We start from the raw sequence: 57,671 nt of genomic DNA, 5'->3' as shown, positions 1-57,671 counted from the left end.
ACCAATCCCGATCCAACGAACAATTTGTGTCACCTTAAATAGAGCTTCCACCGTGCCTTTTCCATAATTCACTTTATAAATAGGCTTTGGATCTTTACCGATGTTGAGTGCGCTGATTTGATCAGCAACGACGGCCACATTTCGCGGGTCATCAACTTCAATGGTGAATGCATCGTTTAGCGGGTTATTATCCCCTTCAAATCCATCTAACAAAGCTTTACCGCTCTCACCAAGCTTTTGCCTTAAATAAACAAGGCCTTCTTCTTTCGAAACAAACTTGATCGTTTTTACCTCATGAATAGCTTGGATTTGAGATTCAAGCGCCTTAATTTGGTCCTGCGAAGTATTAACCTCCAGATACACATTAATCTCAACCTGTTTCTCAATCTGACCTGCAATATCATTCACATTAAGCGTAATAAGGACAAAAACACCTAAAATAAATAACGAAATGGCAATCGAACTGATCGATGCAAACGTCATCCAACCATTCCGAACGACATTCTTCGTGCCTTCTCGCAAATGACGAGAAATCGTACTAATCTTCATAGCCGTATTCCCCCCGTGCCTGATCACGAGCAATGAGTCCATTCTCAATCGCAATGACTCGTTTACGCATCGTATTGACGATTTCCTTGTTATGCGTAGCCATGACTATGGTTGTTCCCCGGAAGTTAATTTCCTCCATCAATTTCATGATCCCCCAGGAGGTCTCAGGGTCGAGATTTCCTGTCGGTTCATCGGCGATAATGACAGCTGGGTTGTTAATTATTGCCCGGGCAATCGCTACCCGCTGCTGCTCGCCTCCAGAAAGCTGAGAGGGCAGCGAATTCGCTTTATCCTTCAACTTAACAAGCTCGAGCACTTCCATCGTGCGTTTCTTAATCTGCTTCTTAGGGGCCTCGATAACTTCCATAGCGAAAGCCACATTTTCAAAAATATTAAGCTTCGGAAGCAATCGATAATCCTGGAAAATAACGCCGATATTACGACGCACGTAAGGAATCTTACGCTGTTTCAGCTTTTCCAAATTAAAACCGTTCACGAAGATTTGCCCCTTAGTCGGCCTCTCTTCTCTATACATCAACTTCATAAATGTAGATTTACCTGCGCCGGAAGGTCCAACAACATAGACGAACTCGTTGCTGTCCACTTTTACATTAATCCCTCGCAATGCATGAGTGCCGTTGGAGTATGTTTTCCATACGTCCTGCATTTCGATCACAATATCACATCCTAATATATGGATCTTTGAGTGGAGCTCAAAGTCTCTCTGCTTTTGGATCTTTGCGTAGCAAAGTCTCTCTGCTTGTAAACATAGCTTTTAACCATTCGACACAAAAGCTGAAATTCCTTTTAAAATAGCTTTGAAATTCCTGTTGAATACCGTCATTATATCATTTTCTAAGAGAATATGAGAAATCCAACGCAAGTAATGTCGAACTAGAAAAATATGCCATACGTTAATCCCCTAGCAAGTACTAAAACCCCTTAGCTAACGATACATATAATAGTACAGGCATCCTACTGCCTGTACCGCTTGTATCTGAGCGTAAAGGAGCCGCTGTACATGCCAAGCCAAATTAGAAAAGTTATCTTCTATGCGTCTATCTTCATAGGCTTACTTAGTGCGTTTAGCATTGCTCTATATATCTATGGATCTCAACCTACATTTCCTGCGGATTTCACAGTTGCAGGCTGGCGGGTTGGAGGAATGCCCTATGATAAATTTCAACAAGAATACGAAAAGCGCCTACAGCTGCTTACCTCCTATCCCGTTCAATTGCAATCCTCCCGTTCGAATATTCCCAATAAACAACTGGCGCTTGGACAACTAGGTATTCAATATCAAAAGGAAACCCTAGCTCGTTCACTTGGTCAGCTATTCGGAAGCTCTCCGATAGGACGTATTAAAGCTCGCTGGACGCTACGTCACGCTGATATACCGCTTGAGGTCACCATCAATGAAGCGCAGCTAAACACCGTACTCAAAGAAACTTGGAAAGACCTCTATAGCCTTCAACCGGTTGCCGCCAAACGAATCGTGACCAATGAAGATTTACTAGCTTTCGAACCCGAACGTAAAGTGCTGAGAATTGATACGGCCCATTTGCTTGAACACTTGAAAGAAGTTGCCCCATCCATTGCCTATATTCATAATGCCGCTCCTATTACACTGTCCTTGCCTCTGTACGAGCAGGGTCCTTCGATAACAGTCGAAACATTGAAGCGTCAAGGCGTCGATCGCAAAATCTCAGAATTTACGACCTCATTCCCCCCATCAGGCGAAGGGAGAATTTACAATATACGCTCTACAGCTGCCACGATTCAGGATTTGCTAATGGCGCCGGGAGAGACCTTCGACTATAGCAAAATTATTGAGCAAACCGAAGCCCAATTCGGCTATAAGGAAGCTCCCGTCATCCTAAACGGCAAGCTCGTGCCAGGCATCGGCGGCGGTATTTGCCAAGTTTCTACAACACTTTACAATGCTGTCCTGCGGAGCGGTCTCGACATTGTTGAGCGACGTAATCATTCACTCCCTGTTAGCTATGTTACCCTCGGCCAAGATGCCACTTTCGCCAGCGGTTATATTAACTTCAAATTCCGCAACAACACAGATGCCTATCTATTGATACGAACCATAACAACAGATCAAGCCGTCACCGTGAAGCTTTTCGGTCATATGTCGCCTTCCATAACCTATGACATCAATTCCAACATTGTCGAAACCATTCAACCACCGGTTAAATACTTACAAAATACAAGCCTGAAACCTGGCACTACACGCCCTATCAGCACCGGCAAGGTCGGCTATAAGGTAGAGACATATCGGATCAAAAGAGAAAATGGCACGGTCGTCAGCAAAGAATTAATCTCGAAGGATCAGTATTCTCCAGTCCCTACGATCATCGCCGCCAACCGGAGTGACATCAAGTCGGAAGAAATGAATCCCTCATCGCCTGAGCAGCCTATCCTTGAAGATGGCGTGAAAGGACCGGTTAACCGGTAATAGTTAGATGCTGCTGCCTCTTTTGCGAATAGGAAAGGTCATGTGACTGTAGTTACTAGGTCATTATGACTTTTTTCTATTATGATAGGAATATGAAATAACACACAAGGAGGCTAGGCGATGAGCAAAATCGATTATTTCAAAGAATTAAACTATCGACTGCGTGGACTTCCCGATAAGGAGCGCCAAAATATATTGTCTGTTTATGAAGAATTGTTTCAGAAAGCAATTGAAAATGGCAAGCAAGAGGATGATGTTGCACAGTCTCTCGGCTATCCGCGAGTTCCTAACTGGGACGCGCAGAAGGAGACACCTAGTACAGAACAGGAGCCGTCCAAAAGCACGACTGGCGAACGGGTAGAGAAATCTTATCCCAGACCTGAACCAACTGTGACGCCTAAGCAAGCTCCCGAAACTAGAGGCTTTCCGCCTTATACGCATCCACAGGGCACGAATCCTTATATGAGTCCCAATCCATACCCTTATCCGGTTAAACAGGAGTCGAGTATTAAGGCTATAATCGTAAGTATTATGCTCGGATTTTTTAACCTCCTTTTCGTTGTTGGTCCATGGTTCGGTGTTCTCGCTGCGTTAATTGCGTTATTCGTTGCGGGCTTTGCGCTCATCATCGCACCAATCGTCGGCATTCTTGGCAGCATTACGGGATCACCCAGCAGCGACCTGATGTTCATTGGATTTGCAATGCTAGCTTGCTTTGGTTTAGGCATCATTCTGACAACGCTTAGTTCTTGGTTGTTCAAACAATTCTTCAAGCTAAGCTGGTTGTACATCCGATTCAATGCCAAACTAATTAAGGGGGCTTAAGCCATGAAACGTGGAGTCAAATTTTTCTTACTGCTCGGCTTTGCCTGCCTTGGGGTCGGCCTTATTGGAGCAGCTGTTACTTTCAAAGATTTGGATATGAATGCAGGTATCACGAATATTGATATCGAAAAGAAAATTCCAGCAGCCAATATTGATACATTAATCATTCAAAATGACATCTCCGGGGTAACGTTTATCCCAAGTAATTCCGATGAAATTAAAGTGAATCTCGTTGGAACAGTTGGAGAGCTTACGGCTAAAAGCTGCACCATTGAGGCGGCGACAGAAGGTAGCAATGTATGGCGAGTAGACGTATGTACGCAGAAGAAACCACAAATTAATTTCGGTTTCAATTTGACAGATTTGAAAGCCCTGATCAATAACAAAGGTTTCCGACTACGAACAGAAGTCACACTTCCTGAAAAAATGTACAAAGCTATCACGGTTTCCTCGGATACTGGGGGCATCAACTTCAAAGAAGTAAAAGCCGACAAACTTACTGTCACCACCGACACTGGCGGCATTTCCATTGATCGTTACGAAGGGAAGCAGCTAAATCTTCAAACAGATACGGGGCGTATCAACGTAGAGGATGGGCAAGGTGATGTCAAGATGAAAACAGATACAGGCAGCATTACAGCTAAGCTGCATGATATCGTAGATTCCGTATCGCTTCAATCCGACACAGGCTCGATTCGTCTTCAGCTCGATCCTACTCCAAAAGGCGCAAGCTTCGATCTCCTTTCCGACGTAGGCAGTGTCCATATAGAAGTTCCTGGTTTGATTGTACAAAAGTCTGATCATCATTCGGCAAAAGGCTCCATCGGCGATGGCAGCAAAAAAGTAAATGTACGAACAGATACGGGGTATATCTCCGTTAACGGCAGATAAGGATAAACGACTCCGTCATCCTTCAGGGACGATAACAAAAAACCTTCAAGACCATCGGATTCGGTGGCTTGAAGGCTTTTTGTTTATTCGTTTACTTGCTTTTCTCTAAATAAACTTGCAACCACTCGGTCGACTGTGCCAGCACTTGCTCGGCGCGAGCGATAGCCTCTGTCACTTGGTTGCTGGCTGTTCCGCCGTAAACATTACGCGCGTTAACCACTTGCTCAGGCTGTAGAACCTGATAAATATCGGACTCGAAGAGGCTGGAGAAGGTATTGAACTCCTCGATACTCATATCGAGCAGGTATTTTTTGTTTTGGATGCAATACAAGACTGTTTTGCCAATCACTTCGTGTGCTTGACGGAAAGGCAATCCTTTGTTCACAAGGTAATCAGCGATATCCGTTGCGTTCGAGAAATCTTGGTTCACAGCTTGTCTCATACGATCCGTGTTTACTTTCATCGTAGCGACCATCGGAGCGAATAATTGAAGCGCGCCCTGCAGGGTACGAACCGTATCAAACATGCCTTCTTTGTCTTCCTGCATGTCCTTGTTGTAAGCCAGCGGCAGCGACTTGAGCACGGTCATCAGACCGAACAAGTTGCCATAGACGCGGCCTGTTTTGCCGCGGACGAGCTCAGCCACGTCCGGGTTCTTCTTCTGCGGCATGATCGAGCTGCCGGTGCAGAAAGCATCATCGAGTTCGATGAACGCGAACTCGGTCGAGGACCAGAGCACCATTTCCTCGCTGAAGCGAGAAAGGTGCATCATGATCATGGACGCGTTAGAGAGGAACTCCAGGATGAAATCGCGGTCGCTGACCGCATCCAGGGAGTTCTCGTACACGCGTCCGAACCCGAGCTGCTCCGCCACGAAATGGCGGTCGATCGGGAAGGTCGTGCCGGCGAGCGCGCCAGCGCCAAGCGGCAGCATGTCTACGCGCTTGTAGCTGTCCTGCAAGCGCTCAAGGTCACGCTGGAACATGCTGACGTAGGCCATCATATGATGCGCGAACAGAATCGGCTGCGCACGCTGCAGATGCGTATACCCCGGGATAATCGTATCCAGATTATCCTTCGCTTTTTCAAGCAAAGCCTCCTGCAGCTTAATCAGCAGACCTACGAACTCAACCACCCGCTTGCGCAGGTAGAGATGCATGTCCGTCGCCACTTGGTCGTTACGGCTGCGGCCCGTATGAAGCTTGCCGCCGACAGGACCGATCAAGTCGATCAAGGTTTTCTCGATATTCATATGAATATCTTCATTCTGGATCGTGTACTCCAGCTCGCCGCGGCGGATCATACCTTGCACAGCCAACAAGCCATCCTTAATTTTCTCGACATCATCCGCAGGCAGAATGCCGCACTTGCCCAGCATGGTCACATGCGCCAAGCTGCCTTCGATATCCTCCTCAGCTAACTCTTTATCAAATGTAATCGATGCGGTATATTCTTCGACCAGTTGGTCGGTTTTCTTCGTAAATCGCCCACCCCAAAGCTTAGACACCGTGCATGGCTCCTCTCGTTCACACATCATATAGGGATCTTTGAGCGGAGCTCAAAGTCTCTCTTCTGGATAAATTTGCATCCTATATAAACTTCGCATAACTTCGACTTCACTTAGCCGTCAATAAGAGTCCCTAAAGACTCTTATGCCAAAAAACAGCCACTTTTTGATCAATTAGCAGTCCCTAGAGACTCTTATTTCACCTAATCCGAGCGATTCCCATGCATGTAGCCGTCACTAACAGTCCCTAAAGACTCTTATTTGACTAAAACAACCGCTTTCCGTTGAAATAGCAGCCCCTATGAGGCTGCTATTCACTTCACCATTCTGGACTTTCGGTGCCAACCGGTGCTCCGCCCAGACAATTACTTCCTAGCGTTTTGTTCTACGCCGGAAGATACTTTCAGACGAAGCGCGTTCAAGCGAATGAATCCTGTTGCATCGCCTTGGTCGTATGCTTTCGTCGGATCTGCTTCCATTGTAGCGATATCCGGATTGTACAAGGATACTGGGCTTTTCACACCAGCGCCCATTACGTTGCCTTTGTACAATTTCAAGCGTACAGTACCTGTTACGTTCTTTTGGCTCTCTCCCACAAGTGCTTGAATCGCCAAACGCTCAGGTGCGAACCAGAAGCCGTTGTAAACTAATGTCGCATATTTCGTAATAAGGGAATCACGAAGGTGCATAACATCGCGGTCCATCGTGAGGGATTCCATTTTGCGGTGAGCCGTGAAAAGGATCGTACCGCCCGGAGTCTCGTACACGCCGCGGCTCTTCATGCCGACGAAACGGTTCTCGACCATGTCCACACGGCCAATACCGTGCTTGCCGCCGATTTCGTTCAAGGTTTCCATAACTTGAAGTGGGGACAACTTCTGGCCATTGATGGCTACGCAGTCACCTTTGTCGAACTCAAGCTCGATGTACTCCGCTTGATCCGGTGCATCTTCTGGAGCTACGCTCAATACGTACATGCCTTTGTTCTCGTCGGATGCAGCATCGAACCAAGGATCTTCCAACATGCCGCTCTCGAAAGAGATGTGCAGCAAGTTGCGATCCGTCGAATACGGCTTCGCCGCAGATGCCGTAACCGGAATGCCGTGTTTCTCGGCATATGCGATCATCTCTGCGCGACCTGGGAACTCCTCGCGGAATTGCTCTAGACGCCAAGGCGCGATCACGGACAGCTCAGGCGCCAACGCCGCTGCTGTCAGCTCGAAACGCACTTGGTCGTTTCCTTTGCCGGTTGCGCCGTGCGCAATCGCTGTTGCGCCTTCAGCGCGAGCGATTTCGACCATGCGCTTCGCGATCAACGGACGAGCAATCGAAGTGCCGAGCAGGTATTGCCCTTCATATAGAGCACCCGCTTGGAACATCGGGTTGATGAAATCCTTCGCGAACTCTTCGCGCAGGTCGTCGATGTAGATCTTGGATGCGCCGGTTTGGAGCGCTTTTTCCTCCAGACCGTCCAGCTCATCCTTTTGCCCGATATCCGCTGTGAAAGCAATAATTTCCGCATCGTAAGTCTCTTTTAACCATTTGAGGATAACCGATGTATCCAATCCGCCGGAATAGGCGAGAACGATTTTTTCCTTAGCCATGTCTACTAATCTCTCCGTTTCTATGTCTGCTGCGAATTATTATATCATTGTCGCGGCCATAATGGCCTTTTGCGCATGAAGACGATTCTCTGCTTGATCAAAAATAATGGAATTCGGGCCGTCAATAACGCCCTCGCTCACTTCTTCCCCGCGATGTGCAGGCAAGCAATGCATGAACAAGTAATCCGATTTGGCATGCTTCACAAGCGCCTCGTTGATTTGGAAGTTCTTGAAAGCAATCTCCCGCTCCTGCTGCTCCGCCTCAAAGCCCATGCTTGCCCAAACGTCTGTGTAGACGACGTCCGCATTTTCAATCGCTTCGCGTGGATCGCGAGTAAGGAGAATACTGCCTCCGGTTTGCGCTGCATTCTCCTTAGAAATCTGAATGACTTCCTTATCAGGATCGTAGCCTTCCGGCGAGGCAATCGCGAAATTCATTCCCAATTTGCTTGCACCCATCATGAGGGAGTGCACCATATTGTTGCCATCTCCGATGTAGGCGACTTTGAGACCTTTCAAACGGCCTTTTTTCTCCAAAACCGTCTGATAATCAGCCATAACCTGACAAGGGTGGGCATAATCCGTCAATCCATTAATGACCGGCACCGTTGATCCACGTGCAAGGTCAATCACTTTGCGGTGTTCGTACGTACGAATCATGATGCCATCGAGGTAACGGGACAGTGTTTGCGCAGTATCCCAAACGGTTTCACCGCGTCCTAGCTGAAGATCATTTTTGCTAAGGAATAGAGCCTGACCCCCAAGTTGGTACATCCCCACTTCAAAGGAAACTCGCGTACGCGTCGAGGATTTCTCAAAAATCATTCCAAGCGTTTTACCAGCGAGCACAGCATGCGGCTCTCTAGCTTTCTGCTTACGTTTAAGCTCAATTGCATAGTGAATCAAATATTCAATTTCTTCTGATGTATAATCAACTAAAGCAAGAAAATCCTTGCCCTTCAACTGGGCAGCCAGTTCTTCCTGTACAGCCATATTCATGTCATCCAACCTCTCTAAACGGAACTTTTACTAGACGCCGCTGATGGTTGATGCCTTCTGAGAGAGGACACTGCACACCACATCTAGGGCTTGATCTAAATCTTCTTGCGGTATAGTCAAAGCGGGTACCAGACGAATAACGTTCGGCCCTGCCGGAATCACGAGTACACCTTGCTTATGAATTTCGCTAATAATTTCACCTGCCGGCTGTGTGCATTCGATCCCGATGAGAAGACCAATGCCGCGAATATTGCTGATAAGCGGATTGCCTGCAAGCTTGCTCTCCAGCTTCTTCACTGTGTATTCGCCTAATTCTGCAGCGCGCTCTGGCAGTTGATTCGTGATAATCGTGTCCACAGCCGCATAACCTGCAGCCGTAGCTATCGGCGTTCCACCAAAGGTTGAACCGTGGCTTCCAGCGCTGAATCCTTCAGCCAAGAACGCTTTACCTAACATAGCACCGATCGGAAACCCTCCACCAAGGCCTTTGGCCAACGTGAAAATATCCGGCTCCACCCCATAATGCTCATAGGCAAAAAGCTTACCCGTACGTCCCACGCCCGTCTGGATTTCATCCACGATCAGAAGCAGATTCTCTTGCTTGCACAGCTCTGCAATTTGTTTCACGAACTCCGGATCAGCCGGCAGTACGCCGCCTTCCCCTTGCACCATCTCCAGCATAATGGCACATGTATGCTCATTTACAAGACTGCGAACAGCCTCGATATCGTTATAAGGCGCATAAACGAAGCCGCCAGGAAGCGGATGGAAGCCTTCCTTCACTTTATCTTGACCTGTAGCGGTCAATGTCGCTAGCGTGCGTCCGTGGAACGACATGTTGAACGTGATAATCTCGTACCGACCATTGTTCAAAACCTTCTGGTTATAGCGACGTGCCAGCTTAATTGCAGCCTCATTCGCTTCCGCACCAGTGGAACAGAAGAATACCGCGTCTGCACAGCTATTATCTGTAAGTAAAGCAGCTAGCTTCTCCTGATTCGGAATATGGAAAAGATTGCTCACATGCCATAATTGATCGAGCTGATCAATCAACTTCTCCTTCACCGCTTGTGGCGCGTGCCCGAGGTTCGTCACCGCGATCCCGCTCATCAAGTCGATATATTCCTTGCCAGTATCATCCCACAGACGGCTGCCCTCACCCTTTACTAGTGTGATTGGATATCTTGCATAGGTTGGAAATAACGAGCTTTTTCCCGTTTCAGTCATGTACATTCCCTCCTTAAAAGTTTTTTTGGTTCAACCCATGAATTCGAACTTGTGCCAAGCTAAATATAGACATATGGCTGCAGCTGCAAATAAAATGATAGCCGTTGTTGGATTTCTTCGCATTTTCATCCCGTATGCGATGAAAAAGACGGCTGCCGCTAATTTGGAGAAGCCTTGGTAAGCCGGATCATTCGAGAAGTAAGAATTGCTAAAAATGAGTGCAATTAGCAAGGTTATCGAAATAAGTATTTTAAACCATAGAGGCTCTCTTAGGAATTGTTTATACATAAACCTAATCCGCTGCATCACAGATACCTCCGTTCAAAAACCTTTGATTATTGAGTGGTAACGATGTTTTTCATCGCTATGGAGCCAGTCAGACGTTGAAACTTGATTATAACGATGAAAATCATCGTTAAGTGAGTCAATTTACAGGTTATCCTACCTTACAGCCCTATTTAAGGATGAAAAATATCGTTAAACTCGCTCTGGAGCCCTGCACCATTAGGATGAAAACCATCGTTAACGCACATATTTTCAAGTCCGTATCGGTTGTCGATACAATGAAAAAACATTGTTACCTACAACTCAACTTAGTGGAAGTATTCCTGAAAGATCAATCCATTCGGTTACTAAGTGTGCTTTTTAGCGCACAATCCTCGTGCCAATACCCGTACCCTTCAGCACTTTGCTCAGCACATTCGGCTCAGAGCCGTTCACGATGACAACTTCTTGGACCCTGCCTTGGATACAAGCAATCGCTGCTCGAACCTTCGGAATCATGCCCCCGTAGATATCACCGCTCGCGATCATGTCTTCAATCTCTGCCACGCTGACAACGGGAAGCACCCGCTTCTCGCTATCCACCGTTTTCATAATGCCGGGAACGTCCGTCACCACAACCATCTGCTCCACACCAAGGTGAGAAGCAACAGCTCCTGCTGCTGTATCGGCATTAATGTTGTAACGCTGGCCGCCACCCTCGCCAAGTCCAACCGGTGCGATCACCGGAATGTAACCCATGCTTACGATACCTTGAATCAGCTCAGCGTTCACTTTCGTGACATCACCAACAAGGCCAACCTCGTGACTATTCGCAACTGGCTTCGCTTCAATCAAATGTCCATCCACCCCGGACAATCCAAGCGCCATTGCGCCTGTTAACTGAATTCGGCGTACGATCTCTTTGTTAATCTGGCCGGAAAGCACCATCTCCACAACGTCGAGCACCGCTTCATTCGTCACCCGTAGGCCATTCACGAAGCCGGACTCTATCCCTAGCTTCCCAAGCGTTTCCGAAATGGCAGGACCGCCGCCGTGAACGATAACAGTTACTATACCCTCATCCTGAAGCTGACGCATATCTTCAAAGAAACTAATCGGCAACGCAGCCAGCGTGCTGCCGCCGCATTTCATCACAAAGCAATTGTTCTTCACAAGCTTTCGGTCCCCTTTGCTTCCTCATGTGCTAGCTTTAACAAACCTAAGTCCGATAAGCCGCATTGATCCGCACATAATCATATGTTAAGTCGCAGCCCCAGCCTGTAGCCTTGCCAGCGCCCATATGTAAATTCACATGAATTTGAATCGTGTCTGTTTTCAAATAGGCAAGCGCCGCTTCCTCGTCGAACTTCACCGGACGCGACTGCTCTAACACTGCAATATCGCCTAGGCGAATATCGACGGTGTTCACATTCACCGGCTGTCCTGAGTAACCGACAGCCGCAATAATCCGACCCCAGTTCGCGTCTGCGCCATAAACAGCGGATTTGACCAAGCTAGAGCCAATGATCGACTTCACGATCTTGCGTGCCGCTTCAATGCTCTCCGCGCCGATCACCGTCGTCTCGATCAGCTTCGTTGCGCCCTCGCCGTCGCGCGCAATCGCCTTGGCGAGGTACTCGCCAACGTACTGGAACCCTGCCGCGAACGCTTCCCAATCCGGATGCTCCGGATTCAAAGCTTCGCCGCCGGCCAGCCCGCTTGCCATCGCCACGACCATGTCGTTGGTGCTCGTATCCCCGTCAACAGTGATCATGTTGAACGTAGAATCTGTAATCCTGCTTAGCAGCTGCTGCAGGTATTCGCTCTCAATCGGCGCGTCGGTTGTCATGAAACCGAGCATCGTCGCCATGTTCGGGTGAATCATCCCCGAACCCTTCGCCGCCCCGGCAATGTGAACCTCCTTGCCGCCAACCATAACACGGACACACGTCATCTTCTGTACGAGATCCGTTGTCAGGATCGCTTGGCAGAAGTCTTCGCCGCCGTCTGCCTTCACTTTAAGCGGCAGCTGCTCGATGCCGCTTAGCACTTTCCCCATCGGCAGAAGCTCGCCGATGACGCCCGTGCTCGTCACGCCGACGTGGTGCTCCGCCACGCCTAGCGCCTTCGCACTTGCAGCACGCATCGCGTACGCGTCGTCCTCGCCCTGCTGGCCGGTGCACGCATTCGCGTTGCCGCTGTTGACGATCATCGCCTGCAGCTTGCCGCCTTGGGCGATGCTCTCCTGCGTCACGCGCAGCGGTGCCGCTTGGAACGCGTTCAGTGTGTATACGCCAGCCGCTGCAGCTGGAACATCACAGACGATTGCGCCTAGATCATAGCGCTCCGTCTTCTTCAATCCACAGTGCAGCCCCCCTGCACGAAAGCCTTTCGGCGTTGTTACGGTACCTTCCGGCACAACGGTAAACTTTTGGCCTGACATCTTCATCCGTCCTCGTCTGTTTGTTTATGGATACACCGGTGCGAACAACAGCCCTGTCGTTTCGTCCCAGCCTTGCATCAAATTCAAATTCTGAATGGCCTGACCTGCAGCGCCTTTAACCACATTGTCGATGACGGAAACGATGGTCACACGCCCCGTTCGCTCATCCACCGCAAAGCCGATGTCGCAGTAGTTAGAGCCGTATACTTCCTTCGTTGAAGGGAGCTTACCATTTTGACGAATCCGCACAAATCTCCGGCCTTCATAATACTGGCGGTACAATTCGATGAATTCTTCAGCAGTGTGCTCACCTTGTATCGTTGCGTACATTGTAGACATAATTCCACGCGTCATAGGCACAAGATGTGTCGTGAACGTCGTTACAACCGGCTTACCTGCAACACGGCTGAGCGCCTGCTCGATTTCCGGAATATGCTGATGTTTATTCACTTTATAGGCTGTTAAATTCTCGTTCGCTTCCGCATAGTGAAAGCCTAGACTAACGCCACGACCCGCTCCGGAAACACCGGATTTAGCATCAATAATAATCGTCGACGGATCGATCCAACCCGCTTTAACGGCAGGAATCAGACCAAGCAGCGTCGCTGTCGGATAGCAGCCTGGGTTAGCGATTAATTCACTGCCCTTCACTTCATCCCCGAATACCTCAGACAAGCCATAAATCGATTGCGCCAATGTTTCCTCGGAAGCTGCAGTCTTTTTATACCATTTCTCATAGTCAGCACTAGATTTCAATCTTAAATCTCCAGAAATATCAATGACCTTCAGGCCAGCTGCCAGAAGCTTTGGTGAAAGTTCTGCACTCACACCAGCTGGTGTCGCCAAGAACACAACGTCCGCTTTGCCCGCAATCAAGTCAACATCAAGCACATCTAGAATATCCACAACCACTTCCTGCAAGTGTGGAAAATGCTCCGCAAGCGGCGCTCCTGCATTAGAGGTCGAAATGACCGAAGTAATCTGCACCAACGGATGCGCCTGCAAAAGACGAATCAACTCCGCACCACCATAACCCGTGGCTCCAATAATAGCTGCCCTAACTCCATGACTCATTCGAATTTCCCTCCCGATATTCCGAAAATATATGTATTATTATACAGTCGCATACATAATAATTCAATGAATTTTTTTGTACTATTTTTGACAATTTTATTGCGCCTAAGTAAGGAATTTCAAGGATTTTTTACATTAAAAACGACGGGTCTTTCATTCTTTCGATTCCTGTCTTTCGACAAGAAGTATACACAATATGCATCAATTAAACGTAACCTGTGCATAAAAACATTTCTTTCTTATCGATACCTTTTTATATGACAAATCAATTATCCCAAATTATAAGCCATACAGGCAAATCTTGTATGCGATTATTTCGAATTATTTAAGAAGTGTGGGTAAATGGTGTTGTTATCCACAGATTATACACACTTTATCCACAAGTGGTACTTTCCTTTAAAAAGTTATGCACAAAAAGACGCACCCAAGTGCGCCAATCTATTTTTATAGCCTCACGTTATGCATGTCGTTTGAAACCTTCCCCTAGTACCTCATTTGTTTCACTCAAAATGACAAAAGCCTGCGGATCCACCGACTGGACTAGTGTTTTCAATCGACTTACTTCATTTTGTTTCACTACGACCATCAAGACCGTTCGCGATTCCCCTGTAAATCCTCCAGACCCGCTAAGCTCCGTAAGTCCACGGTCCAAATCATATAAAATCGCTTTGCGTATAGCTTCTGTATGATCAGAAATGATGAAGGCCACCTTGGCATAGTTGAAGCCGAGTTGAACGATATCGATCGTTTTCGTGGTGACAAATAACCCAATTAACCCGTACAGGGCATTCTCTGGCGTGAAAACAAGTGCGGAGCTTAGAATGACCAGACCATCAAAAATCGCTACCGAGAATCCTAAACTTAAGCCTGTGTATTTATGTAAAATTTGCGCAGCCAGCCCCAGTCCGCCTGTTGAACCGCGTCCTCGAAAGACGATGCCGAGTCCAAGTCCAACACCAATGCCTCCATAGACGGATGCAAGCAAGGGATTTTGCGTGGGCACCCCTAAATGGCTTGTAACGAGTACACACAGTGGAAATATAACCGACCCAACTGCCGCCTTAACTCCGTACTGTCCGCCTAGCAGCCATAGGGCTAACAAGAAAATCGGGATGTTCAGGGCCCACTGCGTCAACGCCGGGTTAAGACCCGTCAAATGCTGAACAATCGTAGAAACACCTGAAACCCCGCCCGTCGCAATTTGATTCGGGTTCAAAAAGCAGTTAAAACTAGCCGCCATAATCAGCGAGCCGATCAACATCATTGTATACTCAAACACGGTATGTGCTGGACTTCCTATCCGTATTCGCGGTTCTTTTCTGGGCACGAACGGCCCTCCTCCCGGTTCCAAGCCTACTCCTACAACAGGGGTGCACTCATATTTTTACCGTAAAATATTTCGTCCATTTCCCACTTTACACTCTCTGTAATGTCCTTCTGCTCCGCTTCGCTCAGCTTTTCTTTCGTATAACCGAACAAATAATTGTTTAAATCAAATTTCTTCAGCTTACATTTCGTGTGAAAAATATTCTCCTGATACACGTTCACATCGATCATGTCGTACATGTTTTTGATTTCCTCAGGAATGTAGTTCTGAATCGAACTGATATCATGATCAATAAACAGCTTATGCCCGTTTATATCCCGTGTGAAGCCTCGAACCCGATAGTCCATCGTCATAATGTCCGTATCGAAGGAATGGATTAAGTAATTCAGTGCCTTCAGTGGCGAAATTTCCCCGCATGTGGATACATCAATGTCCGCCCTAAACGTGCTGATCCCTTCATCCGGGTGATATTCCGGGTAGGTATGAACCGTGATATGGCTGGTGTTCAGGTGCATAAGCACCGTCTCCGGCAAGGGCCCCGGGGATTCCTCAAATGAAGCTTCAGGAGCGCCCTCCACAGGACCTTCAGAAACTAACATCGTAACGCTTGCCCCTTGCGGATCATAATCCTGTTTGGCCACATTGAGCACATGGGCACCGATAATATCTGCTACCGCTTTGAGAATTTTGGTTAGCCGGGCAGCATTGTACTGTTCGTCAATATATTCTATGTAAGCTTCGCGCTCTTCTTTGGTTCTGGTATAGCAGATATCGTACATATTGAAGCTCAATGATTTCGTAAGGTTGTTAAAACCGTGCAGCGTAATGCGCTGCTCCGTAGTAAGTGTCATGATTTTCTTCCTCCTCGTTGTTCCATCCTTACTATTTCCTTACCCAATCCCTGATTGACATTAAACTTAAAAAAATCCTACACCTTTCAGATGTAGGATAAACGTCTATAGCTCCATGTATGCGTTTTGCGTTAAGTGATCCGTGCACCAAGCTCTTCCAGTACACAGTTCCTGTGCACACGTTCTACTCCGGCTTCCGAATCTGATGACGCAGGTAAGCATCGATGAACATATTGAGATCTCCATCCATGACTGCGCCAATATTCCCGGTTTCCGCTGAAGTCCTGTGATCTTTGACCATGCTATAGGGATGAAACACATAAGAACGAATCTGGCTGCCCCAGGCAATGTCAGACTGCTCGCCGCGAATCTCAGCGAGATGCTTCAGCTGCTCTTCGATCTTCCGCTCGTAGAGCTTAGACCTAAGCATCTTCATCGCTTTCTCACGGTTCTTGATCTGCGAGCGTTCTTGCTGACAGCTCACCACGACACCCGTCGGTATGTGCGTAATCCGCACAGCCGAATCCGTGGTGTTGATGTGTTGACCGCCGGCGCCGCTTGCGCGGTATGTGTCGATCTTGAGATCCTCGGAGCGGATCTCGCCCACATCCGTGTCGTCCTCAATCTCCGGCATGACGTCACACGACGCAAACGAGGTGTGACGACGACCGGAGGCGTCGAACGGCGAGATCCGGACGAGCCGATGCACGCCCTTCTCCGCCTTCAAATAGCCGTAGGCGTTGAAGCCCGTGATCTGCAGCGTGACACTCTTCACGCCGGCTTCGTCGCCGGGCAAATAGTCGAGCACCTCGACTTTGTAGCCCCGCTTCTCCGCCCAGCGGCGGTACATGCGCAGCAGCATCTCCGCCCAGTCCTGCGACTCGGTGCCGCCGGCACCGGGATGCAGCTCAAGGATCGCATTCAGCCGATCGTACGGCTGATTGAGAAGCAAGCCAAGCTCGAAGGATTCGAGCTTCTTCTTCAAAGCATCGATGCCTGCTTCAATGTCTTTCGCTAGGCCGGCATCGCTCTCCTCTTCCTCGAGCTCGACCATGACCTGCAGGTCGTCGAACTCGTTCGAGAAGCCTTGGAACTGATCGACGACACTTTTGATGGCGTTGAGATCCGCGATGGTCTTCTGGGCACGATCATTATCGTCCCAGAAGTCCGGCGCCCCCATTTTTTCCTCAAAATCCCCGATTGCTTCAAGCTTATGATCTAAGTCAAAGAGACCCCCGTAATTCGGTTAGTCGCTTTGCTGTCTCTCTTAAATCTTGTTTTACTTCTGGTTCCAGCATGTTGTACACCTCATTTATTCTGCTTGTGACCTGCCAACCGGACTTGGGCGTACGCTTCTCAGATTGATTAGCTGCCTTGTCCGTGGCACTGCTTGAATTTCTTCCCGCTGCCGCATGGGCACGGGTCGTTGCGACCAATACGCTGCTCATCGCCGCGCACGAGCGGTTTCTTCCCGCCAGCTTCATTCTTCGTATCCACCGCTTGACCTTCGGCTACCGCTTGACGTTCCAGGTTGCTTTGTACGTGAGCCTTCATGATGTACATCGCGACTTCTTCGCGGATATTGTCGATCATTTCTTGGAACATCTCGAAGCCTTCGAATTGATACTCACGCAGCGGATCCGTTCCGCCGTAAGCACGAAGATGAATACCTTGGCGCAGCTGATCCATCGCGTCGATGTGATCCATCCATTTGCTATCTACCGCACGAAGAGCAACGACCTTTTCGAATTCACGCATGAATTCTTCACCGATCTCCGCCTCACGCTCATCATAACGCTTGCTAACGAGATCTTTGATGTAGTCAATAATCTCTTCTTGTTCTTTGCCCCAAATATTTTGATCCGTAATCTGGCCTTCTTCAGTTAAGAAGTTGTTGTTCACGAAGTTAGCCACTTCCTGAAGCTCCCACTCCTCCGGAATTTGTTCCTCCGGACAGTGTGCTTTCACGATGCGTTCGATAACCGCGTTGATCATGCCCTCGATAACTTCACGAATATTCTCGGATTCCAGCAGCTCACGGCGCTGTTTATATATAATTTCCCGTTGTTGATTCATCACATCGTCATATTGAAGTACGACTTTACGAACGTCGAAGTTGTTACCCTCAACGCGTTTTTGGGCCGATTCAACGGCACGCGAGATCAATTTACTTTCGATCGGTTGATCTTCTTCCATCCCAAGGCGGTCCATCATCGCCATGATATTGTCAGCGCCGAAACGTTTCATCAATTCGTCCTCAAGGGAGAGGTAGAACTGTGAAGAACCAGGGTCACCTTGACGGCCTGCGCGTCCACGCAGCTGATTATCGATCCGTCTGCTTTCATGACGTTCAGTACCTATGATATGCAGTCCGCCTGCATCATGTACGCCTTCACCGAGCACAATGTCCGTACCGCGGCCCGCCATGTTCGTTGCAATCGTCACAGAGCCTGGTTGACCTGCACGTGCTACGATTTCAGCTTCTTCAGCATGATACTTCGCATTCAGTACTTTGTGCTGAACGCCTTTCTTTTTGAGCATCTCCGACAATTTCTCTGAGTTCTCAATAGACACTGTACCAACAAGTACCGGTTGGTTCAGCTTATGACGCTCTACGATTTGCTCAACAACGGCTCTGAATTTACCCATCTCTGACTTGTAAACAACATCCGGCATATCCTTACGAATCATCGGACGGTTCGTCGGAACAATGATAACTTCAAGACCGTAAATTTTCTTGAGCTCTTCCTCTTCCGTCTTCGCAGTACCTGTCATACCCGCTAGCTTGCGGTACATCCGGAAATAGTTCTGGAATGTAATTGTCGCAAGCGTCATGCTCTCATTCTGAACTTGCAGCTGCTCTTTGGCCTCAATGGCTTGGTGCAGCCCATCACTATAACGACGGCCAGTCATAATACGGCCCGTGAATTCATCAACAATCATAACTTCGTCTTCTTGTACCACATAATCCACATCGCGCTTCATAATGAAACGAGCCTTGAGCCCTTGAGTCACGTGATGATTGATATTCACATTCTGATGATCGAATAAGTTCTCTATACCGAATGCTCGCTCCGCTTTAGCTACCCCTTCTTCAGTAAGAGCTACGGAACGAACTTTAATATCAATCGTGTAATCCTCTTCTTCTTTCAACTTAGCCACAAAACGGTCAGCCGCGTAGTACAAGTCTGTCGACTTAGCAGCTTGTCCCGAAATAATCAAAGGTGTTCTCGCCTCATCGACCAAAATGGAGTCAACTTCATCGATAACCGCAAAATAAAGCGGACGCTGAACCATCTGCTCTTTATAAAGCACCATGTTATCACGCAAGTAGTCGAAACCGTATTCGTTATTCGTACCATACGTAATATCGCAAGCGTAAGCCGCTTGCTTTTCCTCATGAGATAGATCATGTAGATTAACCCCAACCGTCAAACCGAGGAATTCATAGATCTGACCCATCTCGGCGCTATCACGTTGAGCCAAATAGTCATTGACCGTAACCACGTGTACGCCTCTGCCAAGCAAAGCATTCAAATAGACAGGTAATGTTCCAACGAGCGTTTTCCCTTCCCCTGTTCTCATCTCGGCAATACGGCCTTCGTGAAGCACCATACCACCAATGAGCTGAACATCGTAATGACGTTTACCTAAAACACGTAAACCCGCTTCTCTAACAACAGCAAAAGCTTCAGGTAGCAAATCATCCAATTCTTCGCCTTTTGCCAGGCGGTTTCTGAACTCAATTGTCTTGCCTTTCAATTCCTCATCGGACAGCGGCTTAATACTGGCTTCAAGGTCGTTGATATAATCAACAGCCTTGAGCATCCGTTTAATTTCCCGTTCATTGGAATCACCAAAAATTTTCTTCACTAGTCCTAGCATCGGTGAACCCCTTTCCCTTGCATTCGTATCCTTAAATTGTACCACTTTTGACGGTCTTGCCGCAACAAATGACCATTTCTACATCGATATACACAGTCCAAGGCGGCTGAAAAGATCACGTTTTTCCTTATTTCTTTAGTATTGAATCGATGTCTCGATTGCATGCATAAGAAAAAGCTTAATTCGATTGAATCGAATCAAGCTCATTTTTTGTTATAGGGATGTCTCGAGTTGCTCCGCTTTTGTTATTAAACAGCCGGCTCAATCAGACCATACTTGCCGTCATCACGTTTGTAAACTACATTGACTTGATCCGTATCCATGTTCGAAAAAACGAAGAAATTATGGCCTACCATGTTCATTTGTAGAATCGCTTCTTCCACATCCATCGGCTTCAAATCAAAACGTTTGTTGCGGACCAGTTCAAAGTCTTCTTCTTCGTCCAAATAAGTAACAGACGATGTTTCAACCTTAAATAAATCACGCTTGCCGCCCTCTTGGCGAATTTTTCGATTCGTCCTCGTCTTATGCTTGCGTATCTGGCGTTCCAACTTGTCTACGACCAAATCAATCGACGCATACATATCATTGTTGCGTTCTTCAGCTCTCAGCAGCACGCCTGTTAGGGGAATACCTACCTCAATAGCTTGCAAACCTTTGACTACGCTAAGCTTTACTTGTACATCTGATGTAAGGGGAGCTTCAAAATACCTCTCTAGTCTGTTCAATTTCTTGTCGACATAGTCCCTGAGGGCTTCAGTTACTTCAAGGTGTTCTCCGCGAATGCTAATTTCCATGTTCAACATCTCCCTTCCTGCTTACATTATACTACATTCCACCCCCATCTTCATAATTCCTTTAAATTCCGATCTTACAATTTAAGCAAAAAAACACCCCAGAGTCATTGCCCCAGGGTGCTAGTTAGTTCATAGATGTATTCAAGCGGCACAAACGTACCGGAAACTTATATTCTGCTTACATTAGCGGCTTGCGGTCCACGTGCGCCTTCTACGATGTCAAACTCTACAGCCTGACCTTCATCTAACGTTTTGAAGCCTTCTGATTGAATCGCTGAGAAATGCACGAATACATCCCCGCCATCTTCACGCTCAATGAAACCATACCCTTTTTCTGCGTTAAACCATTTTACTTTACCTTGCATAACGTACACATTCCTTTCGTTTTAAAAAATAATAAATGATAAAACTAAAAATGAAAGCCCTTACTTTTTAACTATATCACCCGTCCGCTTGGCCTGTCAATTTCTAACTTACCATTTGAAGAAATATTTTGAAAATTCGGGTATATACAAGCCGTGGATAAGTGCAGAATTTGTAGAACATTGTCGTATCAGGCTTTTTACAACTTATTAACAAAGTTATGCACAGAGTTGTGCACATTATCCACAGCGTTCTATAACTAGGCCATTGAATCTTTAAACGATATCTTAAATGGATTATTACTCAGCTATTACGTTGACTAGTTTGGATGCCGATATTAAATAAACACCTGTAATATTTGAAATGTCAATAATACGTAAGAGAAAACAACATACTTAAGGAGAATACTATGACAGATTGGGTTTCCTTGTTTAAAGAGGCTGAAGGATTACTAAGAATTAGGGATGAGCAAGCATTGACAATATATCTTGAAATTATCGATAACAATCAGCCACTCTCTGCCATATCTTGTTATCGGATAGGAGAGATATATAACCGACTTCGTGACCCTATCTCTTCCTTTCAATACTTCCGAACAGCTTTTGAAAAAAATCCTCGGCTAAGTCAAATACTTTTAAAAGAAGATCATCCTGCTTACACATACAATTACATGGAACCACAAGAAAATCATATTGAAAATTGCCCTCTGTGTGGAGAAAAAGGCCATCCATACGCCACTTACAATACTACGACTTCAATGGATTTCATCCCAGGTTTTCACCCAATCCGACTCTGGATGTGCTGTGATTCATGTCATCACTTATTCGCATTTAACTATCCTGTAAACCTTGGCGAACTTCTCGCTAATAGTGCTTTTGATTTCAATTTAAGTCCAAAAACAACATTCTTCCCAACCATCAGTCAAATGATGAGGAATTTAACTTTTATAGCTCCGGGAGACCGTTTACTTGAGGTTGGTGTAGGTGCAGGTGAATTATCAGCGGTCGCAAAGGAATTCATGTTTAATGTTACAGGAATAGATATACGACCTCCCTATGCAGAAGCTGCTACCAATATGCTTGATATTCCAGTCTACACGGTAGATTTCCTTGAATTTGAAACCGCGGAAAAATTTGACGTTTTGATTATGGGTGATGTCATAGAACATATGTTTGATCCTATTCAAGCTTTACGTAAAGCACATTCACTTCTTAATGACAAAGGTGCCCTTTGGATTTCTACACCCAATTTCGAAAGTGCGTTTTCCATGGTAAAAAAAGATACTGACCCTATGTGGAGAATTGTTGAGCATTTAAATTACTTTTCCTTCCGTTCTCTCAAAAAATGGTTGGATATTTTGGGCTTTGAGGTAGTGGATTACAATGTTTCAGGCCACTATAACGGGTCTATGGAGGTTACCGCTATAAAAAAATAAACAAACAGTTCAGTATTCTTAATTACGTTGAATTTAGAACTAATATTTGCTTTAAAATACCTGACTATTTAACGCCTTGGAGGAAATCAATGAAACCCCTTCTTTCTCTCTGCATGATCGTTAAAAATGAAGAAAAAGTACTTGAACGATGCCTTCTTAGCGTCAAAACCCTTGTCGATGAGATTATTGTCGTCGATACGGGGTCAACAGATCAAACCAAAGCTATTGCAGCCCGCCATACGGACAAAGTATATGATTTATCATGGACGAACGATTTCTCTGCTGCACGAAACGAGTCAATCCGCCATGCTTCTGGGCGTTGGATATTAATTCTTGATGCAGATGAATATGTGCAACCGGCAGATCATGATAAACTTAGAAAATTTTTGCTGGAATATAAAAGCGATAGGCCTTGCGGATTTGTGCTGAACATTATGAATTTTGGTGGCAGCGGAAATGACGAATCGAATGTAGCGGAATCGACGGGAGCGCGCTTGTTCCTCAACGCTCAATCCATTCGATATATTGAACCGATTCATGAGCAGTTAACATCCGACTTCGGTACACCTTTATTCACACCTTATCCGTTCGTGATTTTCCACACTGGCTACACAGTACAGGTTGTTCAGGAAAAAAACAAATCGGAACGAAATTTATCGATATTGGAGAAAATGAATGCGGGCGAAAAGCGGAACAACCCTTACTTCTGCTTCGTGCTCGGCAATGAGTATACAAGCGCCGGACGCGAAGATGAGGCTCTGGATGTTTACCGGCGGTCCTTGGAACGAAGCAGCCCATCGGATACGTGGTATTTTTATCTGCTCGAAAGACTTGCCGTACTTGAAATGAAGAAGGGCAATTATTCGAAAGCACATGTAAATATTCGAAATGGTATAAAACTACTACCTGACCGGACAGATTTCCTATGTATGGAAGGGATTCTATTGGAAGCTCTCGGGCTCTGGAACGCCGCTGAGAATGTATTTCATCAATGCATTCAAATTGCAGTGGAAGCTGAAAAGAAGGGTTCGCCTTATTGGATTATAAAGCCATCATATGGGAAAATTGTCCCCCATCAGTCCATTGCTGAGATAAAGCGTAGAAAAGGCGATATTACGGGCGCGATTCATCACTGGGTGAAAACTCTGCAACATCAACCAAAGAATTACGCTGTTCTCCAGCTATTAATGGAGGCCCTTCTTCAATCTGAACCATATGATCAAGTAGCAGACATTATTGAACAACTCTATCCTCTTCACCAACCTATGAACAAAATGTTATTACATAAAATGGCACTAAAAATCGGGAGTATTGAACTTGTTACCAAATATGCTTCTGATGTGCTTGAGCTTGGCTTGCAGATTGATAAAGCCGATATTGTTCAGCAAAATCTGCTGCTTCGCAATTTGTCTACATCGACCACTTCTTCTCTTCGGCCGAATTCGTTAGATGATTCGCTTGCAATAGCCGCTGCTATTGTTCATCAAGAAATCTCAATTGCTGATACTGCCACGGGAGACACCACTGCTTGCACCGCCCTCGTGCAGGAAGCCTTGTTAGCCATTAATAATAAAACTTGGAACAGCGAAGTCCTAACGAACCAAGAGGATAGGTTTACTCAAACTTTGCAACTGCTTTGGCGTTACGGATATACAGAGATCTATTTGTCTCTTATGCAAATTATGGCAAGTGAAACAGTCCTGAATAATATGGCTGACTGGTTTTACACTCGTGGATTTCATGAACAAGCACTTGATCTGTACAGTGTTCTCCTTGAAAACAACTTGCTCCATGCAAAGGGGCTTAAGAATGTCGGAGTATGGTATATTAACTGTGGAAATATGGAAGAAGCACTCCCATTTCTAGAAGCATCTTTCAAAAAAGAAGCTTTCGTTGACATCATCGGGCTCTATAAAGAGCACGCCAGTCCTGAAGCTTATCGAAGGTTTAAATCTAGTTACATAGAGCAATTTCCAAATACTTCTCAATGCATATTTCTATAATAATAGTAAAAAGGACTGTCCACGTGGGCAGTCCTTTTTACTGTTATTTAATTAATTGTAAATGTGAGTGCATTACTTGTTTGTCCGTCAGCGTTAACGACGGTAACGTTAACCACACCGGAACCGCTGGGTACAGTAACTTTTAAACTCTTCGAGTTCATATATACAGCTGTAGCTTGAACTCCACCAAAATACACCTTCGAAGTACTAGCAAAGTTTAAACCATTAACATAAACAAGAGAACCTACGGGACTCGTAGTCGGCGACATACTTGTGATTTTTGGCGCCGGAAGGACTGGTCCATTATCATAAGTAAAGGTTGCCGATGCTGACTGTCCGTTCGATAAAGTGACAACAAGCGGTACATCCCCTATTGTCGGACTGCTCGGTACTGTAACTTTCAAACTTGTACTATTCATAAAAGTTACAGACGCGTTCACACCGTTTATCGTTACGTTCGCTCCACTTTCAAAGTTCGTGCCGTTAACGTAGATAACATCTCCACCCGCTTTGTTGCCATGATTCGGTGATAAGCTTGTAATTGTCGGTGTAACTACCGTGTACAGGTAGCCTTGCGGTAGCGTACCGGTACCGCCATCCGGATTCGTTACCGTTACGTCAACCTTGCCAACCACAGTTCCAGCTGGCACTGTAGCTTTAATTGTCGTAGCATTTACATAAGTACTGCTAGCAATGTTTGAGCCAAATGTTACAGTTGCACCGGACATGAAATTCGTACCGTAGATATATACGATATCTCCGCCCATAACTTTTCCTTGATTAGGAGAAACAGTTGTTACGGTTACTGGTTTAATAGCCGGGAGCGTATACTCATAGCCTTGAGTAAGAACAACTTCATTCGTAACATTAGTCACTTTCACATCCACTTTTCCAGGTGCGTCTCCAGCCGGAACAATTACCATCAAGCTTGTTCTGCTCATATAGGTTGTAGAAGCAGGTTTTCCGCCAATCGTTACTTGTGAGATGCCATTTACAAAATTCGTGCCGTTTACATAGATGGTTTCACCACCTGCAACAAGTCCAGTATTAGGCACAATCGAAGTAATCGTTGGTATCGGATATTGAACAGCGGTATAGGTATAAGCAGTTGCCAGCGTGAAGAATTTATTGTTCAAATCCGCTACTGCAACATCTACTGCACCTACATTATCACCTGCTGGAACAGTGATCATAAATTTCGTTGTAGATACATATGTCGTAGACGCTTGTTTTCCGCCTACAAATATTGTCATACCAGTTTTAAAATTTTTCCCGTTGACATAGACCTGGTTTCCGCCTGTGATAACACCTGTATTCGGTGTAACTGACGTAATTTCCGGATCTGCTGTCAGAGGTGCAATATATGTATATCCTCCGCTCAATGTAACTTGTTGACCATCTGTGTTTATGACAGTTACATCGACGCTGCCGATTGCATCGCCTGCAGGCACCTGAACTGACATTTCAGTGGAAGATATGTAGCTCACAATTGGAGCATTCTTACCTCCGATCAATACTTGCGACGTAGATACAAATCCCGTGCCGAATACATATACAATATCTCCACCCGTTACATTTCCCGAATTAAGAGCCACTGAAGTTATCGTTAGTGCCGGTGCCGGTGTTGGCGCTGGTGTCGGATCTGGTGTTGGCACCGGTGTTGGTGCTGGTGTCGGATCTGGTGTTGCCGCTGGTGTCGGATCTGGTGTTGGCGCTGGTGTCGGATCTGGCGTTGGCGCCGGTGTCGGATCTGGCGTTGGTGCCGGTGTCGGATCTGGTGTTGGCGCTGGTGTCGGATCTGGCGTTGGCGCTGGTGTCGGATCTGGCGTTGGCGCCGGTGTCGGATCTGGCGTTGGTGCCGGTGTTGGATCTGGCGTTGGTGCCGGTGTTGGCGCTGGTGTCGGATCTGGCGTTGGTGCCGGTGTTGGCGCTGGTGTTGGATCTGGCGTTGGAGCCGGTGTTGGCGYTGGTGTCGGATCTGGCGTTGGTACCGGTGTTGGCGCTGGTGTCGGATCTGGCGTTGGTGCCGGTGTTGGTGCTGGTGTCGGATCTGGCGTTGGTGCCGGTGTTGGCGCTGGTATCGGATCTGGCGTTGGTGCCGGTGTTGGCGCTGGTGTCGGATCTGGCGTTGGTGCCGGTGTTGGCGCTGGTGTCGGATCTGGCGTTGGTGCCGGTGTTGGCGCTGGTGTCGGATCTGGCGTTGGTGCCGGTGTTGGCGCTGGTGTCGGATCTGGCGTCGGCGTTGGTTTCGGGTTTGGACAGTTCACAGTTAAGTTGGAACCCGATATATGGAATTCTTTAGCTACCAATGATCCATTGAAAGTACTTTTACTTCCGGTTATTTTCATTGAGCCGTAAGGTGCATAGAAAATTCCATTATACTCACTATTGCTTCCCGAGACTTCAATATCTTTTAACGAGTAGAAAGCAACGGAGTCATCGCTTGAAGCATACTTTAAACCTGACCCGCTGATTTTAATGCTTCCGGTAGCAAAAACAGTTCCGATTCCACTAACCTGACTTCCGGAGATTGTAACGTCACCATCCACAAAAATTACTCCATTTATTTTTGTGCTGTTTCCAGAAAAGTTTGTTTTACCACTATACACTTTCGTTGCTTTTCGCTTGTATTCATCGGCATTTAACTGAAACATCCCCATAGGTGCAGATTTTACTTTTGAGTTAAATGTATTGTTGTTACCAGATGACTTGAACGAATTTCCATATTCCAATTCATCAATGTTATTCTTGCTTCCGGCAACCACGACATTCCCGTTAATGTGAGCTTTACCATTGATACTGTTACCTGAACCTGTTAAAGAGAATGTTTGATTCGGATCTCCTGCAAAAAGTGCATAAACAAAAATGTTCTTCGCTTCACCTGCATGCACCTCGTTCGCTAAAACCGTGTTGAGGGGCATTAATGCTAAACATACTACTAAAAAAGCTCCTAGTAATCTTTTAAATTTAATCATGTTATTTTTCTCCTCTCGTTTAATTAAAAAAGAAAACACAACAGCAGGATGCTATTGTGTTTACTAACACTTCGCAACCTGGCAATCTTAATAGTTTCTTAGTCCTATTGAAGACCCATGGCTTTGCGTCCCTACATTTCTATAGGTTTGCCAAATATTTAGTTTTGCCAAAATATTCCCAGTTTCTATACCTTTAGAACTAATACCTATTTACTAGTTTAGTATATTTTCTTATTATTTATTTCGCAAGTATTTTCCTAGTGGTTTTTACAAGTTTTTCCTCATTTTTTCGACATTATATTTGTATTACCGATTTTTATCGATGAAAAAGCCAACACTCTGCTCTTCTTCATATTGATATAGCTCTCGTGAAACTTTACCAGAGTTTATACGCTGAAGTTTTCCAACCAATGATTGTTGGATCGTTTTAAATTTCTCGAGATTATTTTGTTCCAGCATAAAACATTCTTTGATGTATGGCTTTTCATGTTCATTGAAAGAGCGTCCCTCTTCCAATAATATTTCTTCGATTTGATGCCGCAACTCAACTTGATTATTCTGTAAAGAAAGAAGCAAATTTTCATTTGCTTCTTCATCTAAATCTAATCGAGATATTTGAATCGTTGTTTCTCTTAGGTTCTCTAATAGATGCTCTACAGGAGTCGAATGTGTCATACCTTTTGCACCTTCTCCCCACTTTTCAAGTTCTTCAACGCCTCATTCCATGTATCTCGCAATTCTGTAAACATCGTGACACAATACTGAGCAGATTCGGAATCAAGCTTAACATTCGCTTCGAACAACTTACTCTGAAGAAACGCATATAAACTGTTTAAATCGTGGGAGATTTCATATTCCATGTTTAAAGTGGATTGAAGTTCTTCGATAATATTCTGAGCTTTCGAGAAATTGGTATGTTTTCCTGCAAAATCTTGTTTCTCTAAACAAGTAATACCCTGTTTAATAAAGAGAATACAACCATTATAAAGCATCAAAGTCAGCTCTCCTGGGGAGGATGTCTGGACACGGGTGTTTAAATACTGGTTCTGTGCGTGAAGCATAGATTCTTCTTCACCTCTTCTCGTCAATGATTGTACCCACTGTTAACTCCTGAAGTTTCTCCACCAATTCGATAAATTTCTCAGATGGCACTTCATGAATGACTTCTTGGGTATCTTTATTTAAAATTTGTACAATTACATCACCAGTTGATTGGTGTATTTTATACTTAAATTCATGTGGGGTTCCTTGAACCGCTTTATTAGCCTTATTAATTGAATCAAGTAACGCTTTCTCCCCAACCGTTAGTATTTGTGACTTGCTCTTTTCTTTTATTTCAGCATACTCTCCGGTTGCCTTAATCGGCTCAGACACATCCTTTGTTACTGACGGCATTTGAGCATGGGGAAGTTTGGATTGAATATCCATTAGGTTTCCTCCTTTTCATTGAGCATATTTCCAAAGATTACTGCTACATGTAATTAACCCATTTGACTTTGCAGCCAGCTCATTTGTGAATTCCCTTTTTCAATTGCAGTCTCCATCGTGCTGAACATTCTATAGAAGTTGTCCTCTTTCTTGTTAAGCTTTTCTGTCATATCTGCGATTTTTTGAGCGAGATCATTGTCCTTCTTGCCCAAAGACGTATAAGTGCTAGTATATGATCCGTTTGTCGAACCAGCCTTTTTCGAAATCTCCGACATCGTATTGCCAGCATCCTCATAGATCCGTTGTGCAATACCACGATCTGTACCAGTACCATGTGTCGTGAACAAATTAATGGCGGCTTGCGGATCCGCATCAATAGCAGCTTTTAATTTCGTCGAATCAATATATAATTTTCCGGCAGTGGAAGGATCATATTTACTATAAGCACCCGTCGTAACACCAATATCATCAAGTGATTTATAGGTAGACGCTATTCCAGTCACCTCAGTAGTCACATCGGAGCGTAAATCCAAATATGCTTTAGACACAATCGTGTCTCCGCGAAGAAGACCTTGTTTGGCCTTAATTTCCCAATTTTTTATATCAACATCACTCATTGCCTTCTTTTGATCGCTAGTAAGTGGTTGATAACTCCGTTCTACCGTCTCATCCAACTTGGATTTCATAGCAACGCTTGTATCGTTATAAGTCGATACAAAACTGTTTATTTTTGCGTAAATAGCATCTTTATCAGCCTGCGTGAAGACAGGATTGCCACTAGCATCCGTTCCTGAAGCCGTTGGCCAGTTGTAGTTATACTGTAATTGCTTGCCCTGTTCACTTAACGGATAAATAGCCGTGTTTACTGCACGGTATGAATCCTGTAGCCACTCGTTCTTTGTTTTTTGCTTATTGAGATTGTCGATCGGTAGCTGCTCCGCTTTCATTAGCTTGCTGACCATACCATCAATATCCATCCCAGAGGACAAACCCGTTATTCGCATAACCATTCTATTCATCTCCTTAGTTATTCATTGTCTACTATATTTATCGTACAATATGGTATTATTGATTAGCTTTTTTCGAAGAAATTCGAAAAATTCTTACAAAAAAAGAAAGGCCTTCGAAATCGAAGACCTTTCTTTGTATAAACTGATTGTTGATTAACGGAGCAATTGCAATACGCCTTGTGGTGCTTGGTTCGCTTGTGCCAGCATTGCCGTGGACGCTTGTTGAAGAATATTGAATTTAGTGTAATTCATCATTTCAGAAGCCATGTCAGTATCACGAATACGGGATTCTGCAGCTTGCAGGTTTTCTGTGTTTACACTAGTGTTGTTGTAAACATGCTCAAGTTGGTTTTGGTATGCACCAAGTGCGGAGCGAGCAGCGTTAACCGCTTTGATAGCAGTATCTACGTTACCACTTTCGGTTGTAGCCAATGCCTGTGTACCTACACCACCAAGTGTCAAGCCAGTAATATCTGCTTTCGTCATGTCCATGATTACTTGGTCAGCAGCACCGCCACCTGTTTGAATCGTGAAGGCATTTGTACCACTACCATCCAACAAATTGATACCGTTAAATTGTGTGTTTGTAGCAATATCAGTGATAGCTGTTTTCAATTGTTGGTATTCAGAATCCATTGCTGTACGATCAGTGTTGTTGTACGTACTACTTTGCGCTTGAGTCGAAAGTTCTTTCATGCGCGTCAGCATGTCAGAAACTTCGTTCATTGCACCCTCAGCTGTTTGTGCAAGAGAAATACCGTCCTGAGCGTTACGCATACCTTGGTTCATCCCTTTGATTTGGGAGCGCATTCCCTCGGAGATTGAAAGACCTGCTGCGTCGTCTGCCGCGCGGTTGATGCGGAAGCCGGAAGACAATTTTTCGCTGGACTTACCTTGTTGTGCGTTGTTAAACACGAGGTTGCGGTGAGAGTTCATTGCGTTAAGATTGTGGTTGATAATCATTTGTAATTCCTCCTTGAATTTGTATTCCACATCCATGTGGATTGTATAGGTCTTTGACCCTATATATATTATGTCGGCTGAAGCAATAATAAAGTTTATAGCAAATTTAGTTTTTTTTCGCTAAATTTTTTTATTTTTTCTCGTTTCAAAATTGGGTTATATAATTATTTACCTAAACATCCTCTAAATTCAGCATTTTTCTCATATTTTCGATATTTGGAAGCTCAGTAATCGCTTCTCTATTGCTTTGCTGAATGGCCTCAAATACTTCCTTACGATATATTCTGGTATCATTAGGAGCATTGATGCCTATTTTTACTTGATCGCCATCTATCGATGTGATAAATACTTCAATATTCTCGCCTATGAGAATAGACTGCCCATTTTTTCTTGTAAGAATTAACATGTTACACCCTCAATTCCTTTCTCGTTGAATTTTGGGAATAAAGGTGTTTGGGTACTAAAGTCTCTCGAAGGTGCATGCACAATTTGGCTACCTGATTGATGGTTAATGTTAATAACAAGCGGAGCTACCAAGTTCATTGTTGATTTCTCAAATGGTTTCTTTAAAGTTATGATCCCTAGTGCAAGTACCTCTTCGTGTGTATTTATTTTCAGCCATGTCTTATCTTTCTCATCCAACTCAAAACTATAGTTCTGGAAAAAAGTAAATGGGTTAGCTACAACAAAACCGATACTTTTTTCTTCTATACTCTTTAAATAAGCAAATGGTCCCTTTTCATCAATTGTCTCAAATTCAAATAAATCTAATTCCTTAAAGCCAAGAATTGAACCTTTAAAGCTAATTGTTTTCCCATTTATATAATCAAACATTCTATATCCTCCTTTTCAATAATTTAAGGCAATAGCATTAGCTATTGCCTTAAATTATTAATGATAACCTACTTATACCAATCATAAGAGCTTACATTTATTTCTATTGAATTCTTTTGCTTTACATAAATGTCTATATTCCCAGGACTATAGCTAATCTGAGGTTTCTGAGCCGTATATTGAATCTCGGCTTTATGAGGCGTAATATTAATTTCCGGCTTTCTCATTTCATAATTTAGCTTCACGTTGAGGTTTGAAGCCTCACCTACATACTCCACAGGGTTTTGTTCATTCATTTGGTTTCCGGCGATCTCGGCAAATGGATTACTAGGATTTGTGATCATGGCCATTCGGTTGCCATCTTCAACAATCTTACCGATTGCTTGCAGCGCTACTGAGTGAAGTTGGCTATAAATTTGATTCATCCATTCCAAGTGGTTTCCCTTACCTAAGGCACTCCAAGCAGCAGAGGAATCAACACTTAATTCTCCACTGGGACTAGTAATATCGATTGTTGCAGCCTGCTGTTTGATATCCAATTGCCCTGGCGGAGATTGAATAGCAAACTGCGCATTCTGAGTATCAATACCAATCTCTGCGTACGTTTGGCGGATAGATAATCTAGGTATGTTCAAAGACGAACCTCCTTATTATCTTAAGAAGTCTATCAAGCTGGGTTGAATAATCTTTGCTCCTGTTGATAGAGATGCTTGATATACATTTTCATCCGTTTTTAAATTAGTGATAGTTTCCGCCATATCGGCATCTTCTGTTTTGCTGCTAAGATCAGTAAGGTTTACGTCTAGATCTTTGAGTCTGTTATCCATGAGATCTATACGGTTAGCTCGCGCACCTACTTCAGATCGCACCGTTTGAAAATTGTCAAATCGTTTTGATAGATCGGTCATTAACCCCTTTGCCACAGTCAAATTTGCTGGTGTTCCAGGAGGACTTGGAGAGAAAGCATCCTGCAGACCCTTTAAAATTTTAAATAAGTTGTCGTTGTTGGGATTGGTTGTCGTGTCTGGAGCTCCAAATACATCATTTCCGGTTTGATTTATTGGGATGGTTATACCAGCAGATACCTGGTAGTTTATCTTCTGATCATCCGGTATATCTACTGATGCTGTAGCAATTGAATAGGGTTGTTTATCTGTGAATTGTCCATTAAACGTATACTTCCCATTTAACTGGTCATTCCCAAGACCTACTGCAGTTTCATATAGTTGTCCCATTTCGATGCCAATCGCATCAAGCGCAGATTGCGGATTAGTTCCATTTAATCCTTGGACCGTTAATTCTTTAGCCCTTTGCATGACGTCATTTATTTGGGAGAGGACGGTATCTGTATGGTCAACAGCAGATTTAGCCGCATCAATGTTTCTTTGGTATTGATCATTAATAGAAATTTCACTGCGATACCGAAGTGCATATGTAATTCCTACTGGATCGTCCGAAGGTTTATTGATTTTTCTCCCAGTAGAAAGTTGGTTTTGGCTTACACTCATTCGTTTCACATTATTACTAATATTACTTAGTAACTGTGATTGGATCATTCCTTGCGTCACTCTTAAGACCACTTATAAAACCTCCTCTACGTACGATTATCTACCTACTATCCCCATACCGTTAATCACTTTATCTAACATTTCATCGAAAGTAGTCATAACTCTTGCTGCAGCTGTATAAGAATGTTGAAACTTAATCATATTGGACATTTCTTCATCTAATGAAACTCCACTTACGGACTGTCTGCGGCTGTCTACTTGGTCTACGAGCGCTTTTTGGTTATCTAATTGGCGGGAGGCTTCTTGAGCCTGTACGCCTAGTTGTCCTACAATGGATCGGAAGAAGTCATCAACTGTTCCTGAATTTAGAATGGCCCCAGAATTGGTCGGATCAAAATTAAATTTAGTGTCCTTCAACTGGCTCATCAATAGCGCTAAGGTATTATTTCCTTTTGTAACTGTCTCAGCTGCACCTGTTCCATCGGTTCTAAGTGATGTTGCAATTTTTGAAGTATCCTTATCAATAATAGGGTTTAATTGAAAGCTCTCAGCTGTAATATTCGAGAAACCTGCTTTAGCAGTAAAGAAATCCTGAGCGCCTTGAACCGGATTATCTAATGTATACCCTAATTTATGAAGGCCGTTTAATCCTTTTACAGTAACCGTTAAATCGTTAGCTAGTGTTCTTGCCGCGCCCGTATAGACTTTGCCGTTCAAAACTGTTTTATCCGGCAAGACTGACCCCGCAGGTATGGTAATCGTAATGTCACCGTTAGCAATCGAATTTGCTAAAGTATCCAATTGCGTTTGATAGTCAGCCACAAATTTATCTCTAGAGATTATCATGCCTTGTACTTCACCACTATTCAGATTACCTGAAGAGTAGTCGGACATTAATGAGGCTGAGGTGGTCGCATTGACAGTATCACCAGTTACTAAATTTGTATTACCCATATTAATGGTATACCCATCAGGCGTATCAACAACCTGTACGTTTACAATCTTCGACAAATTATCGGTTAATAAGTCCCTCTGGTCTCTTAAATCATTGGCATCGTCGCCTAAACTTTCGATTTTTTTGATTTCCAGATTCAAATTCGCAATCGAAGAAGAAACGGAGTTGATTTCTTTTGATTTTAATTCAATATTATTGGTCAAGTCTGATTGTAAATCTTTTAATTTATCGCTTGTAAAATGAAATGCATCTGCCAATGCTACTGCATTTTCTCTAACAATCTTACGACCTGCTACATTTTCAGGATCTTTACTCAGATCTGACCATGATTTCCAAAAATTATCTAAAACTGTTCGGAGTCCCGTATCCGAAGGTTCATTCATTACCGTTTCTAGCTTTTCAAGCGTATCAGATTGGATATTCCAGCTGCCAAAGGCCTTATTTTCATTCCGATATTGATCATCCAGAAATTTTTCGCGAACTCTAGTAATCGAGGTTACCTCAACTCCTGTTCCAAGTTGCCCAGGTGCATTGGAGCGGTTTATGCCAAAGGCTTCAATCGGGATACTTTCGGTCGTATTGGCAACTTGCCTAGAGAAACCAGGCGTGTTGGCGTTAGCAATATTATGTCCCGTCGTGTTAAGTGCTGCTTGTTGCGTGAATAAGCTACGCTTCGCCGTTTCCAGCAAATGAAATGTGGATCTCATAATTGCACTCCTTTACGCTTTCGTATCGAACCAACCGCTTCTTGCTGACGCATAATACTGTTGATGAGGATTACTGTATACGGCATCTTGTTCAGGTGTATTCATCAACAAATTTATAGAATAATCAATAAATGATAACGAATGCTCAATTAGATTCTGATTTAACTCATTGACCTGTTTTAATTCCTTAATCTTATTAGATAATCTCTCATGTATATCTGTAAGGCTCTTCTTCTCTTCAGCTTTAAAAATTACTTTAATTAAATCACTGACTTTAACTCGTGGGTCAGGCCTATACCCTCTAGATAACAAATATTCGCCAATCAATTGAATTCGAAGTTGATTGATTTCCTCTATCCGCTTAATCAATTTGCTCTCTTTAAGGACAATTTTGTTTAATCGATCTACCCGATTGTCCACGAGAACCGGTGTTTTTTCCTTGGAAGTCTCCAATAGGGCATCATGAAGGGAAATTAGCTCCTCCATCGTTTCCACAATGACTGAAATAGACACTCGAAATCACCTATTCTCTGCAAGATATACTACTTGTTACTACGTAAATAAGGGTACAATTTATCTGCGATTTTGTGGGCGTCAACTCGATACGTTCCTGCATCAACGGACCGCTTTAGCTCTTCAATATGTTTTCTATGTTCACTTCTTTCAAGTCCGTTCGTATTTTCCAGTAATTCTTTGGCCTCAGCAGAGATTTGCACTTCATCTTTTCTTTTTTTCTTTTCCGTTCCGTTTAGAGGTCTACTCTCATTGTTTTGTGTATATTTATTAATATTTCCAATTCGTTGATTTTCATTGATTTTCATAGGTTACACCTCTTTATCCCTTTAATGAACAAAAACCGATAATCATTAATACTGTTATCGGCATCCGGCATATGAAACTTTATATCTTTCCGTTTATGTTTATTAGTGTCTGTCCTTCAAACGATCTTTAATATTAAAAGCCCCCCTGTTATTTTGTGCGTTTAACTCTTGCCTTCGCAGCTCATCTTCTGTATTGTTCTTCACATCTTTAGCTAACTTACTTCGGCAAGATTCGCAAATCGTCTTATCCCTAATCAAAGTACCGCATACTTCGCAAGGGTAGGACAAATTAGGCGCATTCAGTATTGAAATTCGTCCTTCGCGGATGAATTTAGTTATCTGTTTAATCGAAACTTCTGTTGCTTCGCTCAAGTCGTTAATGTTTGTCCCTTTATTTTCACGTATGTACTTCACACATCTCTCATATTGCAGATCTATTTCTTTAACGCAATTCGGACATACGTCGTTAAAGCCTTTAACGAATATTTTACCGCAGCGCGGACAATTAGCTACATTCATGCCCATTGTACAGCCCCCTCCTATTATTACCACTACCCAATTATTAATTCCAGTTTACAGCAATTCGACAGCGTTTGCACAATAATATTAATATTTTTGACAGATGTGATGACAATTCCTGCTACCGCGCCCACGTTAGTCCGAATACTTCAGCAGATAAATACTCTCCAAGAACCTTGGCGCATTGATTCATGGTACTCCCAGTCGTATAAACATCATCCACAATATAAATAACGTACGAAGTATTCGGGGATTTTCCCAAATAAGCATGAATTGAATCATTTACCTCAAAAACATGCTCCAAATCGTCCAACCGTTCGCTCCTCTTCTTGAAACTTTGTTTATCTGTATGCTTGGAACGCTTAAGAAGGGGTATGACAGGAATCCCTACTCTTTGACCTAGTTCTACTGCCATCTGCTCCGCTTGGTTAAAACCACGTTCCAGCAGTCTCCGCTCGCTCACAGGCACGAAAGTGATAAGCTCCTTCACAGAATCGGATTCTGCTGGTAAAGTGTCACTATCCATATGTAACATACGATACGAATGTACAAGCATTTGTCCGAGGACCGTCTTCAAACGTTCATCTCCACGATACTTATATCGCGCCAACAATTCCTTCATCGTTTCATCATATCTGACAGCGCTGCGGCTTCTCATAAAATAGGAATGCGGCCTACGTTGGCAGTCTGAGCAAAACTCCCCTCGTCCACAAGTTGGACAAAGCGCCTCTCTAATCCACGGAATTCGAGTGTAACACGAATGGCAAAGTCCTAGCTCATCAAAATGGAGAGTCCTATTCTGCTTGCAAAGTAAACATTCTTTTCTTAGCGGACTAAGCAGCGAAGCCACCGAACCCATCATTTTTTTAATCAAAATTCTCATATCCAATTGCTGATAGCTCATTCATTTCCCCCTTAATAAATAGCCCCGTTTACGAGCGATGCGATTCATCTGCTTAATTTGTCGAATAGCCTCCTTTTGAGATTGCGTGATTTCTTTTGCTGCAAAATAGACCTTCCCTGCCGGATCGTCCTGCGACCTGCCTGCGCGCCCAGCCATCTGAACGAGCGCTGCTTCATCAAATAACTGCGAGTCAGCATCCATAATGAACACATCAGACTTTGGCACCGTGACTCCTCGCTCCAAAATCGTTGTTGTGACCAGCACACGGATCTCTCTGTTTCGAAAAAATTGGACCTTTTCTGTTCGAGCAGGATCCTTTGATGAAGTTCCTTCGACAGACAGAACGGTTTCATTCATGCCATGGCTTAGTTTAGCCCTTAGAAGATTAACCATTGGCTCAACCAACTGAATGTTAGGGACAAATACAAACACCTGTGCACCTCGTTCCACCGAGGCCGCCAACTTTTTAAGCAGTGAAGCCGGCATCGCTTGTGACTGTACCACTCTCTTCAGAGGTGGGACCGAAACCAATTGAGGCACTGGCAATGGGTGCCTGTGGAAGCGTACCGGTACTCGAACATGCGGTAATTGCCCCCTCTTTGCAGCGAGCCTTACAGCTCTCGGCGGTGTGGCCGAAAGCAATATATTCGTTCCGTTTGGCTTACAGACTTTAGCTGCCGCATAAGTAAGCATGGGATTGTTATGATAGGGAAAAGCATCAATCTCATCGATTATGACAAGATCAAAGGCCTCATGAAAGCGCAGCAGCTGATGCGTTGTCGCGATCGTGATCTGCCCCTGTTCCCAGCGCTGCTCGCTTCCACCATACAGCGTCACCACGCTGTAATCGGCAAATGCTCGCCCAATCCGCGGTTGCAGCTCCAGTACCACGTCTTTGCGCGGTGTCGCGATAAGTACATGCCCTCCTCTCGCAACAGTGTGATGGATCAAAGGAAAGATCATCTCCGTCTTCCCCGCGCCGGTAACTGCCCAGATTAGAAACCTCCTAGGCATCCGTTCATTACTTTCAGTTCGCGCTTTTACTCTTGCTCGTGCCCTCGGTCCGACCTCTGCCATCTCCCCGCTTATATAGCGTAGTCCTTCCATGGATGCCCTCGCTTGTGCATCACTCAGCCCCCACGGCTCCAAATAGGTACGAAAATGCTCAGATGGAGCACTTCCCTCATGGTCACTCTGTCCCCAACGGGACTCCACCACGCCCTTCCCATCCGGCGCTATCTCCTCCGACCGCCCAAGAACAAGCAAAGAACAAAACCGTGACCTCCCTATGGTCAAGCATTCTTCACAATAAGGGCATACTTGTCCGCAATGTAGGCAGTCCGACCAAAACATGCGCTCCTCACCACTGCCGCAACGTTTGCAGCGATAGATTATCATCTTCCTAAATCCTCTGCGCCAATCTCTGCGCTCCATAATCTTCAGTCCATTCCCCACATCTAAGTCAGCGTTGAGATGACCCAATTGCAAGTAAGATAACCAAGCATCCTCAGAGTGGAGGTCTATTCCAGCAGCCTCCAAAAGCTGTTGAAATTCCTCAATAAGCAGCGACCTCCCGCTGCAAGCTTCAACAATCTTGGCGTATACCGTGGCATTCAACGGTATTCTTGGAAACATTCCTTGCCTCCACATTTCATAGCGAATTAGTGTCATATCCAAATCTTTACCGTTCGGTATCTCACATTGTTTGGCTATCAGACGAAAACGCTGTAGCATTCTCTTATCATCCATTCCGAACTCGAATGAACGCTCCCCCCGAAGCCTCTCAAGCATTCGCACACCCTGCCCTAACGAAATAAAAGGTTCGAACAGTACGAGGCCGGCGTCGGCTGCGTAGTGCTCGAACCAATATTGGATGTCTGTCGGTGAGTGAATCGTTAATCGCCACTCCCACTCTTTTCCCAAACAAACTGCGTAAAGTTGGACCTTCATTCCTCACCTTACTCTCTTTGTAATCTAAGTACTTAAAACCGTTGCCTTCAACCGACATGGATCTTCACAAGATCCTCCCTGCTGCTTAGATGTACGACCGTCACGGGTTCATTATCGTGTTGACGTAAATAGTGGTCAACCGCATCATAATCCGTCTGATATCGCAGCTCTAACGCATGGCTATGGGATAAACGCTCAATGATTTTCCTCGTATCGTCGGACGATCCTTCATCGAATATCGTTGCCTTCACTTCGTTGCCCTTAAATCGCGAGAAGAAAAACAAGGAGCGAATATACCATTCAATTTGGTTTTGATTATTTTTGGTGACGAGCAGCACATTAGCCGGTTTCTTGCTTCCACCTCTGCGGGTTCCGAGCAATAAATGGAGCACAGCAATGCTGATTCCGTAGCAACCTAAGATCCAAAGCAATCCAATCCACATAGCGGGTCCCTCCCTTACCTGCAGTGTATGCTGCAAAGTTAAGGGGGGTTCCTCTCGTAAAATGGAGATTACAACGTTACCCAACCATTTTTGATAGCTATAATAACCGCTTGTGTACGATCATCAACTTCCATTTTCTGGAGAATGCTGCTGACATGGTTTTTCACCGTTTTTTCACTGATATAGAGGAACTCTCCGATCAGCTTATTACTTTTACCTTCCGCCATAAGACGAAGCACTTCTGCCTCTCGCTTAGTTAGCGGACTATTTGCATTATGTATGTATTTAAGACCTGAATCTTTGATGCCTTGACCGGAACCAACTACACCCACATCATCCAAATAGGTCATACGTCTGAGCTGATTAATCAGCTTGCCAGTAACCTTCGGGTGAATGTAAGCATGACCAGCCACTACAGAACGAATCGCATTAATAAGCGACTCCGCTTCCATATCCTTCAGTAGATAACCTGAAGCCCCTTTGCGAAGAGTTTCGAACACATAGCTCTCATCATCATGAATGGATAAAATGATTACTTTGATGTCTGGAAAAATAAGCTTAAGCCGTTCAGTCGCCACAACGCCGTTCTCGAGCGGCATATTAATATCCATGAGAACAATATCCGGCGTGATTTGATTGCAAAGCTCGATAACCTGGATACCATCACCGCATTCACCGATGACTTCCATATCATCTTCCATATTAATAATTCGTTTAACACCTTCGCGAAAAAGCTGATGATCGTCCGCAATGACAATATGCACATTGCGTTTATGACTCGCCGTGTTGTCCATTCTGATTTTCCTCCTTGTTCTCTCCAACGCCGCCGATAGGGATTAGCATCGTAATTTTTGTACCTGAATCTTTTTCGGACTCTAGAACCATCGTGCCTTCCAACAGCTCGACACGCTCACGCATGCCTAGCAAACCGAAATTATTCCCCTTGGCAATTCTTTGTTCTGTCTGCGGCACGTCGAAACCGATCCCGTTATCTACCACGTAGATTTGTACTTGATCAGGTTCCAGTGTGAGCTCGACAGATAGGAAAGTAGCTTTGGCATGCTTGTTTACATTAGATAAAGCTTCCTGCACAAGTCGGAAAATAGCAATTTCAAGCCCAGACGGAATGCGAGTCTCCTTGCCTACGAGATTAAACTGTGTGCGAATTTTATACTTATCTTCGAAATCCTGTACATATTTACGCAGTGTGGGAACGATTCCTAGATCATCGAGCGCCATTGGACGGAGGTTGAAGATGATCTTACGAACTTCTTCAAGCCCCCCTCTGACTTGGCCCTTCAAATCTACTAATTCTTCCTTCACTGCGGGAATATCCTCTTTCACAAGCATACGCTGGGCAATTTCAGTTCGAAGCACAACATTCGCCAAGGTTTGAGCCATACCATCGTGAATTTCACGAGCAATGCGCTTCCGCTCTTCCTCTTGGGCCAAAATTATTTTCAAACCGAGTAATTGCCTGTTCTTCGCGGATTCGATTATACGAGTCACCTGATTGAGGTCGCCCGATAAATATTCCAGTACCACATTCATTTGCGATACGATTGTTTCTGCTCGCTCCACCTGCTTGTCCACATTCTTCGTGCGTACCTGCAGATCATTGCGCCTAGTCTTTAGATTATTTTCTTTTTCCCTAGCAATTGTCAGCTGTAATTGAAAAGCAATCGCGGCTTCATAAGCAATCTTGATATCTTCCTCACGGTACTTGTTGAAATCACGACTGACCTCCGTAAGTCGAATACGAGACCACTTGTAATCCCTCTCCAAATTGTCAACCAGCTCGATGGTAACACTCGTTTCATACTTAATCTCTTCGAGCTCGTGAGTGAGGGCCTCTTTTTCCAAACGAGAAGCTTCAGCGATTTCAAACATTTGATACTTGCTGCTCTCCATGACGTTAATTGCGTTTTTAATGACACGATCTATAGCGTCTGGCTGCAAATGAAACGAGCTCCTTTATAAAACAATATTAGAAATTAGTCTACCCCATATTGTATCATAGTTTTACCCATTTGCCGTGTACTTCTAGCACTATTTATTCGATCGTAATCCCATAATTTTTGGGTTCCCAGCCTACTTTAAAGCCTAATCTCTCTGAAATGAGTCGCAAAGGCACCATCGTCACATTATTCATGATTTTAGGAGATACTTCAGCCGTCACACGATCCCCGTTGACAAACAGATCAGCATTATCAATCCATAGATCAATAAGCTTATCGCCTCGTACAACAGTTACCTTCCGCTCTTTGTCATCCCACTTCACATTACCGCCTAATGCTTCTGTTACGAAACGAATCGGAACCAACGTATTATCATTCACAATCGTCGGAGCCTGTTCCAATGTATAGGATTTATCATTCAATGTCGCTTGTTTCTTATACACATTCAGCTTTATCGTATTTTTCGGAAGAGCGGGTAGCTGTCCTTCGTAAATGAAAGAGATATCATCGATATTAACTTTCCCTTTGAGAGCTCTTTCATCCTGCCCATTTGCGGGATTAGCGACATATACACTCTTGAGCTTGATCGGGAATTTAAGGTCGGACACATCAGCCGTTACCTTGCGCCAGCCTGTCCAGTTCATATTTTCAGTGAAACTCACGTAATTTAGCTTACCATCTGCATCAATGATTTCCGCACGTACCCAGTTAAAGCTTCCATCACCAAGCACTTTGGCTGTAATAAATTCCGGTTCTCCTTCAATCTGAGCACCATTCATCCCATTAAATCTAGCATAAGCTGCTTTAGTACCTGTTCCTTTTGTAAAATCATAAGAAATTTCCAGACTCTTATTTCCACTAGTTGGAACAATATTAACGGCTGAAACAACCTCTGCCGGGTACTTATCGCCTGTTGTCATAACCGCAAAATTATCTAGATCATACCAAACCTTTTCCTGGCCAACAGGCAGGGTAACCATCGTACTATAACCATCATACCTCGCAATAACTTGAGCAGCCTGAGAGCCCGAAGCGCTATCCACATGAAGAATACCGTCTTTCAGCGTCCCTTTAATCCCACTTAGCTCCCAAGTCGCTGATGCCGCAGGCAATTCACGTGTTGCTCCACTCCTAGTCGTTACAGATATGGGCAGCTTGAAATCTCCACCTTCTATAACCGAAAAGGCTCCTGAGTTAAATTTCATGGATGTAATCTGATCTCTTCCGACAACCTCAACGTCCATGGATGCTGAACCTTTGCCTGACTTGGCTGTGATTTGGGTCTTACCTGGCAATGTCGGTGTAAACACATTATCTTTGAACGCTCCATTCGTCGTGGAACTACTCCACTGTGGAACAATACCATCTACGGAAATCGGATTATAATAATCATCATAAGCTTTAAATTGATAAGTGCTGGATTCATTCATGAATAAAATATTTTGACCCTTTAAAATAAGTCCCTTCAACTCTCCCTTCGGTGCCGTCGAATACACACCCACACCATTTGCAACGGAACGCTGATTGCCATTCTCTGTTTTATTAACTAGCTTCGGATCATAATCCCCGAGTGGTCTTGAAACCATCTGTGTCGATCCCCCGCCATCCAAAACCATCCCTCTCCAAACGCCAGCACTAATCATAAACTGCTGTAGCTCTGGAAGCGTCATCCCTGCACTGCCTGCACTGCGATCCGAAGTAATGATATAAGCCGTCTTCATATCTTTGGAGTAGCCTATTGCCGTTCGGGAACGTGGGCTGTAGCCACTGAAATCTCCAATATTGCGTGTAAAATAACTCGGCTTCGCCTCATCCACCAGCAGTGTGCTTCCGCCAATGAGCATTTTGAAATTCTTCCAATCATACGTCTTAGACGCATCATGCGGAACCATATCATATTTAGTAGTGATCTTATCTCCGACTTTGAGGTGATTTACGATAAACTCCCTGGCTAGGCCTGAGCCTCTAAGGATATAGCCATCTGCTGGAGCTACCATTTTAATATTCGTATCTACGGCAATTTCCTTGACTACATCATTCTGTATGAGCGCTTCTGTCGGAACATGCGTTCCATCCACCGCACGCTGCGTTAAAGCCCAAGCATTCGTATAGAGGAAAAGTCCGTCTGCGATCATCGCAACATCGTTATCGTCCCAATAATACGTTTTGTTCACACCGCCAAGGTCAAAAGAAGTCCCGTCCTTCGCCGTCACCTTACCTTGAAAATCAAAAATATCAATTATCGGTTGATTACTCTTCGTTATTGCAAAAGAATAAAGCCCAGATATTTTCGCCGGGGTCGCCATCACCTGACCGTTCGTGATTTGCGCGCCTTCCGGAACACCTTCCGCTTGTGTATTGAAGAAATCTCCATTCACACCTGCCACTGCACCAGTATCCTTCACCATCCCCAGAACACTCTGGTTCTTCGTGAACTGATTATTCGTCCCAGCCATTGCGTCTATCTTAACGTTCGGATTCGTCAAATCAACCTCTACCACATTGGCGATCACCGAAACGTCCTTATTGCTTCTAGTTGTCGTCCAAATGTAATTCTTCATAATTGCACCAGATGTAATCGTCTCCTGCGAACTAAGTGTCAACGTCGGCCCTGCCGCGTTTACCGTAGTCCCCGCCACCAATTGCCATACCAATGCGCAAGCCAGCGCACCCATTCCTACTTGCTTCTGTACCATCATGTTGCTTTTCCACTCTCCTCTTTCAGTCTAAGTCTAGTATTCTATCTTTTCGGATATCTATTAGACTCTTAAACTATGGAAAAAGTTACGATTTGAGAGAAGTTGTATTTATACGTCAAAAATATGACCACGAACCAGCAAAAAAAAGAGAGCACGACCCTACTTGGATCTGCTCTCTGCTTGAGATGCTTGATATTTTAATTAAAGGATTTGTTTTATTTTAGCTTCATGTTCAATGGAACGTGCAGATAAGAGTTCGATAATCCTATGCTGCTGCTCTTGAATGACTTCAATTCTCTTCACTGTTTCATTGGTCTCCAGAACAGCTTGTTTAATTTGAGCTTGTTCTAATTCCAATCTGTCCAATCGATTGTCGATTCCGTCTAGTCGACCGTCAATTCTATCCAATCTCTCAAATACCGGTGATAATTCAGCCTTAAGTAACGCGGTTAGTGCCTCTTTCAAGTCATTATCCAAAATCATCACTCCCGATCCATTTACTTAATTCTGTTTTATGATTATACCATAATACTCAAACTTAGAGCATCTTCGGACTATATAAATATTATATCAAATAAAAGGAAATAACACAAACAAATGTTCTCATTTATTATCAATGTTTTTCTTTCTTTTATTAACGCAAAAACACAGAAAAGCCGCCCTAATTGGACAGCTCTTCTTTTCCATCTATTTACTTAAACCAATGCTTGAGTTTTCAAAGACTCAGCTTTATCTGTACGCTCCCAAGGAACATCCAGATCATTACGGCCGAAGTGACCATAAGCAGCTGTTTGACGGTAGATTGGACGACGCAGATCAAGCTCTTTAATGATGCCCGCAGGACGTAGGTCAAAGTTATTGTGAATCAGCTCAACAAGCTTCTCTTCACTAATTTTACCTGTACCGAAAGTATCAACAGCGATGGACACTGGACGAGCTACACCAATTGCGTAAGCTAATTGAACTTCACATTTTTCAGCAAGTCCAGCTGCTACGATATTTTTCGCAACATAACGTGCTGCGTACGCACCGGAACGGTCAACTTTCGTTGGATCCTTACCAGAGAACGCGCCGCCGCCGTGACGAGCGTAACCACCATAAGTATCAACGATGATTTTACGACCAGTCAAACCAGCATCCCCTTGAGGTCCGCCAATAACGAAACGGCCAGTCGGGTTAATGAAATAGTTTGTATTCTCATCCAGCAAGTGAGCCGGAACGATTGGGTTAATGACATGTTCTTTAATATCTTTTTGGATTTGCTCCAACGTAACTTCTTCACCATGCTGTGTAGATACAACAATTGCATCAACACGAACTGGTTTATCATCGACATACTCAACCGTTACTTGAGTTTTTCCGTCAGGACGCAGGTATGGAAGAGTTCCATCTTTACGAACTTCTGTCAAACGACGAGCCAATTGGTGAGAAATCGAGATTGGAAGTGGCATAAGTTCAGGCGTCTCGTTAACCGCGAATCCGAACATCAGACCTTGGTCACCAGCACCGATTGCTTCAATTTCCTCATCAGACATCGAACCTTCTCTTGCTTCAAGGGCTCTGTTAACACCTTGTGCAATGTCAGGGGATTGTTCATTCAAAGAAACGAGAACCGCACAAGTTTGGGAGTCAAAACCATACTTCGCACGCGTGTAACCAATTTCCTTGATTGTTTGTCTAGCGATCGCTTGAATATCAACATATTCAGAGCTTGAAGTAATCTCACCGATTACCAAAACCAATCCAGTTGCTACTGATACCTCACATGCTACACGAGCATTCGGATCATTGGCAAGAAATGCATCCAATACCGAGTCAGAAATTTGGTCACAAATTTTATCCGGATGACCTTCTGTTACGGATTCGGATGTAAATAAACGACGTCCACGTACTTGCGCCATATCATTCATCCTCCTAATATCATTTAGTATGTTTGAAAAGCTTCTACACGATGCCTCTATATGAAAAAAAAGTGGGCCCGGCTTTAGCGGCAGCTTTTCACGCCAAACGGAATCCCTCTTTTGCGCTCAAGCGCTGACAAGATCTTTGAATTCCGCAATGGTAAAAATAAGAATCAAACAGTAAATCATGTATAAAGACAACAAAAAAATGAACCTTTCCCGATTGGAAAAGGTTAAATTAAAAATTGACCTTCAATTAGTTATCTTACGTCATTTGTCGTCTAGTGTCAATGCAGCAAACCGTGAAGAAATTATGAATAATTCCTCAAAATCTATAAAGAAAATAGCGCTTCTTCTGCCTTCTGAATCAGTCTTTTAGTAATCGTTCCTCCTACTGCCCCTGCATCTCTCGATGAGATGTGTCCCCAGTAGTCTTCTTTCATGGAAGAAGAAGGAATCGAACCCAATTCCGTTGCAAACTCCGTATCCGCATGAAGCGACATTTGCTTACCAACAGGCAAACCTAATTCAGCAGCAATCTCATACTTCAAAATATCCAATGCCTTTTTAGATTCAGGAACCACTTTATTATTGTTTCTAGCCATAACAAACGCCTCCTTAGAGTTTTTGTTGTGATTACGACACTCCATAAGCAATCGCCGATGATGTGAGTACATCACTAGTATGGCTAGATTCCTGATGTCAAACCGAATAAGAACTTGTCAGTTTGGGTAAAATTATGGAGAAGACTTTTATTGAATAAAGACCAGATAAACAAACATTTTAGTTTTGAAATTCGTTAAAAACATTATTGAGCAACCTTACTTCCGTCAGCATTCAATAATAAATAGCTTCCTCGTACCATGACAAAGATGTCCGCCGTATTTTTAGGCGATGGCTTAATACCACGGCCTTCGACCGGGAAGATCAAAAGATGGTTCAGCGCGATTTCCGTCCCCGCTGGAAGATCTTTGCCTCCCGTAACATCCGGGATGCCATTTTCATCGTTGCTCACGGCTAGTACCTTGCCTGTTCGCACGATAAACTCGGCGCCAGCACCGGCGTAAAGCGTTTGTCCATTTTGCAATTGGACAACCTTCATTGTCGCTGGCGTGGAAGAGCCCGTGCCTCCGTTGCTCCCACTAGGCTGGCCTGTGCCAGCGTTGGCCGCGATCGCGGAGGCGACAAGCTCCTTCACCTTTGCTTCGCTTAAGGTGTTCTGGTCGAAGTAGCTCTTTGTGATCACCGGGTCGGTGGACGAGCCTGGGGCTGGGGCTTCAGCTTGGGATGTACCAATTTCTACATTAACTAAAAATATAAGCAAAAATCCAAATAATATTTTTCTATTCATTGTAATCTCCTTAAAAACAAAGAAGACCCCCGAAAGGGTCCTCTCTATTATTAACTATTAGTCAACGATAACTGATACAGATTTACCACCAGCGATTGCTTTAACTATAAAGCTAGTAACACCAGCACCAATATGAACAACGCCAGCACTGTCTACAGTTACTGTTCCACCAGTATTTACATCAGATACAACATATTGCAGACCTAAGAATGTACGATATTTCTCAAGTTCGCTTCCTGTGTATTCAACACCATAGTTATCAACTACTTTTAAGCCTGAAAGAAGTACAGATGCTTTAGGAGCTGTATTAACTGCCCAAGCTGTTGAGGTTGTTGCATCAGCAGAAATTGTGCTAGCTACAACTTGATCTGCCTTAACGTTAACATCAAGAGTTGCATCAGCAGTTGAACCACCATTAGTAGTGTAAACTACAGTAATAGAAGCTTTACCTGCTTTGTTCCCAATAACAGTAACTTCATTACCGTTTTGAATTGTTTTAGCAACATCTTGGTTAGAAGAACTTGCACTTACAATTCTTCCACCTGGAAGAGCAACCGCATCTCCAGATTTGTCTTTTGCGGAAATACCAAGGCCTCTACCCAAACTGCTATTGAATGCCCAGTCAACAGTTCCATCGCCATCTACATCTGTAGCACCAGTTGTTGTTAGCAATTTATCAGATGCAGGTATCAAAGAGCTATCCAAAGTTGCATATAGATCCTTAATTGCATTTACGCTGTAAGTAAGGTCTGCGTTTGGAACAACTGTCAAAGAACTATCGATAGTTTTCAAAACATTTGGCGAGGAAAGTAGTGCATGGTTGGAATCTTTAAGTTGAATCAATTGTGCTTTAACTTTAGTAGTACCTGGTGTATTTCCAGCTGTAAGTACAAGACCTTTACTGTTAAAATCAGTTCCAAAATTAGCTGCAGTTACATCAAATGTTTGATCGCCAGCAAGATTATAATTATGAGTACCATCAGTATAAGTAGCATATGTGCTATCTGATACTGTTACTGTTACTTTATAATCTGATTGGTAAGCAGCAATTGTATTAGCCAATTTCTCACCGTATTGGTCTTTTACAAACCATTTCACAGTTGTGGCAGCTGTTGCGATACCTTTTTGTGCTGGTTTGTCACCATCTAAAACAATTGTTTCTGGTTTACGAGTAGTTTGAACTGTAAAGCTTTGTTGTGCATTGTTTTGAACATTTGCAGAGTAGATACCAACGTTTACAAATACAACACTGTTAGCTGTAGCAGTTACACCATTAAGTTGTAATTGACCTTTATGTTCACCAGATTGAACAATTGCAGCATTACCGTTCTTATAAGTATCGGATCCACCGTTGATTGCGCCACCGTCCGCAGGAATAGTAGCCCCAGATACTGAAATAGCAAATCTATTGCTATTTGCATTGGAAGCAATATCAGAAGCAGACAATTTATTTCCAGCAGCATCATAAGCTACGATAGGAAGATATTTAACTCCGTCACCTTCTGCCAACACGCCAGTAAAGCTACCGAATTCAACTTTGTTAGCTACTTTTGTGGACTCTACTTTGATAGTAGCTGTCGCACTACTAGCTCCTACATATACAGTCGCCGTGTAATCACCAGTTTTTTCTGTGTTTTTATCTAAAGTGATTCTAACTTTATCATAAGCGCCACCAGCTGCTGGTTTCTTAACAGAAAGTGCATCAAAGCTATAAGGTGTAATAATAGCATCGTAGTTAGTGCGCGCTGCATCGACAGCACCTTCATCTACTACATCGCCATATTGGTCAAAGCGCGAAAGTGCGAATTCTGCATAATCACCAGCTTCTGTTAAAGAAGTTTTAACATTAGGATATTTTGCAGCTCCAAGTTCAATTTTGGAAACGATTGGCTCAGTTCCAATTTTGTATGTTTTTTGAACAGATACAGATGTATTAGTCAAGAAGACGTTAATTGGAAGAACATCAAGCTCGGATTGGTATTCAGCATCAGTACCTGAAACTCCAGTAGCACCAGCCGCCTTATTTTTCCACTGAGTGTTCAGTTTAATTTCAAGCAATCCTGTATCTTCGTTTCTTGTAACGCTTTTGGATTCACCAAGAACGTATGCTGTGTAGCTACCACCATTGATACTAGCAACTTCGCCGTATTGGTTTTCAGCTTTGATTCTTATAGTCACGCTTTTGGATTTAGCGATTTTGTCGCTTGCATTTACAAAGCTAAGTTTTGTAACTTTTTCTGTTTCAGCAGTAAATGTTGCAGTTGTTTTATCAACGTTAGCTGCATCAAGTCCAGCAAGAGTTACAGTGTAGCTGCCTTCGCTTACTTTAACGTCAGTCAAAGTCAGAATAGCAGATTTCTTATCATCAGCAAATTTAGCTGTGGACGCTACGGCAATAGTTCCTTTTGTCAGAGCCAGAGTAGCTTTTTTGTCATCAACTGCTTTATTGAAAGTTACTGTAACTGTTTTAACGCCTGTAGCTTTAGCTTCAGTTACGGATACTTTACCCATTGATGAGATAGCTGCATCAGCTGTGAACGCGCCAACTACTAGATCAGCACGAGTAGCGAATTTGGAACCATCAGTACCTTCTGGAAGCAATTTCTTATCAACTGCTTGTTTAACAGCGTCAGCGTACCAAGGAGTACCTGTAGTATCTGGTTTAATTCCAAGACCTTTAACAAGTGCAGTAGCGAACTCACCAAGAGTTACGTTTGCGCCCGGGTCAAAAGTTTTGTCTGTTTTACCATCAACTAGACCAGCTTTTTTAGCAGCTTCGATGAAAGGAATTGCCCAACCGTTAGCTTTATCGTCAGCTTTAACATCTTCAAAGCTGGAAGTTTTAACAGTATCGTCAACTTTGATGCCAGCAACCAAAACAAGAACTTTCGCGAATTGTGCGCGAGTCATGTTTTCTTTGATTCCAAAGGAATCATCTGCTGTACCTTCGAAGTATTTTTTTGCAAGCATAGCATCGATTTTAGCAAGTACAGTTGCATCTAAACCAGCAAGATCTTTAAAATCCTTGGAAGTCTTAACTGTTGTTGCTGTTGTAGTAGCTGTAGGAGTAGTAGTAGTGCTAGTTGTTTCAGCAGCCATTGCCACCGAAGCAAACATGGAGAATGCCATTGTTGCAGTTGCGATTACTTTTAAACTTTTTTTCATAACCTTTTTTTCTCCTCCTTGAATATCTTTGGTTTTATTTTTTAGGTTGAATCTAACAATATTTGAGCTCGATTTACTCATTGTTTAGTTCACCCCCTTCCCAGAGTTAGAGCATTATATAACTAAGTTCGCTTGTGACACAACATTGCCACGCGGAAACTAGTAAACTAGTTAGAAAATATAGACAGTCACACCAATGTATATTATACAGTGGTCGAATTGCCTCGTAAAGAATTATTTTTAAAAATACATTTTTAGAAATAGGAAATGATTTGTTTTTGTTTTCAAAGTATTAAACGCGTGTCTCGCAAAAAAGTTGCGCTTTTAAAAAAGAATTTCAAAAAAATTGTTTAATATAAAAAAAGAAGACCCTTGCGGGCCCTCTTTATCTTCAGTATTTCTTTAATTAGTTAACAAATGTAGTAACTGTTTTGCCGTTCGAAATTGCTTTAACGTTGAATTCTATTACGCCTGCGCTGATTGTAATTGTGTGATCAGCATTTACTGTCACCGTTCCGCCTTTAACATCAGTCACTACATATTGGATACCAAGTAGATCTGCATATCTGTTTAATTCAGTATCTGTGTACTCCACACCATAGTTATCAACAATTTTAAGGTTTGGCAACAATTTATATGCATCTATCGTTGTCGTTCCTACAGTCGGTGTTGTAATATCGTTATTACCATCTGCTGTTATAGCTGCTGTAACCACTTGATCTGCTTTTACGTTAACATTGATTGTTTCATCTTTTGCAGATCCATCAGCTAATGTGTAAACAACTGTAATTGTTGCTTTACCTGCTTTGTTACCTATAACAACGACATCTCCACCATTTTGTGCTATCTGTGCGACGTTTTGATCGGAAGAAGCTGCACTTACTACACGACCTGCTGGTATCGCCACTTCATCTCCAGATGTATTCTTCGCTGTAATCTCAACTTTTCTTCCAAGACTTCCGTTGAATACCCACTCACTAGCTGGTGTCATGAGCTTCTCACCAGCCGCAACCACGCCACTATCAAGTGTTGCATATAAGTCACTTACTGGTTTCAAACTGTAAGTTAACTCAGTATTATTGGCAACTACTTCCATAGAACTGTCAATCGTTTTAAGTATGCTTTCATTTGCAGTACCTGGGTTTTGAATCAGTTTCGCTTCTACTTTAGCTGTTCCTGCAGTTAGAGCCGTGAATTTCAGATCATTGCTGTTGAAATCCTCTAAATGTGTGGCTGTGAAGTCATAAGTCTTATCAGCTGCTTGTGTTAGGTTTGTTGAGCCTAGTCCTGTGAAATCAGCGTACGTTGAACCCGTTACCGTTACTAATACTTTGTAATCTCCATCGTAATCAGCAATCGTTTTATCTAATTTTTCACCATATTGGTCTTTAACAAACCATTTAACTGTTGTTGTTGCACCAGCAAGCGCTTTTTGTGCTGGATTGTCACCATCAAGTACGATGGTTTCAGGTTTACGTGCTTCTTGAATTGTAAAGCTTTGTTGTGCGTTGTTTTGAACGTTAGCAGAGTAGATACCTAAGTTCATGAATACAATACTGTTCGCAGAGGCATCGATGGAATCCAATTTGATTTGACCTTTGTGCTCACCCGATTGGACAATCGCGTCATTTCCGTTATTTCCTGTTGCTGCTGTTGCACCAGATATCGAAATGGTGAATCTTTTTGCTGCAGCTTGATCAGCGATATCTTGTGCACTTAATTTGTTCCCATTCGCATCATAAGCAATGATAGGAATGTATTTGTTGGTGTCACCGTGTGCCAACACGCCTGAGAATGAATCAAACTCTACTTTATTTGCTATTTTGGATGATTCGGCTTTTACTGTCGTAGTCGCACTTGCAGAACCTACATAAATCGTTACTGTGTAGTCTCCTGCTTTCTCAACTGCTTTATCCAAGCTGATTTTTACTGTATCGTAGTCGCCTGTTACCAATTTAAGCGCATCAAAACTATACGGCGTAATTATTGAATTATAATCAGTACGGTTAGTCGGAATTGCTGTTTCAGGAATTATATCACCGTACTGATCATAACGAGTTATTCCAATCTCTGCCACATCGCCAGTGCTTGAAAGTGCTGTTTTACCAGTTGGATACTTCACTGTGCCTAATTCTACTTTCGTTACATAAGGCTCCGTGCCCACTTTTAATGTTTTTTGTACAGATACAGAAGAGTTTGTTAAGAACACATTCACAGGAATAACATCAATTTCGGATTGCTTAGCACTTGTGTCAAGTGTAAGCTCTAGCAAACCTGTATCTTCGTTTCTAGTTAAAGATTGCGAAGCGCCGGCTACATAAGCCGTATAGCTGCCGCCATTAATTGTAGCATTTTCCCCATACTGATTTTCTGCTTTTACTTTTACTATGACTTTAGCTGATTTAGCAATTTTATCACTTGCATTTACAAAGCTAAGTTTTGTAACTTTTTCATTTTCAGCTGTAAATGTTGCTGTTGTTTTATCAACGCCAGCTGCATCTAAACCGGAAAGTGTTGCTGTGTAACTGCCTTCGCTTACTTTTACATCAGTTAAAGTTAGTTCAGCAGATTTCTTGTCATCAGCAAATTTTACCGTTGTCGCGATATCAGCAGTACCTTTTGTTAGAGCTAATGTTGCTTTTGTTGTATCTATTGGTTTGTTAAAGTTTACTGTAACTTGTTGTACACCCGTTGCTTTCGCATCTGTGACAGAAACTTTACCCGCTGATACATATTGTTGTTTTGCTTCGTATGCGCCGCTTACTAGAAGATCGCGAGTTGCGTTAGCCATACCGCCGAATTTACCGTCAGTGCCGTTGGAAAGAAGTTTCAGATCAAGTGCCAAAGCGACATAACCTTGAGCCCAATCAGAAACGGTTGTGTCTGTACCTGTTTTGCCTTTTGCTGCTGCATCTTGTCCAAGAACACGAACCAAGAAAGTAGCCAGTTGTTCTTTCGTTACTTTACCAGCCGGGTTGTACTGACCTTCTGCATAGCCATCAGTGACGCCTGCAGTTTTCAGCGCTTCGATGTAAGGAAGTGCATAACCATTGGCCGCGTCGGTTACACTAACGTCAGTGAAAGAAGAGGTTTGCACGTCTTTGTTGACATCAAGGCCCATGATCAAAGCTGCTACTTTCGCGAATTGAGCGCGGTTCATTTCATCTTTTAGACCGAATGTAGTATCTGATACGCCATCGAAGATACCAGCGGAAATCATCGCATCAAATTTTGCCTGTGTTGCTGCGTCGAGTTCTTTCAAATCTGTGAAGTCAGCGGATGTTTTAGCGAATGCTAGGGATGAGAACATGGAAAGAGCCATTGCAGATGTAAGAACTACGGATAGTGTTTTTTTCATAAGGTTTGTTTCCTCCTAATATTTATAAAGTTTTTGTTAAAAACTAGTTTTCAGACACAACTTTTTAAGAATCACTCTCTTTCTAATGTATAATTACCTCCCAGACAAATATAAGATTACTATCAATTTGTAAAATAAGTATGTATAGAAGCTGAATTTCAGCTAAAAGTTAACTTAAAATATACTGAAAATCTCTATTTGATCATTATAAATCCTTCAAATCATGCTCGAAATTTACTTCAAATAGACTCACAAAACAAAGAAGACCCTCGCGGGTCTCCTCTGTTTTTCTATATCTTGTATTAGTTAACCAAAGTCGTAACGGACTTGCCATTTGCAATAGCCTTGATGTTAAACTCAGTCACGCCTGTTCCAATCGTAATTGTGCGGTCAGCATTAACTGTTACTGTTCCACCTTTAACATCTGTTACTACATATTGAACACCAAGTAGATCTGCGTATCTTACCAACTCAGCGTCTGTGTACTCAACGCCGTAGTTGTCAACGATTTTCAAGCTTGGCAACAATGTGTGTGCAGCTACCGTTACTGGTGTTACAGTCGGCATTGTAATGTCGTTAGATCCATCTGCTGTCAACGATTTTCAAGCTTGGCAACAATGTGTGTGCAGCTACCGTTACTGGTGTTACAGTCGGCATTGTAATGTCGTTAGATCCATCTGCTGTTACTGCTGCAGCAACAACTTGATCTGCCTTTACATTAACTGCAACTGTTTCGTCTTTTGTTGAACCATTAGCTAGTTTGTATACGACTGTGATAGTCGCTTTACCAGCTTTATTACCTACTACCACGATGTCACCATTGCTTTGTGCTACTTTTGCAACATTTTGATCTGAAGAGGAAGCACTGATTACACGACCTGCCGGGATTGCTACTGCTTCTCCAGATGTGTTCTTCGCTGTAATTTCTACTTTTCTTCCAAGACTTCCGTTGAATGCCCACTCCGTTGCTGGTGCCAAAAGCTTCTCAGCATCTTTAACTAMACCACTATCAAGTGTTGCATATAGGTCACTTACTGGATTGATGCTATACGTTAACTCTGTGCTATCYGCAACAACTTCCATGGAGCTATCCACTGTTTTCAGTGTGCTTTCGTTCGCAGCACCTGGGTTTTGGATCAGTTTAGCTTCTACTTTAGCTGTTCCTGCGCCTACGGCTGTAAATGTAAGACCTTTGCTGTTCAAATCTTCAAGGTGAGTTGCTGTGAACTCATACGTTTTTGGTGTTGCTNGAAAAAGACCACCCGAAGGTGGGTTTTACCAGGGTTTTGTATTAGCTTCGCTTCAACTTTAGCTGTTCCTGCGCCTACGGCTGTAAATGTAAGACCTTTGCTGTTCAAATCTTCAAGGTGAGTTGCTGTGAACTCATACGTTTTTGGTGTTGCTTGGTTAACGGTTGAACCGAGACCTGTGAAGTTTGCAAAGTCACTACCTGTAACAGTTACAACTACTTTGTAATCGCCATYGTAGTCTGCAATTGTTTTACCTAATTTCTCACCATATTGGTCTTTTGCAAACCATTTTACTGTCGTTGTAGCACCAGCAAGTGCTTGTTGAGCTGGCTTGCTACCATCAAGAACCAATGTTTCTGGTTTACGAGCTTCTTGAATTGTAAAGCTTTGTTGAGCATTGTTTTGAACNAAGTCCGTCAGGACTTGCCAAAAGTAGGTATCCATTTGGTCTTTTGCAAACCATTTTACTGTCGTTGTAGCACCAGCAAGTGCTTGTTGAGCTGGCTTGCTACCATCAAGAACCAATGTTTCTGGTTTACGAGCTTCTTGAATTGTAAAGCTTTGTTGAGCATTGTTTTGAACATTAGCAGAATAAATACCCAGGTTCATGAATACTACGCTGTTCGCGGAAGCATCGATCGAATCAAGTTTGATTTGTCCTTTATGCTCGCCTGTTTGTACAATCGCATTATTTCCGTTGTTACCAGTTGCAACTGTTGCGCCGGAAACGGAAAGGGAGAATCTTTTTGCTGCTGCTTGATCAGCAATGTCTTGTGCACTTAATTTGTTCCCATTCGCATCATAAGCAACGATCGGGATGTATTTGTTTGTATCGCCATGTGCCAATACGCCATTAAGTGAACCAAACTCAACTTTGTTAGCTACTTTTGAAGATTCTGTTTTTACCGTTACTGTTGCACTTGCAGAACCAACATAGATCGTTGCTGTGTACTCTCCTGCTTTTTCAACTTCTTTATCCAAGCTGATTTTCACAGTATCATAATCGCCAGTTGCAAGTTTAAGAGCATCAAAGCTGTAAGGCGTGATAACTGCATCATAAGCCGTACGGGTCGCAACAATTGCACCTTCAGGGATTACATCACCGTACTGATCGTAACGAGTGATTTCGATTTCTGCAACGTCACCTTTGCTCGAAAGCGTCGTTTTACCAGTTGGGTATTTCACTGTACCTAACTCAACTTTTGTTACGTAAGGTTCAGTTCCAACTTTCAATGTTTTTTGTACAGATACAGAAGAGTTTGTTAAGAACACATTCACAGGAATAACATCAATTTCGGATTGCTTATTACTTGTGTCAAGTGTAAGCTCTAGCAAACCTGTATCTTCATTTCTAGTCAATGTTTGAGAAGCGCCCGCTACATATGCCGTATAGCTGCCACCATTAATTGAAGCATTTTCACCATATTGGTTTTCTGCTTTTACTTTTACAATTACTTTAGCTGATTTAGCAATTTTATCACTTGCATTTACAAAGCTAAGTTTTGTAACTTTTTCATTTTCAGCTGTAAATGTTGCGGTTGTTTTATCAACGCCAGCTGAATCTAAACCGGAAAGCGTTGCTGTGTAGTTGCCTTCGCTTACTTTAACATCAGTCAATGTCAATACAGCGGATTTTTTATCATCAGCAAATTTGACAGAAGTTGCAATGTTTGCAGTTCCTTTTGTTAAAGCGATTGTTGCTTTAGTCGTATCGACTGGTTTGTTAAAAGATACAGTTACTTGGTATACGCCAGTTGCTTTCGCTTCAGTTACAGATACTTTACCAGCTGGTACGTATTGTTGTTTCGCTTCGTATGCGCCGCTCACTAGAAGATCGCGAGTTGCGTTAGCCATACCGCCAAATTTACCGTCTGTGCCATTGGAAAGAAGTTTCAGTTCAAGTGCCAAAGCGACATAGCCTTGTGCCCAACCAGAAACCGTTGTGTCTGTACCTGTTTTGCCTTTAGCTGCTGCGTCTTGACCAAGAACACGAACCAAGAAAGTAGCTAGTTGTTCTTTTGTTACTTTACCAGCTGGGTTGTATTGACCTTCAGCATAGCCATCCGTAACGCCTGCAGTTTTCAAAGCTTCGATGTAAGGAAGTGCATAACCATTTGCTGCATCGGTTACACTAACGTCAGTGAACGTCGATGTTTTCAAGTCTTTGTTTACTTCCAGACCCATGATCAATGCCGCTACTTTCGCAAATTGTGCACGGTTCATTTCGTCTTTCAGACCGAAAGTTGTGTCAGTCACGCCGTCAAAAATACCAGCAGTGATCATCGCATCGAACTTCGCTTTTGTTGCTGCATCCAGGTCTTTCAAGTCTGTAAAGTCAGCAGACGTTTTAGCGAATGCTAAGGACGAGAACATGGAAAGAGCCATAGCGGATGTAAGAACTACGGATAGTGTTTTCTTCATAAAGGTTTGTTTCCTCCTAATATTATGAAAGTTTTTTTGTTAT

50 protein-coding genes and 1 riboswitch (1 of these 51 only partly in view) are annotated in these 57,671 nt (G+C 43.7%); of the genes, 6 read left to right on the top strand and 44 right to left on the bottom strand.

What is annotated here, in order from left to right:
* On the bottom strand, positions 1-549 hold the 5' portion of the coding sequence (gene ftsX / locus ASG93_RS12290) for a permease-like cell division protein FtsX (RefSeq protein WP_056832272.1). The gene continues 369 nt to the left of window position 1, outside the view; only the first 549 of its 918 coding nucleotides appear in the window; the start codon lies at positions 547-549; its stop codon lies beyond the left edge, outside the window.
* Positions 539-1,225 carry a cell division ATP-binding protein FtsE gene (gene ftsE, locus ASG93_RS12285; protein WP_056832270.1) on the bottom strand — a complete coding sequence of 229 codons (687 nt, stop codon included), beginning with the start codon at positions 1,223-1,225 and terminating at the stop codon, positions 539-541. Before ftsE ends, ftsX begins: the two co-directional genes overlap by 11 nt.
* Positions 1,226-1,570: 345 nt before the next feature.
* Here ftsE and ASG93_RS12280 point away from each other — a divergent pair, with 345 nt between their 5' ends.
* From ASG93_RS12280 to ASG93_RS12270, 3 genes are all read left to right on the top strand, one after another.
* Positions 1,571-3,013, top strand: coding sequence for a VanW family protein (locus tag ASG93_RS12280; RefSeq protein ID WP_056832267.1), 1,443 nt, complete (start codon positions 1,571-1,573; stop codon positions 3,011-3,013).
* A 120-nt stretch (positions 3,014-3,133) separates the two neighbouring features.
* Positions 3,134-3,838 (top strand): DUF1700 domain-containing protein, encoded by a 705-nt coding sequence (locus tag ASG93_RS12275; protein ID WP_056832266.1) that lies wholly within the window; start codon positions 3,134-3,136, stop codon positions 3,836-3,838.
* A gap of 3 nt (positions 3,839-3,841) precedes the next feature.
* Complete coding sequence (locus ASG93_RS12270) at positions 3,842-4,729, top strand: DUF4097 family beta strand repeat-containing protein (protein ID WP_056832264.1); 888 nt, start codon at positions 3,842-3,844, stop codon at positions 4,727-4,729.
* A 91-nt stretch (positions 4,730-4,820) separates the two neighbouring features.
* Here the strand turns inward: ASG93_RS12270 and argH are convergent, their stop codons facing one another.
* The 14 genes from argH to ASG93_RS12200 form a co-directional block, all read right to left on the bottom strand.
* On the bottom strand, positions 4,821-6,236 hold the full coding sequence (gene argH, locus ASG93_RS12265) for an argininosuccinate lyase (RefSeq protein WP_056832261.1): 1,416 nt from the start codon (positions 6,234-6,236) through the stop codon (positions 4,821-4,823).
* A 365-nt stretch (positions 6,237-6,601) separates the two neighbouring features.
* Complete coding sequence (locus ASG93_RS12260; protein ID WP_056832259.1) at positions 6,602-7,840, bottom strand: argininosuccinate synthase; 1,239 nt, start codon at positions 7,838-7,840, stop codon at positions 6,602-6,604.
* A 39-nt stretch (positions 7,841-7,879) separates the two neighbouring features.
* The gene (argF, locus tag ASG93_RS12255) at positions 7,880-8,839 is read right to left on the bottom strand and encodes an ornithine carbamoyltransferase (protein ID WP_056832257.1); all 960 of its coding nucleotides are present in this window, start codon (positions 8,837-8,839) and stop codon (positions 7,880-7,882) included.
* A 30-nt stretch (positions 8,840-8,869) separates the two neighbouring features.
* On the bottom strand, positions 8,870-10,066 hold the full coding sequence (locus ASG93_RS12250) for an acetylornithine transaminase (RefSeq protein ID WP_056832255.1): 1,197 nt from the start codon (positions 10,064-10,066) through the stop codon (positions 8,870-8,872).
* Between the two features lie 30 nt (positions 10,067-10,096).
* Positions 10,097-10,372, bottom strand: a complete 276-nt coding sequence (locus ASG93_RS12245) for a hypothetical protein (protein WP_056832254.1) — start codon at positions 10,370-10,372, stop codon at positions 10,097-10,099.
* 339 nt (positions 10,373-10,711) lie between these two features.
* Positions 10,712-11,482, bottom strand: a complete 771-nt coding sequence (argB, locus tag ASG93_RS12240) for an acetylglutamate kinase (RefSeq protein ID WP_056832336.1) — start codon at positions 11,480-11,482, stop codon at positions 10,712-10,714.
* A gap of 67 nt (positions 11,483-11,549) precedes the next feature.
* The gene (argJ, locus tag ASG93_RS12235; RefSeq protein ID WP_235550827.1) at positions 11,550-12,773 is read right to left on the bottom strand and encodes a bifunctional glutamate N-acetyltransferase/amino-acid acetyltransferase ArgJ; all 1,224 of its coding nucleotides are present in this window, start codon (positions 12,771-12,773) and stop codon (positions 11,550-11,552) included.
* 24 nt (positions 12,774-12,797) lie between these two features.
* A complete protein-coding gene (gene argC, locus ASG93_RS12230) occupies positions 12,798-13,847 on the bottom strand; it encodes an N-acetyl-gamma-glutamyl-phosphate reductase (RefSeq protein ID WP_056832251.1) in 1,050 nt (349 codons plus the stop codon).
* Positions 13,848-14,304: 457 nt separating this feature from the next.
* Positions 14,305-15,174 (bottom strand): YitT family protein, encoded by an 870-nt coding sequence (locus ASG93_RS12225; RefSeq protein ID WP_056832249.1) that lies wholly within the window; start codon positions 15,172-15,174, stop codon positions 14,305-14,307.
* 32 nt (positions 15,175-15,206) lie between these two features.
* Complete coding sequence (gene speD, locus ASG93_RS12220) at positions 15,207-16,025, bottom strand: adenosylmethionine decarboxylase (protein WP_056832247.1); 819 nt, start codon at positions 16,023-16,025, stop codon at positions 15,207-15,209.
* A 184-nt stretch (positions 16,026-16,209) separates the two neighbouring features.
* A protein-coding gene (gene prfB / locus ASG93_RS12215) for a peptide chain release factor 2 (protein ID WP_127527829.1) occupies positions 16,210-17,323 on the bottom strand; the annotation gives its coding sequence in 2 pieces (ribosomal slippage) (positions 16,210-17,250 and positions 17,252-17,323; 1,113 coding nt in all).
* A gap of 67 nt (positions 17,324-17,390) precedes the next feature.
* Positions 17,391-19,910 (bottom strand): preprotein translocase subunit SecA, encoded by a 2,520-nt coding sequence (gene secA / locus ASG93_RS12210; protein ID WP_056832245.1) that lies wholly within the window; start codon positions 19,908-19,910, stop codon positions 17,391-17,393.
* Between the two features lie 248 nt (positions 19,911-20,158).
* Complete coding sequence (gene hpf / locus ASG93_RS12205; protein ID WP_056832243.1) at positions 20,159-20,707, bottom strand: ribosome hibernation-promoting factor, HPF/YfiA family; 549 nt, start codon at positions 20,705-20,707, stop codon at positions 20,159-20,161.
* A gap of 167 nt (positions 20,708-20,874) precedes the next feature.
* On the bottom strand, positions 20,875-21,072 hold the full coding sequence (locus ASG93_RS12200; protein WP_047682118.1) for a cold shock domain-containing protein: 198 nt from the start codon (positions 21,070-21,072) through the stop codon (positions 20,875-20,877).
* 407 nt (positions 21,073-21,479) lie between these two features.
* Here ASG93_RS12200 and ASG93_RS12195 point away from each other — a divergent pair, with 407 nt between their 5' ends.
* Both ASG93_RS12195 and ASG93_RS12190 read left to right on the top strand, forming a co-directional pair.
* On the top strand, positions 21,480-22,505 hold the full coding sequence (locus ASG93_RS12195; protein WP_056832241.1) for a class I SAM-dependent methyltransferase: 1,026 nt from the start codon (positions 21,480-21,482) through the stop codon (positions 22,503-22,505).
* Positions 22,506-22,594: 89 nt separating this feature from the next.
* Entirely contained in the window at positions 22,595-24,508 is a 1,914-nt protein-coding gene (locus tag ASG93_RS12190; protein ID WP_056832239.1) for a glycosyltransferase, read from the top strand.
* 47 nt (positions 24,509-24,555) lie between these two features.
* On the opposite strand, the gene ASG93_RS35910 is transcribed toward ASG93_RS12190, so the two are convergent.
* Positions 24,556-26,103 carry an IPT/TIG domain-containing protein gene (locus tag ASG93_RS35910; RefSeq protein ID WP_200984479.1) on the bottom strand — a complete coding sequence of 516 codons (1,548 nt, stop codon included), beginning with the start codon at positions 26,101-26,103 and terminating at the stop codon, positions 24,556-24,558.
* On the opposite strand from ASG93_RS35910, the gene ASG93_RS35905 reads away from it, so the two are divergent.
* On the top strand, positions 26,048-26,866 hold the full coding sequence (locus ASG93_RS35905) for a hypothetical protein (RefSeq protein ID WP_063891861.1): 819 nt from the start codon (positions 26,048-26,050) through the stop codon (positions 26,864-26,866). The genes ASG93_RS35910 and ASG93_RS35905 overlap by 56 nt on opposite strands.
* Before the next feature lie 686 nt (positions 26,867-27,552).
* Positions 27,553-27,645, bottom strand: a riboswitch (cyclic di-GMP riboswitch).
* A gap of 144 nt (positions 27,646-27,789) precedes the next feature.
* On the opposite strand, the gene ASG93_RS12175 is transcribed toward ASG93_RS35905, so the two are convergent.
* The 27 genes from ASG93_RS12175 to ASG93_RS37160 form a co-directional block, all read right to left on the bottom strand.
* Positions 27,790-28,158, bottom strand: coding sequence for a hypothetical protein (locus ASG93_RS12175; RefSeq protein WP_056832235.1), 369 nt, complete (start codon positions 28,156-28,158; stop codon positions 27,790-27,792).
* Positions 28,155-28,544 (bottom strand): flagellar export chaperone FliS, encoded by a 390-nt coding sequence (gene fliS / locus ASG93_RS12170; protein ID WP_056832233.1) that lies wholly within the window; start codon positions 28,542-28,544, stop codon positions 28,155-28,157. Before fliS ends, ASG93_RS12175 begins: the two co-directional genes overlap by 4 nt.
* A gap of 10 nt (positions 28,545-28,554) precedes the next feature.
* Entirely contained in the window at positions 28,555-28,911 is a 357-nt protein-coding gene (locus ASG93_RS12165) for a flagellar protein FlaG (RefSeq protein ID WP_056832231.1), read from the bottom strand.
* Positions 28,912-28,964: 53 nt separating this feature from the next.
* Positions 28,965-29,921 (bottom strand): flagellar filament capping protein FliD, encoded by a 957-nt coding sequence (fliD, locus tag ASG93_RS12160; protein ID WP_056832228.1) that lies wholly within the window; start codon positions 29,919-29,921, stop codon positions 28,965-28,967.
* A 153-nt stretch (positions 29,922-30,074) separates the two neighbouring features.
* On the bottom strand, positions 30,075-30,884 hold the full coding sequence (locus ASG93_RS12155) for a flagellin (RefSeq protein ID WP_056832226.1): 810 nt from the start codon (positions 30,882-30,884) through the stop codon (positions 30,075-30,077).
* A 172-nt stretch (positions 30,885-31,056) separates the two neighbouring features.
* Positions 31,057-31,290, bottom strand: a complete 234-nt coding sequence (gene csrA / locus ASG93_RS12150) for a carbon storage regulator CsrA (RefSeq protein ID WP_056832224.1) — start codon at positions 31,288-31,290, stop codon at positions 31,057-31,059.
* The gene (gene fliW, locus ASG93_RS12145) at positions 31,284-31,718 is read right to left on the bottom strand and encodes a flagellar assembly protein FliW (protein WP_056832222.1); all 435 of its coding nucleotides are present in this window, start codon (positions 31,716-31,718) and stop codon (positions 31,284-31,286) included. Before fliW ends, csrA begins: the two co-directional genes overlap by 7 nt.
* Positions 31,719-31,786: 68 nt before the next feature.
* Positions 31,787-32,353, bottom strand: a complete 567-nt coding sequence (locus ASG93_RS12140; protein ID WP_056832219.1) for a DUF6470 family protein — start codon at positions 32,351-32,353, stop codon at positions 31,787-31,789.
* 15 nt (positions 32,354-32,368) lie between these two features.
* Positions 32,369-33,298 (bottom strand): flagellar hook-associated protein FlgL, encoded by a 930-nt coding sequence (flgL, locus tag ASG93_RS12135; RefSeq protein WP_082614877.1) that lies wholly within the window; start codon positions 33,296-33,298, stop codon positions 32,369-32,371.
* A 24-nt stretch (positions 33,299-33,322) separates the two neighbouring features.
* Positions 33,323-34,888 (bottom strand): flagellar hook-associated protein FlgK, encoded by a 1,566-nt coding sequence (gene flgK / locus ASG93_RS12130; protein ID WP_056832217.1) that lies wholly within the window; start codon positions 34,886-34,888, stop codon positions 33,323-33,325.
* Between the two features lie 12 nt (positions 34,889-34,900).
* Entirely contained in the window at positions 34,901-35,401 is a 501-nt protein-coding gene (locus tag ASG93_RS12125) for a flagellar protein FlgN (protein ID WP_056832215.1), read from the bottom strand.
* 29 nt (positions 35,402-35,430) lie between these two features.
* Positions 35,431-35,709, bottom strand: a complete 279-nt coding sequence (gene flgM / locus ASG93_RS12120; RefSeq protein ID WP_056832213.1) for a flagellar biosynthesis anti-sigma factor FlgM — start codon at positions 35,707-35,709, stop codon at positions 35,431-35,433.
* Between the two features lie 102 nt (positions 35,710-35,811).
* Positions 35,812-36,228: a flagellar protein gene (locus ASG93_RS12115; RefSeq protein WP_235550831.1), complete on the bottom strand. Its 417-nt coding sequence runs from the start codon at positions 36,226-36,228 to the stop codon at positions 35,812-35,814.
* 121 nt (positions 36,229-36,349) lie between these two features.
* Positions 36,350-37,132, bottom strand: a complete 783-nt coding sequence (locus ASG93_RS12110) for a ComF family protein (protein ID WP_056832209.1) — start codon at positions 37,130-37,132, stop codon at positions 36,350-36,352.
* On the bottom strand, positions 37,133-39,082 hold the full coding sequence (locus ASG93_RS12105) for a DEAD/DEAH box helicase (protein WP_056832208.1): 1,950 nt from the start codon (positions 39,080-39,082) through the stop codon (positions 37,133-37,135).
* A gap of 47 nt (positions 39,083-39,129) precedes the next feature.
* Complete coding sequence (locus ASG93_RS12100) at positions 39,130-39,525, bottom strand: hypothetical protein (RefSeq protein ID WP_056832206.1); 396 nt, start codon at positions 39,523-39,525, stop codon at positions 39,130-39,132.
* 68 nt (positions 39,526-39,593) lie between these two features.
* Positions 39,594-40,319 (bottom strand): response regulator, encoded by a 726-nt coding sequence (locus ASG93_RS12095; protein ID WP_056832204.1) that lies wholly within the window; start codon positions 40,317-40,319, stop codon positions 39,594-39,596.
* Complete coding sequence (locus ASG93_RS12090; RefSeq protein WP_082614876.1) at positions 40,297-41,484, bottom strand: sensor histidine kinase; 1,188 nt, start codon at positions 41,482-41,484, stop codon at positions 40,297-40,299. Before ASG93_RS12090 ends, ASG93_RS12095 begins: the two co-directional genes overlap by 23 nt.
* A gap of 94 nt (positions 41,485-41,578) precedes the next feature.
* Positions 41,579-44,182, bottom strand: coding sequence for a stalk domain-containing protein (locus ASG93_RS12085; protein ID WP_056832201.1), 2,604 nt, complete (start codon positions 44,180-44,182; stop codon positions 41,579-41,581).
* A 201-nt stretch (positions 44,183-44,383) separates the two neighbouring features.
* Positions 44,384-44,659: a hypothetical protein gene (locus ASG93_RS12080; protein ID WP_056832199.1), complete on the bottom strand. Its 276-nt coding sequence runs from the start codon at positions 44,657-44,659 to the stop codon at positions 44,384-44,386.
* Between the two features lie 218 nt (positions 44,660-44,877).
* A complete protein-coding gene (gene metK, locus ASG93_RS12075; RefSeq protein WP_056832197.1) occupies positions 44,878-46,083 on the bottom strand; it encodes a methionine adenosyltransferase in 1,206 nt (401 codons plus the stop codon).
* 332 nt (positions 46,084-46,415) lie between these two features.
* Entirely contained in the window at positions 46,416-46,688 is a 273-nt protein-coding gene (locus ASG93_RS12070) for an alpha/beta-type small acid-soluble spore protein (RefSeq protein WP_029194931.1), read from the bottom strand.
* 203 nt (positions 46,689-46,891) lie between these two features.
* Positions 46,892-47,434, bottom strand: coding sequence for a hypothetical protein (locus ASG93_RS12065; RefSeq protein ID WP_056832195.1), 543 nt, complete (start codon positions 47,432-47,434; stop codon positions 46,892-46,894).
* Between the two features lie 57 nt (positions 47,435-47,491).
* Positions 47,492-50,680: an S-layer homology domain-containing protein gene (locus tag ASG93_RS12060; protein ID WP_056832193.1), complete on the bottom strand. Its 3,189-nt coding sequence runs from the start codon at positions 50,678-50,680 to the stop codon at positions 47,492-47,494.
* A gap of 325 nt (positions 50,681-51,005) precedes the next feature.
* A complete protein-coding gene (locus ASG93_RS12055) occupies positions 51,006-53,957 on the bottom strand; it encodes an S-layer homology domain-containing protein (RefSeq protein ID WP_056832191.1) in 2,952 nt (983 codons plus the stop codon).
* Between the two features lie 302 nt (positions 53,958-54,259).
* Complete coding sequence (locus tag ASG93_RS12050) at positions 54,260-54,553, bottom strand: hypothetical protein (RefSeq protein WP_156410879.1); 294 nt, start codon at positions 54,551-54,553, stop codon at positions 54,260-54,262.
* A gap of 1,063 nt (positions 54,554-55,616) precedes the next feature.
* On the bottom strand, positions 55,617-57,391 hold a 1,775-nt coding region (locus ASG93_RS37160; protein WP_414858860.1), incomplete at its 3' end, for an S-layer homology domain-containing protein.
* Positions 57,392-57,671 lie beyond the last annotated feature (280 nt).

The sequence above is a fragment of the Paenibacillus sp. Soil787 genome, from assembly GCF_001429545.1.
GTDB lineage: Bacteria > Bacillota > Bacilli > Paenibacillales > NBRC-103111 > Paenibacillus_E.
Note: the sequence above shows the minus strand (reverse complement) of the source record. Positions and strands in the feature narration are given on the sequence as shown.

Coding starts and splice junctions, on each gene's coding strand:
- ASG93_RS12280 (WP_056832267.1), top strand. CDS start 1,571: ATGCCAAGCCAAATTAGAAAAGTTATCTTCTATGCGTCTATCTTCATA.
- ASG93_RS12275 (WP_056832266.1), top strand. CDS start 3,134: ATGAGCAAAATCGATTATTTCAAAGAATTAAACTATCGACTGCGTGGA.
- ASG93_RS12270 (WP_056832264.1), top strand. CDS start 3,842: ATGAAACGTGGAGTCAAATTTTTCTTACTGCTCGGCTTTGCCTGCCTT.
- ASG93_RS12260 (WP_056832259.1), bottom strand. CDS start 7,840: ATGGCTAAGGAAAAAATCGTTCTCGCCTATTCCGGCGGATTGGATACA.
- argF (WP_056832257.1), bottom strand. CDS start 8,839: ATGAATATGGCTGTACAGGAAGAACTGGCTGCCCAGTTGAAGGGCAAG.
- ASG93_RS12250 (WP_056832255.1), bottom strand. CDS start 10,066: ATGACTGAAACGGGAAAAAGCTCGTTATTTCCAACCTATGCAAGATAT.
- ASG93_RS12245 (WP_056832254.1), bottom strand. CDS start 10,372: ATGCAGCGGATTAGGTTTATGTATAAACAATTCCTAAGAGAGCCTCTA.
- argB (WP_056832336.1), bottom strand. CDS start 11,482: ATGAAATGCGGCGGCAGCACGCTGGCTGCGTTGCCGATTAGTTTCTTT.
- argJ (WP_235550827.1), bottom strand. CDS start 12,773: ATGTCAGGCCAAAAGTTTACCGTTGTGCCGGAAGGTACCGTAACAACG.
- argC (WP_056832251.1), bottom strand. CDS start 13,847: ATGAGTCATGGAGTTAGGGCAGCTATTATTGGAGCCACGGGTTATGGT.
- speD (WP_056832247.1), bottom strand. CDS start 16,025: ATGACACTTACTACGGAGCAGCGCATTACGCTGCACGGTTTTAACAAC.
- secA (WP_056832245.1), bottom strand. CDS start 19,910: ATGCTAGGACTAGTGAAGAAAATTTTTGGTGATTCCAATGAACGGGAA.
- hpf (WP_056832243.1), bottom strand. CDS start 20,707: ATGGAAATTAGCATTCGCGGAGAACACCTTGAAGTAACTGAAGCCCTC.
- ASG93_RS12200 (WP_047682118.1), bottom strand. CDS start 21,072: ATGCAAGGTAAAGTAAAATGGTTTAACGCAGAAAAAGGGTATGGTTTC.
- ASG93_RS12195 (WP_056832241.1), top strand. CDS start 21,480: ATGACAGATTGGGTTTCCTTGTTTAAAGAGGCTGAAGGATTACTAAGA.
- ASG93_RS12190 (WP_056832239.1), top strand. CDS start 22,595: ATGAAACCCCTTCTTTCTCTCTGCATGATCGTTAAAAATGAAGAAAAA.
- ASG93_RS12175 (WP_056832235.1), bottom strand. CDS start 28,158: ATGACACATTCGACTCCTGTAGAGCATCTATTAGAGAACCTAAGAGAA.
- fliS (WP_056832233.1), bottom strand. CDS start 28,544: ATGCTTCACGCACAGAACCAGTATTTAAACACCCGTGTCCAGACATCC.
- ASG93_RS12165 (WP_056832231.1), bottom strand. CDS start 28,911: ATGGATATTCAATCCAAACTTCCCCATGCTCAAATGCCGTCAGTAACA.
- fliD (WP_056832228.1), bottom strand. CDS start 29,921: ATGGTTATGCGAATAACGGGTTTGTCCTCTGGGATGGATATTGATGGT.
- ASG93_RS12155 (WP_056832226.1), bottom strand. CDS start 30,884: ATGATTATCAACCACAATCTTAACGCAATGAACTCTCACCGCAACCTC.
- csrA (WP_056832224.1), bottom strand. CDS start 31,290: ATGTTAATTCTTACAAGAAAAAATGGGCAGTCTATTCTCATAGGCGAG.
- fliW (WP_056832222.1), bottom strand. CDS start 31,718: ATGTTTGATTATATAAATGGGAAAACAATTAGCTTTAAAGGTTCAATT.
- flgK (WP_056832217.1), bottom strand. CDS start 34,888: ATGAGATCCACATTTCATTTGCTGGAAACGGCGAAGCGTAGCTTATTC.
- flgM (WP_056832213.1), bottom strand. CDS start 35,709: ATGAAAATCAATGAAAATCAACGAATTGGAAATATTAATAAATATACA.
- ASG93_RS12115 (WP_235550831.1), bottom strand. CDS start 36,228: ATGAATGTAGCTAATTGTCCGCGCTGCGGTAAAATATTCGTTAAAGGC.
- ASG93_RS12110 (WP_056832209.1), bottom strand. CDS start 37,132: ATGAGCTATCAGCAATTGGATATGAGAATTTTGATTAAAAAAATGATG.
- ASG93_RS12105 (WP_056832208.1), bottom strand. CDS start 39,082: ATGAAGGTCCAACTTTACGCAGTTTGTTTGGGAAAAGAGTGGGAGTGG.
- ASG93_RS12100 (WP_056832206.1), bottom strand. CDS start 39,525: ATGTGGATTGGATTGCTTTGGATCTTAGGTTGCTACGGAATCAGCATT.
- ASG93_RS12095 (WP_056832204.1), bottom strand. CDS start 40,319: ATGGACAACACGGCGAGTCATAAACGCAATGTGCATATTGTCATTGCG.
- ASG93_RS12085 (WP_056832201.1), bottom strand. CDS start 44,182: ATGATGGTACAGAAGCAAGTAGGAATGGGTGCGCTGGCTTGCGCATTG.
- metK (WP_056832197.1), bottom strand. CDS start 46,083: ATGGCGCAAGTACGTGGACGTCGTTTATTTACATCCGAATCCGTAACA.
- ASG93_RS12070 (WP_029194931.1), bottom strand. CDS start 46,688: ATGGCTAGAAACAATAATAAAGTGGTTCCTGAATCTAAAAAGGCATTG.
- ASG93_RS12065 (WP_056832195.1), bottom strand. CDS start 47,434: ATGAATAGAAAAATATTATTTGGATTTTTGCTTATATTTTTAGTTAAT.
- ASG93_RS12060 (WP_056832193.1), bottom strand. CDS start 50,680: ATGAGTAAATCGAGCTCAAATATTGTTAGATTCAACCTAAAAAATAAA.
- ASG93_RS12055 (WP_056832191.1), bottom strand. CDS start 53,957: ATGAAAAAAACACTATCCGTAGTTCTTACATCTGCAATGGCTCTTTCC.